This is a genomic window from Streptomyces sp. NPDC041129, assembly GCF_055592265.1.
The window spans coordinates 55457-110218 of sequence record NZ_JBVIYV010000002.1; the positions used below are offsets into that span (position 1 = coordinate 55457).

At 72.1% G+C, this 54762-nt stretch carries 59 protein-coding genes and 2 pseudogenes (2 of these 61 only partly in view); 39 read left to right on the top strand and 22 right to left on the bottom strand.

What is annotated here, in order from left to right:
* On the bottom strand, window positions 1-12 hold the beginning of the coding sequence (locus ACZ6B1_RS08365; RefSeq protein WP_468777441.1) for a gluconokinase. Its footprint begins 477 nt before the window's first position; the window shows 12 of its 489 coding nt (coding positions 1-12); the start codon lies at window positions 10-12; its stop codon lies off the left edge, out of view.
* 254 nt (window positions 13-266) lie between these two features.
* Between ACZ6B1_RS08365 and ACZ6B1_RS08370 the strand changes: the two genes are divergently transcribed.
* On the top strand, window positions 267-602 hold the full coding sequence (locus ACZ6B1_RS08370) for a hypothetical protein (RefSeq protein WP_468776182.1): 336 nt from the start codon (window positions 267-269) through the stop codon (window positions 600-602).
* A gap of 37 nt (window positions 603-639) precedes the next feature.
* Here the strand turns inward: ACZ6B1_RS08370 and ACZ6B1_RS08375 are convergent, their stop codons facing one another.
* The 9 genes from ACZ6B1_RS08375 to ACZ6B1_RS08415 form a co-directional block, all read right to left on the bottom strand.
* Complete coding sequence (locus ACZ6B1_RS08375; RefSeq protein ID WP_468776183.1) at window positions 640-1629, bottom strand: CorA family divalent cation transporter; 990 nt, start codon at window positions 1627-1629, stop codon at window positions 640-642.
* A gap of 188 nt (window positions 1630-1817) precedes the next feature.
* Window positions 1818-2486, bottom strand: a complete 669-nt coding sequence (locus ACZ6B1_RS08380) for a response regulator (protein WP_468776185.1) — start codon at window positions 2484-2486, stop codon at window positions 1818-1820.
* Window positions 2483-3775 carry a sensor histidine kinase gene (locus ACZ6B1_RS08385; protein ID WP_468776187.1) on the bottom strand — a complete coding sequence of 431 codons (1293 nt, stop codon included), beginning with the start codon at window positions 3773-3775 and terminating at the stop codon, window positions 2483-2485. The genes ACZ6B1_RS08380 and ACZ6B1_RS08385 overlap by 4 nt, the downstream gene beginning before the upstream one ends.
* 26 nt (window positions 3776-3801) lie before the next feature.
* A complete protein-coding gene (locus tag ACZ6B1_RS08390) occupies window positions 3802-4653 on the bottom strand; it encodes an ABC transporter permease (RefSeq protein WP_468776189.1) in 852 nt (283 codons plus the stop codon).
* Complete coding sequence (locus ACZ6B1_RS08395; RefSeq protein WP_468776190.1) at window positions 4650-5588, bottom strand: ABC transporter ATP-binding protein; 939 nt, start codon at window positions 5586-5588, stop codon at window positions 4650-4652. The genes ACZ6B1_RS08390 and ACZ6B1_RS08395 overlap by 4 nt, the downstream gene beginning before the upstream one ends.
* Before the next feature lie 130 nt (window positions 5589-5718).
* A complete protein-coding gene (locus tag ACZ6B1_RS08400) occupies window positions 5719-6465 on the bottom strand; it encodes a response regulator transcription factor (RefSeq protein ID WP_468776191.1) in 747 nt (248 codons plus the stop codon).
* Window positions 6419-7150, bottom strand: a complete 732-nt coding sequence (locus ACZ6B1_RS08405) for a phosphatase PAP2 family protein (protein WP_468776193.1) — start codon at window positions 7148-7150, stop codon at window positions 6419-6421. The genes ACZ6B1_RS08400 and ACZ6B1_RS08405 overlap by 47 nt, the downstream gene beginning before the upstream one ends.
* Before the next feature lie 103 nt (window positions 7151-7253).
* Window positions 7254-7937, bottom strand: coding sequence for a DedA family protein (locus tag ACZ6B1_RS08410; RefSeq protein ID WP_468776195.1), 684 nt, complete (start codon window positions 7935-7937; stop codon window positions 7254-7256).
* A gap of 171 nt (window positions 7938-8108) precedes the next feature.
* Entirely contained in the window at window positions 8109-8750 is a 642-nt protein-coding gene (locus ACZ6B1_RS08415) for a hypothetical protein (RefSeq protein ID WP_468776196.1), read from the bottom strand.
* A gap of 300 nt (window positions 8751-9050) precedes the next feature.
* Here ACZ6B1_RS08415 and hemL point away from each other — a divergent pair, with 300 nt between their 5' ends.
* From hemL to ACZ6B1_RS08455, 8 genes are all read left to right on the top strand, one after another.
* Window positions 9051-10370, top strand: coding sequence for a glutamate-1-semialdehyde 2,1-aminomutase (gene hemL / locus ACZ6B1_RS08420; RefSeq protein WP_468777443.1), 1320 nt, complete (start codon window positions 9051-9053; stop codon window positions 10368-10370).
* Window positions 10367-11071 (top strand): histidine phosphatase family protein, encoded by a 705-nt coding sequence (locus ACZ6B1_RS08425; protein ID WP_468776198.1) that lies wholly within the window; start codon window positions 10367-10369, stop codon window positions 11069-11071. Before hemL ends, ACZ6B1_RS08425 begins: the two co-directional genes overlap by 4 nt.
* Before the next feature lie 114 nt (window positions 11072-11185).
* Window positions 11186-12499: a polysaccharide deacetylase family protein gene (locus ACZ6B1_RS08430; protein ID WP_468777445.1), complete on the top strand. Its 1314-nt coding sequence runs from the start codon at window positions 11186-11188 to the stop codon at window positions 12497-12499.
* Window positions 12500-12602: 103 nt separating this feature from the next.
* Window positions 12603-13193, top strand: a complete 591-nt coding sequence (locus ACZ6B1_RS08435; protein ID WP_468776199.1) for a TlpA family protein disulfide reductase — start codon at window positions 12603-12605, stop codon at window positions 13191-13193.
* Between the two features lies 1 nt (window position 13194).
* The gene (locus ACZ6B1_RS08440; protein WP_468776201.1) at window positions 13195-13971 is read left to right on the top strand and encodes a cytochrome c biogenesis CcdA family protein; all 777 of its coding nucleotides are present in this window, start codon (window positions 13195-13197) and stop codon (window positions 13969-13971) included.
* 3 nt (window positions 13972-13974) lie between these two features.
* Complete coding sequence (resB, locus tag ACZ6B1_RS08445) at window positions 13975-15672, top strand: cytochrome c biogenesis protein ResB (protein WP_468776203.1); 1698 nt, start codon at window positions 13975-13977, stop codon at window positions 15670-15672.
* Window positions 15669-16769: a c-type cytochrome biogenesis protein CcsB gene (gene ccsB / locus ACZ6B1_RS08450; protein WP_468776204.1), complete on the top strand. Its 1101-nt coding sequence runs from the start codon at window positions 15669-15671 to the stop codon at window positions 16767-16769. Before resB ends, ccsB begins: the two co-directional genes overlap by 4 nt.
* 25 nt (window positions 16770-16794) lie before the next feature.
* A complete protein-coding gene (locus ACZ6B1_RS08455; RefSeq protein ID WP_468776205.1) occupies window positions 16795-17244 on the top strand; it encodes an SRPBCC family protein in 450 nt (149 codons plus the stop codon).
* A 63-nt stretch (window positions 17245-17307) separates the two neighbouring features.
* On the opposite strand, the gene ACZ6B1_RS08460 is transcribed toward ACZ6B1_RS08455, so the two are convergent.
* A complete protein-coding gene (locus ACZ6B1_RS08460) occupies window positions 17308-18282 on the bottom strand; it encodes a quinone oxidoreductase family protein (protein ID WP_468776206.1) in 975 nt (324 codons plus the stop codon).
* 120 nt (window positions 18283-18402) lie between these two features.
* Between ACZ6B1_RS08460 and ACZ6B1_RS08465 the strand changes: the two genes are divergently transcribed.
* Window positions 18403-18726 carry an ArsR/SmtB family transcription factor gene (locus ACZ6B1_RS08465; protein WP_468776208.1) on the top strand — a complete coding sequence of 108 codons (324 nt, stop codon included), beginning with the start codon at window positions 18403-18405 and terminating at the stop codon, window positions 18724-18726.
* Window positions 18727-18835: 109 nt separating this feature from the next.
* Window positions 18836-19783 carry a DMT family transporter gene (locus tag ACZ6B1_RS08470; RefSeq protein WP_468776210.1) on the top strand — a complete coding sequence of 316 codons (948 nt, stop codon included), beginning with the start codon at window positions 18836-18838 and terminating at the stop codon, window positions 19781-19783.
* Here the strand turns inward: ACZ6B1_RS08470 and ACZ6B1_RS08475 are convergent.
* A complete protein-coding gene (locus ACZ6B1_RS08475) occupies window positions 19680-20561 on the bottom strand; it encodes a LysR family transcriptional regulator (protein ID WP_468776212.1) in 882 nt (293 codons plus the stop codon). The genes ACZ6B1_RS08470 and ACZ6B1_RS08475 overlap by 104 nt on opposite strands.
* Window positions 20562-20565: 4 nt before the next feature.
* Window positions 20566-20871 carry a PLD nuclease N-terminal domain-containing protein gene (locus tag ACZ6B1_RS08480; protein WP_468776214.1) on the bottom strand — a complete coding sequence of 102 codons (306 nt, stop codon included), beginning with the start codon at window positions 20869-20871 and terminating at the stop codon, window positions 20566-20568.
* A 75-nt stretch (window positions 20872-20946) separates the two neighbouring features.
* Here ACZ6B1_RS08480 and ACZ6B1_RS08485 point away from each other — a divergent pair, with 75 nt between their 5' ends.
* The 9 genes from ACZ6B1_RS08485 to ACZ6B1_RS08525 all read left to right on the top strand — a co-directional run bounded on the left by ACZ6B1_RS08485 (window position 20947) and on the right by ACZ6B1_RS08525 (window position 28105).
* Window positions 20947-22404 (top strand): menaquinone biosynthesis decarboxylase, encoded by a 1458-nt coding sequence (locus ACZ6B1_RS08485; RefSeq protein ID WP_468776215.1) that lies wholly within the window; start codon window positions 20947-20949, stop codon window positions 22402-22404.
* Window positions 22401-23303: a menaquinone biosynthesis prenyltransferase MqnP gene (gene mqnP, locus ACZ6B1_RS08490; protein WP_468776216.1), complete on the top strand. Its 903-nt coding sequence runs from the start codon at window positions 22401-22403 to the stop codon at window positions 23301-23303. Before ACZ6B1_RS08485 ends, mqnP begins: the two co-directional genes overlap by 4 nt.
* A 69-nt stretch (window positions 23304-23372) precedes the next feature.
* Window positions 23373-24047 (top strand): UbiX family flavin prenyltransferase, encoded by a 675-nt coding sequence (locus ACZ6B1_RS08495; protein WP_468776218.1) that lies wholly within the window; start codon window positions 23373-23375, stop codon window positions 24045-24047.
* 61 nt (window positions 24048-24108) lie between these two features.
* Window positions 24109-24564 (top strand): Lrp/AsnC family transcriptional regulator, encoded by a 456-nt coding sequence (locus tag ACZ6B1_RS08500; RefSeq protein ID WP_468776220.1) that lies wholly within the window; start codon window positions 24109-24111, stop codon window positions 24562-24564.
* Between the two features lie 38 nt (window positions 24565-24602).
* Window positions 24603-25766, top strand: coding sequence for an aminofutalosine synthase MqnE (gene mqnE / locus ACZ6B1_RS08505; protein WP_468776222.1), 1164 nt, complete (start codon window positions 24603-24605; stop codon window positions 25764-25766).
* Window positions 25767-25798: 32 nt separating this feature from the next.
* The gene (locus ACZ6B1_RS08510) at window positions 25799-26458 is read left to right on the top strand and encodes a UdgX family uracil-DNA binding protein (protein ID WP_468776223.1); all 660 of its coding nucleotides are present in this window, start codon (window positions 25799-25801) and stop codon (window positions 26456-26458) included.
* Between the two features lie 16 nt (window positions 26459-26474).
* On the top strand, window positions 26475-26999 hold the full coding sequence (locus ACZ6B1_RS08515) for a GNAT family N-acetyltransferase (RefSeq protein ID WP_468776224.1): 525 nt from the start codon (window positions 26475-26477) through the stop codon (window positions 26997-26999).
* Between the two features lie 98 nt (window positions 27000-27097).
* Window positions 27098-27397, top strand: coding sequence for a DUF4229 domain-containing protein (locus ACZ6B1_RS08520; protein WP_468776225.1), 300 nt, complete (start codon window positions 27098-27100; stop codon window positions 27395-27397).
* Window positions 27398-27454: 57 nt separating this feature from the next.
* Window positions 27455-28105, top strand: coding sequence for a TetR/AcrR family transcriptional regulator (locus tag ACZ6B1_RS08525; RefSeq protein ID WP_468776226.1), 651 nt, complete (start codon window positions 27455-27457; stop codon window positions 28103-28105).
* Window positions 28106-28129: 24 nt separating this feature from the next.
* Here the strand turns inward: ACZ6B1_RS08525 and ACZ6B1_RS08530 are convergent, their stop codons facing one another.
* Both ACZ6B1_RS08530 and ACZ6B1_RS08535 read right to left on the bottom strand, forming a co-directional pair.
* Window positions 28130-28996: a MaoC family dehydratase gene (locus ACZ6B1_RS08530; RefSeq protein WP_468776228.1), complete on the bottom strand. Its 867-nt coding sequence runs from the start codon at window positions 28994-28996 to the stop codon at window positions 28130-28132.
* A 1-nt stretch (window position 28997) separates the two neighbouring features.
* Entirely contained in the window at window positions 28998-30299 is a 1302-nt protein-coding gene (locus tag ACZ6B1_RS08535) for a 3-oxoacyl-ACP reductase (RefSeq protein WP_468776229.1), read from the bottom strand.
* Window positions 30300-30430: 131 nt separating this feature from the next.
* Between ACZ6B1_RS08535 and ACZ6B1_RS08540 the strand changes: the two are divergent.
* The 5 genes and pseudogenes from ACZ6B1_RS08540 to ACZ6B1_RS08560 form a co-directional block, all read left to right on the top strand.
* A pseudogene (locus ACZ6B1_RS08540) lies at window positions 30431-30631 on the top strand (acetyl-CoA C-acetyltransferase); the annotation flags it as partial.
* Window positions 30632-30899: 268 nt separating this feature from the next.
* Entirely contained in the window at window positions 30900-32843 is a 1944-nt protein-coding gene (locus ACZ6B1_RS08545) for an AMP-dependent synthetase/ligase (protein ID WP_468776231.1), read from the top strand.
* Between the two features lie 265 nt (window positions 32844-33108).
* On the top strand, window positions 33109-33945 hold the full coding sequence (locus tag ACZ6B1_RS08550) for an ATP-grasp domain-containing protein (RefSeq protein ID WP_468776233.1): 837 nt from the start codon (window positions 33109-33111) through the stop codon (window positions 33943-33945).
* Window positions 33946-34032: 87 nt separating this feature from the next.
* Window positions 34033-34827: an AfsR/SARP family transcriptional regulator gene (locus tag ACZ6B1_RS08555; RefSeq protein ID WP_468776235.1), complete on the top strand. Its 795-nt coding sequence runs from the start codon at window positions 34033-34035 to the stop codon at window positions 34825-34827.
* A gap of 174 nt (window positions 34828-35001) precedes the next feature.
* Complete coding sequence (locus ACZ6B1_RS08560) at window positions 35002-38019, top strand: AfsR/SARP family transcriptional regulator (RefSeq protein ID WP_468776236.1); 3018 nt, start codon at window positions 35002-35004, stop codon at window positions 38017-38019.
* A gap of 189 nt (window positions 38020-38208) precedes the next feature.
* Here the strand turns inward: ACZ6B1_RS08560 and ACZ6B1_RS08565 are convergent, their stop codons facing one another.
* The 3 genes from ACZ6B1_RS08565 to ACZ6B1_RS08575 all read right to left on the bottom strand — a co-directional run bounded on the left by ACZ6B1_RS08565 (window position 38209) and on the right by ACZ6B1_RS08575 (window position 39673).
* Entirely contained in the window at window positions 38209-38409 is a 201-nt protein-coding gene (locus ACZ6B1_RS08565) for a hypothetical protein (protein WP_358928330.1), read from the bottom strand.
* 164 nt (window positions 38410-38573) lie between these two features.
* A complete protein-coding gene (locus ACZ6B1_RS08570) occupies window positions 38574-39248 on the bottom strand; it encodes a class I SAM-dependent DNA methyltransferase (RefSeq protein WP_468776238.1) in 675 nt (224 codons plus the stop codon).
* Between the two features lie 221 nt (window positions 39249-39469).
* Window positions 39470-39673, bottom strand: coding sequence for a cold-shock protein (locus ACZ6B1_RS08575; RefSeq protein ID WP_003974443.1), 204 nt, complete (start codon window positions 39671-39673; stop codon window positions 39470-39472).
* Between the two features lie 287 nt (window positions 39674-39960).
* On the opposite strand from ACZ6B1_RS08575, the gene ACZ6B1_RS08580 reads away from it, so the two are divergent.
* The 5 genes from ACZ6B1_RS08580 (at window position 39961) to ACZ6B1_RS08600 (ending at window position 45339) form a co-directional block, all read left to right on the top strand.
* Window positions 39961-40809 (top strand): menaquinone biosynthetic enzyme MqnA/MqnD family protein, encoded by an 849-nt coding sequence (locus ACZ6B1_RS08580; RefSeq protein ID WP_468776239.1) that lies wholly within the window; start codon window positions 39961-39963, stop codon window positions 40807-40809.
* Window positions 40810-40880: 71 nt separating this feature from the next.
* A complete protein-coding gene (locus ACZ6B1_RS08585) occupies window positions 40881-42671 on the top strand; it encodes a protein kinase domain-containing protein (RefSeq protein ID WP_468776241.1) in 1791 nt (596 codons plus the stop codon).
* Window positions 42672-42705: 34 nt separating this feature from the next.
* Window positions 42706-43461, top strand: coding sequence for a prepilin peptidase (locus ACZ6B1_RS08590; protein WP_468776243.1), 756 nt, complete (start codon window positions 42706-42708; stop codon window positions 43459-43461).
* A gap of 71 nt (window positions 43462-43532) precedes the next feature.
* Complete coding sequence (gene mqnC, locus ACZ6B1_RS08595) at window positions 43533-44732, top strand: cyclic dehypoxanthinyl futalosine synthase (protein WP_468776244.1); 1200 nt, start codon at window positions 43533-43535, stop codon at window positions 44730-44732.
* A 7-nt stretch (window positions 44733-44739) separates the two neighbouring features.
* The gene (locus ACZ6B1_RS08600; RefSeq protein WP_468776246.1) at window positions 44740-45339 is read left to right on the top strand and encodes a hypothetical protein; all 600 of its coding nucleotides are present in this window, start codon (window positions 44740-44742) and stop codon (window positions 45337-45339) included.
* A 6-nt stretch (window positions 45340-45345) separates the two neighbouring features.
* Here ACZ6B1_RS08600 and ACZ6B1_RS08605 read toward each other — a convergent pair whose 3' ends face one another.
* Window positions 45346-46326, bottom strand: coding sequence for a chitinase (locus tag ACZ6B1_RS08605; protein WP_468776247.1), 981 nt, complete (start codon window positions 46324-46326; stop codon window positions 45346-45348).
* A gap of 278 nt (window positions 46327-46604) precedes the next feature.
* Between ACZ6B1_RS08605 and ACZ6B1_RS08610 the strand changes: the two are divergent.
* Together ACZ6B1_RS08610 and ACZ6B1_RS08615 are read left to right on the top strand one after the other, a co-directional pair.
* Window positions 46605-46876 (top strand): annotated as a pseudogene (locus tag ACZ6B1_RS08610) (acyltransferase family protein); the annotation flags it as partial.
* A complete protein-coding gene (locus ACZ6B1_RS08615; RefSeq protein ID WP_199211538.1) occupies window positions 46873-47568 on the top strand; it encodes a demethylmenaquinone methyltransferase in 696 nt (231 codons plus the stop codon). The pseudogene ACZ6B1_RS08610 and the gene ACZ6B1_RS08615, both read left to right, overlap by 4 nt.
* A gap of 24 nt (window positions 47569-47592) precedes the next feature.
* Here ACZ6B1_RS08615 and ACZ6B1_RS08620 read toward each other — a convergent pair whose 3' ends face one another.
* Together ACZ6B1_RS08620 and ACZ6B1_RS08625 are read right to left on the bottom strand one after the other, a co-directional pair.
* Complete coding sequence (locus tag ACZ6B1_RS08620; RefSeq protein ID WP_468776249.1) at window positions 47593-47928, bottom strand: PASTA domain-containing protein; 336 nt, start codon at window positions 47926-47928, stop codon at window positions 47593-47595.
* A gap of 92 nt (window positions 47929-48020) precedes the next feature.
* A complete protein-coding gene (locus ACZ6B1_RS08625; RefSeq protein WP_468776251.1) occupies window positions 48021-48527 on the bottom strand; it encodes a GNAT family N-acetyltransferase in 507 nt (168 codons plus the stop codon).
* A 97-nt stretch (window positions 48528-48624) separates the two neighbouring features.
* Here ACZ6B1_RS08625 and ACZ6B1_RS08630 point away from each other — a divergent pair, with 97 nt between their 5' ends.
* The 4 genes from ACZ6B1_RS08630 to ACZ6B1_RS08645 all read left to right on the top strand — a co-directional run bounded on the left by ACZ6B1_RS08630 (window position 48625) and on the right by ACZ6B1_RS08645 (window position 51722).
* Complete coding sequence (locus ACZ6B1_RS08630; RefSeq protein WP_468776253.1) at window positions 48625-49917, top strand: geranylgeranyl reductase family protein; 1293 nt, start codon at window positions 48625-48627, stop codon at window positions 49915-49917.
* 275 nt (window positions 49918-50192) lie between these two features.
* Window positions 50193-50555 (top strand): hypothetical protein, encoded by a 363-nt coding sequence (locus ACZ6B1_RS08635; protein WP_468776254.1) that lies wholly within the window; start codon window positions 50193-50195, stop codon window positions 50553-50555.
* Window positions 50549-50953: a hypothetical protein gene (locus ACZ6B1_RS08640; RefSeq protein WP_468776256.1), complete on the top strand. Its 405-nt coding sequence runs from the start codon at window positions 50549-50551 to the stop codon at window positions 50951-50953. The genes ACZ6B1_RS08635 and ACZ6B1_RS08640 overlap by 7 nt, the downstream gene beginning before the upstream one ends.
* Entirely contained in the window at window positions 50934-51722 is a 789-nt protein-coding gene (locus tag ACZ6B1_RS08645) for an SEL1-like repeat protein (protein ID WP_468776258.1), read from the top strand. Before ACZ6B1_RS08640 ends, ACZ6B1_RS08645 begins: the two co-directional genes overlap by 20 nt.
* Before the next feature lie 176 nt (window positions 51723-51898).
* Here the strand turns inward: ACZ6B1_RS08645 and ACZ6B1_RS08650 are convergent, their stop codons facing one another.
* On the bottom strand, window positions 51899-52720 hold the full coding sequence (locus tag ACZ6B1_RS08650; protein WP_468776259.1) for a C40 family peptidase: 822 nt from the start codon (window positions 52718-52720) through the stop codon (window positions 51899-51901).
* Between the two features lie 767 nt (window positions 52721-53487).
* Here ACZ6B1_RS08650 and ACZ6B1_RS08655 point away from each other — a divergent pair.
* The 3 genes in view from ACZ6B1_RS08655 to ACZ6B1_RS08665 are tightly spaced (at most 15 nt apart) and all read left to right on the top strand, a layout consistent with a single transcriptional unit that may run on beyond the window.
* Complete coding sequence (locus ACZ6B1_RS08655) at window positions 53488-53847, top strand: NADH-quinone oxidoreductase subunit A (RefSeq protein WP_003992243.1); 360 nt, start codon at window positions 53488-53490, stop codon at window positions 53845-53847.
* A 15-nt stretch (window positions 53848-53862) separates the two neighbouring features.
* Window positions 53863-54417: a NuoB/complex I 20 kDa subunit family protein gene (locus tag ACZ6B1_RS08660; RefSeq protein WP_007383964.1), complete on the top strand. Its 555-nt coding sequence runs from the start codon at window positions 53863-53865 to the stop codon at window positions 54415-54417.
* Window positions 54414-54762, top strand: the start of a protein-coding gene (locus tag ACZ6B1_RS08665; RefSeq protein ID WP_468776261.1) for an NADH-quinone oxidoreductase subunit C. Its footprint extends 416 nt past the window's final position; only the first 349 of its 765 coding nucleotides appear in the window; its start codon is at window positions 54414-54416; its stop codon lies beyond the right edge, outside the window. Before ACZ6B1_RS08660 ends, ACZ6B1_RS08665 begins: the two co-directional genes overlap by 4 nt.

The following is a 54762-nucleotide window of genomic DNA, read 5'->3' on the forward strand; positions in this document are numbered from 1 at the left end:
GGACACGCCCATCACGACCACCACCAGCGAACCCCCGTCCGGTCCGGCCAACGGAGCCTCCTCTGGGACGCGGCGCGGAACTGCCCGTACCCCCACTATCGCCCGGCACCGGAGGAAGTGCCGCGTGCGCGCACCCCGAACAGCGGCCCGCGCACACGACCGCCGCACTCGCCAGGCGGGTGCGCCCGCTCTGGCGGATAGTGGTGGGGCGGAACCACCTTCCAGCCGGCTCTCCGTACACGCTCTCCGTACACACAGGAGGACCGATGCGTGTTTCACGTCCGCTGGCCGCGCTCGCCTGCGTCGCGTTGTCCGGAGTGGGGCTCGCCGCATGCCAGGACCAGGCGGCCGGCACCATCACCGGGCACAACGGCCTCAGAGAGGTGCAGTCCTTCACGAACCCGTCGATCGGGGGGTGTCACCGCTTCAGGGCGGACGTCACCCGCGTGGACAACTTCACGCAGAACAGCATCCTGCTGTACAAGACGCCCGACTGCACGACGCCGAAGGGCAAGGAGAGCATCTACCTGAACATGCAGGGCTCGGACGTGGTGGTCAGGTCCACCGGACCGTGGCGCAGCTTCTCCTTCGCCCCCGAGTGACCCCGGCCCGCGCCCGGGCGTACCCGGGACACCGCGCTCACCGGTCCGGCAGCACCTCGTCGTCGCGCAGCCTGCGCCAGATGTGGGTGCGGTGCAGCACGTACAGGGCGCCGCCCAGGACCGCCACCTGCAGTGCCACGGCGAGCAGCCAGAACACGGCCCGGCTCTCCATCTCGTCCGTGAGGTAGGTGAAGTTCATACCGAAGTAGCCGGTCAGGAACGTCAGCGGCAGGAAGATCGTGGACACGATGGCGAGCCGGTTGATCACCCCGTTCTGCTCGCCCGACACCAGCGAGGAGTAGCTGGCGAAGGCGCGCCGGGTGGCCTCCTGCAGGGACTGGATGTCGCCGAGCACCAGCCGCCCGGTGTGCTGGAACTCCCGGGCGAGGTGCTGGCGCTCCTCGGAGAAGTCGCGGCTGAGCATCCTGCGCATGATCACCTCGTCCGTCGCCTGGAGATAGGGCAGCAGGAAGTGGTGCAGGAGCGCGGCCCGCCGCCGCAGCCGTGCCAGGCGGTAGACCTGGTCGGGGCGCCTCCGGTCGAACATCGCGTCCTCGAGGTCCTCCACCACCAGCAGGTCCGCCACCGCGGCCCGGCGGAACGTGTCCAGGGCCTCCTGCAGCAGCAGGAACAGCACGGCCACGGTGTCGGGCGGGTTCTCCTCGCCGAGCCGGGCGACGAGGTTCTCCAGGGTCCGGGCCGGTCCCCGGTGGAGGGTGACCAGGTGCCGCTCCGTGGCCATGACATGGATGTGGACGACCCGGCGGCCCTGGACGACGGGAACGACGAAGCCGGCCCGGTCGCCGAGGAACTGGGCCCGCACCGGCTCGTCCGCCCTGCCGAACCAGGGCGGGCACTCGGACTCCAGGCCGAGCCCGCCGACGACCTCGCCCTCATCGGCCGCAGGCTCGTCCGCGAGCTGGATGTCGACCAGCAGGAAGGAGGAGCCGGCCAGGAGCTCCCGTGCCTCCGCCAGGCCCGTACGCGTGGTGGCCCCTCCGGGCACCGACACCACCGATACGATCATCTGTCCTCACTGTGATCCCGGTTCCGTAGGTCCCACGGTGCGCACACTCACCCGCCGCCGGTCGCGGACACACGCGGGCGCGACGGCGCGTACCCCGGACGGGTGAGAGCGCAAGGCCCTCCGGCCCCGCTCCCTGAGCCGGCCCGAACCCGAGGTACGGCGGACGTCTCCACGCGGCCTCCGGCGGCTCAGCCGGCATGGGGCCGGGCCAGGCCGTGGTCGTAGGCGAAGATCACCGCCTGGACGCGGTCCCGGGCGCCGATCTTGGACAGGACGCGGCCGACATGCGTCTTCACCGTGGACTCGGACAGCACGAAACGCGCGGCGATCTCGCTGTTGGTCCAGCCCTTGCCGATGGCGACGAGGATCTCCCGCTCGCGGTCGGTGAGGGCGCCCAGGCGCGGATCCCCGTCGGGGCCGTCGCCGCCGGCCGGCATGAGACGGGTGAACTCGTGGAGCAGGCGGCGGGTGAGCGCGGGCGCGATCACCGCGTCGCCGACGGCCACGGCGCGGATGCCCGCGAGGAGTTCCTCGGGGCGGGCGTCCTTGAGCAGGAAGCCGCTGGCCCCGGCGCGCAGGGCGGCGTGGACGTACTCGTCGAGATCGAAGGTGGTCAGGACGAGAACCCGGGAACGGCCGCCCGTGGCGACGATACGGCGCGTGGCCTCGATGCCGTCCATGCCCGGCATGCGTACGTCCATCAGGACGACGTCGGGGCGCAGTTCGGCGGCCTTGCGCACGGCCTCGGTCCCGTGCGCGGCCTCGCCGACCACCTCGGTCCCGGGCACGGAGTCCAGCAGCATCCGGAAGCCGTACCGCTGGAGCGGCTGGTCGTCCACGACGAGCACGGTGGTCACCCGGCGGCACCGCCCCGGGGAGCGAGGTCGAGGGCGGCGCGCACCGTCCAGCCCGGGCCCAGCGGACCCGCGCTGACGTGTCCGCCGTAGAGAGCCGCTCGTTCCCGCATGCCCACCAGTCCGTGTCCCTCCTCGTTCGCCGTGCCGGGACGACCGGCCGGAGCGGGCGGGCCGGAGTCCTGGACGGCGATCGTCAGCCGCGCGTCCTCCACGACGATCGCCAGGTTCGCGCGGGCACCGGCCCCGGCGTGCTTCAGGGTGTTCGTCAGGGCCTCCTGCACGATGCGGTAGACCGTGAGCTGCACTCCGCTGTCCAGGGCGTCGACGTCACCGGCCGTACGGTAGACGACCTCCAGGCCCGCGGCGCGCACCCCCTCGCACAGCGCGTCGATGTCCGCGAGACCCGGCTGCGGGCTCAGCTCGGGCCCGGCGCGCGGGCCGTCCCCCTCGCGCAGCACGCCGAGCACCCGGCGCAGCTCGCTCAGGGCCTGACGGCCGGTGTCACCGATGAGGCGCAGGGCCTCCTCCCCCCGCTCCGGGGAGACGGCGGTGGCGTAGGCGCCCGCGTCGGCGAGCGTGATGATGACGGACAGGTTGTGGCCGACGATGTCGTGCATCTCGCGGGCCACACGCGCCCGTTCGGCCGCCACGGCCAGTCTGCCGCGCTGGTCGCGTTCGGTCTCCAGCCGGGCCGCGCGGTCCCGCAGCCCGGCCAGCTGGGCCCGCCGGATACGGATCATCAGCCCGAGCGCGAGGGCCGCGGTGGCCGTGCTGAGCAGGAAGAAGAGCGCGTCCGAGACCGGCACCGCCGCAGAGACCCGCGCCGCGACCAGGCCCAGCGCACCCGCCAGGACGGCGCAGGCCCCGGGCAGCTGCCGCAGCCGTCCGTGCAGGGCCAGGCTGTACAGGGCGACGAAGAGCGCGACGTCCGCACGGAGCGCGGCGCCGAGCGACCACTGGAGGACGAACACGGCCGTGACGGCGCCGAAGGCGACGGCGGGTGCCCGGCGCCGCCACAGCAGCGGCAGCACGAGGCCGGCCTGCAGGGCCGCCATGTCCGCCACGGGCAGCCGGGTGAACGCCACGCGGAACCGGCGTGGTCCGTCGCCACCGCCGATCGTGTGCAGCAGGTCCGGCAGGCAGAACAGCGAGAACACCACGACCACCACCGCGGCGTCCAGCACCCACGGACGGGCCCGGTCGGCGTGCCGGAGCCGCTGGCCGGCCCGGCCGAGCCGGGCGACCAGCGGACCCATCCCGCCGAGGTCCTCGGCGGTCACGGAGGTCATCGGCCCATGATGCGGCCGGCCGCCGCTCACACGTCGCTGCGCAACAGCCGGTACGCCGCTCCGGCCAGCGCCAGGACCGTCCAGCCGAGGAGGACCAGGAGTCCGGCGCCCGGCGACAGGGTGGTCGAGTCGTGGGTCAGGGCGAAGACCGACTGGCCCGCGTGGCTCGGCAGATAGGGGCCGATGTCGCCCTGCCACGAGCTGGGCAGCAGGGAGATCAGCCCGGGTACGAGCATGAGGGCGGCCACGAGCACCGAGATGCCGCCCGCCACCGACCGCAGCAGCGCGCCCAGGGCGGCGCCGATCACGCCGACCAGGCCGAGGTAGAGCCCGGCGCCCAGCAGACTGCGCACGACACCGGCGTGGCCGAGGCCCATCGCGACCGGCGTGCCGGAGAGGATCCGGCTGCCGATGAGGAAGGCGACGAACGCGCCGACGGTCGCGACCACGAGCGCGACCAGTCCGTACACCGCCGCCTTGGACCACAGCACGGGCAGCCGGCGCGGCACCGCGGCCATGGTCGAGCGGATCATCCCGGTGGAGTACTCACCCGCCGTGACCAGCACACCGAGCACGCCGAGGGCCAACTGGGCGAAGTTCGTGCCGAACAGCGACAGGCTGACGGCGGTCGCGTCGGCGAAGTCGCGCTCCACGGGCCGGCCCGAGCCGAGACCGGACTTGTAGTGGCTCGTGGCGACGGCGCCGAAGGCGACGAGGAACAGCAGGCCCAGGCCGAGGGTGATCCAGGTGGAGCGCAGGGACCAGAGCTTGGCCCACTCCGAGGACAGCACGCGCCGGCCGGTCACCCGGTAGGCGGGCCGGTCCTGGGCGGCCGGAGCGGTCCCGGAGGTCTCCGATGTCGCCGTGAGGGTGCTCATGCCGCGCTCCCGGAGGTCTCGGTGCCGGTCGTGGTGCCGTGGTACTCCACGGCGTCCCGGGTCAGTTCCATGAACGCCTCCTCCAGCGACACCGCCTTCGAGGTCAGCTCGAACAGGGGGATCCCGTGCTCGGCGGCCTTCAGCCCGATCTCGCGTGCGGAGACCCCGGTCACCTGGAGTTCCTCGGACCCGACGCGGCCGGTGATCTCCACGCCGGGACCGGCCAGCACGTCCCGCAGCCGTGCCGGGTCGGCCGTCGCGACCTTCACGCTGTCGCCGCCCGCCTCGCGGACCAGGTCCCGCACGGTGGTGTCGGCCAGCAGCCGGCCGCGTCCGACGATGATCAGGTGGTCCGCCACCAGCGACACCTCGCTCATCAGGTGCGAGGAGACGAAGACCGTGCGCCCCTCCGCCGCCAGGGAGGTGAGCAGGTTCCGGATCCAGCGCACACCCTCGGGGTCCAGGCCGTTGACGGGCTCGTCCAGCATCACCGTCCGCGGGTCGCCCAGCAGCGCGGCGGCGATGCCCAGGCGCTGTCCCATGCCGAGGGAGAAGGCGCCGGCCCGCTTCTTCGCGACGCTGCCGAGACCGGCCAGTTCGACGACCTCGTCGACCCGGCGGCGCGGAATGCCGTGGGTGAGCGCGAGGGCCCTGAGGTGGCTGCGGGCCGAGCGCCCCGGGTGGACCGACTTCGCCTCCAGCAGCACCCCGACCTCCTGAAGCGGTGCCCGGTGGCGGGCGTAGCGCCGCCCGTTCACCGTGACGGAGCCGCTCGTCGGCGCGTCGAGCCCGACGATCATGCGCATCGTCGTGGACTTGCCCGCGCCGTTGGGCCCGAGGAAGCCGGTCACCGTCCCCGGTCTCACGGTGAAGCCCAGACCGTCGACGGCCGTCTTCTCCCCGTACCTCTTGGTGAGCTGCTGTGCCTCGATCACGCGCGTTCTCCCTCGTTCGGGGCCTGCGGCGGCCGGCCCGCCCGACGCCTCCCCCGCAACGCTAGGACCGAGATGTCCGGATTCGGTGGTACCGGGGGCCGAAGCCCGCACGGCGGGTGGTACCGCGGTACTACGACCCGGCGGTGTGCGAGTGGAGCGAGTCGTGCGGGGGGTGGGTCGCGCGCGGTGCCGGGTGCGCGGTCAGGATGCGTTCAGGTGTTCGGTGGCACGGTCGGTGGCCATGACCCACGAATCGTCCGGGACGTCCGCGCTCTCCGGGGCCGGCGGCCCCGCCGCTCCCGAGCGGCACCGGCCGCGCTGGAACAAGGTGCCCGAGGTCACCGCCTACTTCTGGATCATCAAGGTGCCTGTGCACGGGGGTGCCGTCCGCGGCGACGAGCGTGGCCAGCAGCCGGAACTCGGTGGGGGACAGGGCGGTTCGGGTGTTCCGCACGGTCATCAGGTGATCGACCGCGTCGAGGACCAGGTCACCTGCCGAGACCGCCTCCCGCGCGGGGACCCGTTTGAGTACGGCCCTCAGCCGGGCGGCGAGTTCTGCGAGGTGGAAGGGCTTGGGCAGGTAGTCGTCGCCCCCGGCGGAGAAACCCGCCAGGCGATCGGTGAGCCCGTGCCGGGCGGTCAGGAAGATCACGGGCGCGAGGCAGCCGTTGGCCCGCATCGCCTGGCACACGTCCCGTCCGTCCGCGTCGGGCAGGCCGACGTCCAGGACGGCCGCCGCGATGCCGGTGGTGGCCAGCCGCAGGGCGGTCGCGCCGTCGGCGGCCGGGACGGGGTCGAAGTCCTCCTCGTACAGGCCGCGGCGCAGGACGTCACGCAGGGCGTGATCGTCCTCGACCACCAGGATCCTGGGGCGCATGGTCCTCCGTCGGCCTCGCGGCCGGGTCGGTGAGGCGGGTGGGGAAGGAGGCGGGCAGCAGGCGGGCGGCCGCGCACAGGCACGCCCCCAGCCAGCCGGCGGCGAACAGCCAGCCGCCCATGACGTCGGTGAGCCAGTGCACGCCGAGGAAGCAGCGGCTCAGTCCCACCGCCAGACCCCAGCAGCCGACGGCGATCCGCAGTGCCGTGCCCCCGCGCGGGGCGCGCAGGGTCAGCGCGACGATCAGTATCCCGGCGGTGAGGGCGGCCGTGGTGGTGTGCCCGGACGGGAACGCCCAGCCGCTCGCGTGTGTCGCCCAGACCCCGTGCGAAGGGCGGGGCCGGTGGACCAGCTCCATCACGCCGTACCGCAGCGCCTGCCCCAGTCCGAGGCAGGCGAGGCAGAGGGCGGCCGCACACAGCCGCTGCCGCGCGGTGCGTCCCGCCACGGCGCCGGCCACGGCCGCGAGGGCGTAGGGAACGACACCCGTACCGGTGTCGGTCACGCCCCGGGCCACGGCCACGGCCACGTCGGGGCGGTGGCCGACCGCCCAGGTGAGGAAGCCGTCGTCCAGCCACAGCGGTGAGCCGCCCCGGCCGGCCACGACCATGGTCAGCACGGTGAACGCCGCCCACGCGCCGAGCCCGGCGCTGCCGGCCAGTTCGGCGGTGTCCTCGCGGTTCACGAGGCCGGCCGCAGCGGACGGAGCGCAGCCGCCGCGGCCAACCGGCGGCCCGGGTCCCGACAGGCGGAGCCGTCGATCGGCGCCCCGTCGGAAGCGAGAACCATCAGCGGGCCTCCTTCTCCTCGGCACGCCCGCGGCCGCGGTACAGCTCGGCGGCGAGCGGAACCAGCGACACCGCGACGATCAGCGCGACCAGCGGGAGCAGATAGCGGTCCACGTTCGGGATCGAGGAGCCCAGCGCGTAACCCGCCAGGGTCAGGCCGAGGCTCCACACCAGGCCGCCGACCACCTGCCACAGGGTGAACACCCGGAGGGGCACCCCCAGGGCACCCGCCAGCGGATTGAGCACGGTCCGCACCACCGGCACGAATCTCGCCAGGAAGATCGCCTTGGCGTGCCCGTACCGCCCGAGCAGCTCCTCCGCCCGCTCCGCGCCCTCCCGCAGCCGCGCGGAGCGGCTGCGCGCCAGCAGGGCGCCGCCCGCCCGGCGCCCGATCAGGTAACCGCACTGGGCGCCGGCCAGCGCGCCGAACGCCGCAGCGGCCAGCAGCGGTCCGAGCGACAGGTGCACGCCGTGCCGCCCGGTGCCGGTGCACAGCAGGCCCGCCGTGCACAGCAGGCCCGCCGTGAACAGCAGGGAGTCGCCGGGCAGGAAGAAGCCGATCAGCAGGCTCGTCTCGGCGAACATCACCACACCGACGCCGAGCACGCCGAAGGCGGCCAGCAGCGACTGCGCGTCGAGCGGGTTCACCGCGAGCTGCGACGACAGAACCACGGGTGTGCTCATCGGCACGAGTCCTCTCCGGGCGCACGGCACCCCAGCCGTCTACAATTCCGTAGACTGTCTACGGTACTGTAGACGATGGCGGGGTGCGGATCGTTCCCTTCGGCCCGGAAACACGAAGGCGGGGCCCGAAGGCCCCGCCCAGGAAAAGATCAGCGACAGTGAGACGCCCGCTCAGGGCCACACCAGGCAGTACGGCTGGTGCCCGGCTTCATGCAGCCGGTGCGAGAAGTCCTGCCACTCGTGCAGCAGCTGGTACACGTTGAACGCGTCCCGGGGGCCGCCCCGGTCCGGGACCGTCGACCAGATGAACGCCGCCGCGCCCACCGCCTCCTCGCCGATGCCGCGGAGCGGGTCGACGACCGTCATGGGGAGCTTGACGACGGCGTAGTCGGGGTGCAGGACGACCAGCTCGAGCGGCGGCACCTTGTGCAGGGGGACGCCCTCGATGCCGGTCAGCACCATGGCGGCCATCGTCTCCGGCTTGATCTTGGTGAACATGCCGTTCATGCCCAGCTCGTCGCCGCCGAGTTCCTCGGGACGCATCGAGATGGGGACACGGGCCGCCGTCGCACCGTCCGGCGCGCCGAAGTATTTGTACGTCACCCCCACCCGACCACCATTTCTGCTTCCCGCCCGAGACCGGTCGATCCCCCGGTCGTTCCGCTCGGGCTCACCCGGAACATCCTGTGTCTGACGTGCGTCGGCCTGACGTGGCTCGGACGTTTCCTCCACCTCGCGCCGGTGCCTTCCCCGCCGGGCGCGCCGAGGACCCAGGTCGTCAGTCCCCTCGCCCAGTCCGCCACCGCGATGCATATCTCCACCCGACTGCTTTTCTAGGACGCGTGGCCCCCGCCGCGCAACCCGATCATCGTGTCAGTGACCTCCCCCACGGCCGCCCGCCGAAACGTGCGGTGAAACACCAGTCCGCGGGATCAACCCGGTCACTGATCACTACGTGCCGTATGAGCTGTGTGTATCAGCTCTCAGTCTCGCAGATGGCGCGGCCGTGACCCCGAGGCCGGCGGCCCGATGCCCGGGCCGCGGCCTACCCTGAGGTGGTCACCACCCGAACCGGAGTCCGAGAGGCCGGAGAAGCCGCACGTCATGAGTGCCATGAGCGAACTGCCCTATCCCTACGAAGCGCCCGCGTCGCAGGCGCTCTTCGACCGTGCGTCGGCCGTCACGCCGGGCGGCGTGAACTCGCCGGTGCGCGCCTTCCGCGCCGTGGGCGGCACGCCCCGGTTCATGGTCTCCGGCAAGGGGCCGTACCTGACCGACGCCGACGGGCGGGAGTACGTCGACCTGGTGTGCTCCTGGGGGCCGATGATCCTCGGCCACTCGCACCCCGAGGTGATCGCCGCCGTGCAGGAGGCCGTCGCCCGCGGCACGTCCTTCGGCACCCCGGGCGAGGGCGAGGTCGCCCTCGCCGAGGAGATCGTCGCGCGGGTGGAGCCCGTGGAGGAGGTGCGGCTGGTCAGCAGCGGCACCGAGGCGACCATGTCGGCGATCCGGCTCGCCCGGGGCTTCACCCAGCGGTCCAAGGTCATCAAGTTCGCCGGCTGCTACCACGGCCACGTGGACTCCCTGCTGGCCGCCGCCGGGTCCGGCGTCGCCACCTTCGCGCTGCCCGACACGCCCGGTGTCACCGGCGCCCAGGCCGGCGACACGATCGTGCTGCCGTACAACGACCTGGAGGCCGTGCAGGAGGCCTTCCACCGGCACCCGGGCGAGATCGCCTGTGTCATCACCGAGGCCTCGCCGGGCAACATGGGCGTCGTGCCGCCGGCCCCCGGCTTCAACCAGGGCCTCAAGGACGCGTGCCGCAGGCACGGCGCCCTCTTCATCTCCGACGAGGTGATGACGGGGTTCCGGACCAGCCGCGCCGGGTGGTACGGCGTCGACGGGGTCAAGCCCGACCTGATGACCTTCGGGAAGGTCATGGGCGGCGGCTTCCCCGCCGCCGCGTTCGGTGGCCGGGCCGACGTCATGGCCCACCTCGCGCCCGCCGGGCCCGTCTACCAGGCCGGCACCCTCTCCGGTAACCCCGTCGCCACCGCCGCCGGGCTCGCCCAGCTCCGGCTGCTCGACGACGCGGCGTACGAGACGGTCGACGCGGTCTCCGCGCAGATCCAGAACCTGGTCACCGAGGCGCTGAGCAAGGAGGGCGTCGCGCACCGGCTGCAGACCGCCTCCAACATGTTCTCGGTGTTCTTCACCGACCGGCAGGTGCGGGACTACGAGGACGCCAAGCGGCAGGAGTCGTTCCGCTTCACCGCCTTCTTCCACTCGCTGCTGTCGAACGGCGTCTACCTGCCGCCGTCGTCCTTCGAGTCCTGGTTCGTGTCCACGGCCCACGACGCGCGGGCCATCCAGAAGATCGCCGACGCCCTTCCGGCGGCGGCCCGAGCGGCCGCGGAGGCCACGGCAGCATGAGCAGCAACGGCAGCGAGAAGGACATCACCGTCGTCCACGTCATGCGGCACGGCGAGGTCGAGAACCCGGGCGGCATCCTCTACGGGCGGCTGCCCGGCTACCACCTGTCCGAGCTGGGCCGGAAGATGGCCGACCGGGTCGCCGAGCACCTCTCCACCCGGGACGTCACCCACGTCTGCGCCTCCCCGCTGGAGCGTGCGCAGGAGACCGCCACCCCGATCGCCAAGGCGCACGGTCTCGACCTGGCCACCGATGAGCGGCTCATCGAGGCCGGCAACGTCTTCCAGGGCAAGACCTTCGGGGTCGGGGACGGCGCACTGCGCAAGCCCGACAACTGGAAGCACCTCGTCAACCCGTTCCGGCCGTCCTGGGGCGAGCCGTACATCGACCAGGTCGTGCGCATGATGGGCGCGCTGCACACGGCCAAGGACCGGGCCCGCGGGCACGAGGCGGTGCTGGTCAGCCACCAGCTCCCGATCTGGATCGTGCGGTCGTACGTCGAGAAGCGGCGGCTGTGGCACGACCCGCGCAAGCGGCAGTGCACGCTCGCGTCGCTGACGACCTTCACCTTCCAGGGCGACCGGATCGTCTCCGTCGGCTACTCCGAGCCCGCCATCGACCTGGTCCCGGTCCATCTCCGGGCCGGTGCCAAGCCCAAGAAGGGCAAGGGCGCGGCTCAGGGCAAGGCCTTCGGAGCCTGATCCACCCTTTTGCCTGGCCTGTTACGAAAAGCATAAAGAAGTATCGGAACCTCCCTGATCGTCACGCCCTCTGAATGGGTGACCACCAGCAGGCGTGACGAATCGGGGATCTCCATGCGCACCTTCTCCCGGACCGGCCGGACGCTCTCCCGCAGGGGAGCGCTGGGCCTCGGCGCGGGCACGGCGGCCGCCGCCTCGCTCGCCGGCTGCGGGTCCCTCAAGTCCTCGGACGAGAGCGGGCGGCCGTCCGGTTCCGGCCACGCGGACGGCGGGAAGAGCGGCGCGGGCAGGGGCGGGAGCACGGCGCGTCCGGCCCGGCCCATCGGCGACGGCTCCACCTCGTTCACCGGCCGGCAGCCGCACCAGCCCGCGAAGCCCGAGCCGCTGGAGCCGGGCCAGACCCCTCCGCAGTTCGTGATCTTCTCCTGGGACGGCGCCGGCGAGGTCGGCAACGGCCTCTTTCCGCGCTTCCTCGACCTGGCCGGGGAGCACGGCGCGAGCATGACCTTCTTCCTCTCGGGGCTGTATCTGCTGCCCGAGTCGAAGAAGCGGCTGTACGAGCCCCCGAACAACCCGCGCGGCGCCTCCGACATCGGCTACCTCAGCGACCCCCACGTCAGGTCGACCCTGGCCAATGTGCGCCGGGCCTGGCTCGAGGGGCACGAGATCGGCACCCACTTCAACGGGCACTTCTGCGCCGGCTCGGGCTCGGTCGGCAACTGGACCCCGCAGCAGTGGCGGAGCGAGATACGGCAGGCCAAGGCCTTCGTGAAGGAGTGGCGGACCAACACCGGCTGGACCGACCTGCCGTCGCTGCCGTTCGACTACGACAAGGAGCTGGTCGGCGGCCGCACCCCCTGTCTGCTCGGCCAGAACAACCTGCTGCCCACCGCCCGCGAGCTGGGCTGGCGCTACGACGCCTCCTCGCCGGGCGGCCGCCAGGTGTGGCCGCTGAAGCGGATGGGGATCTGGGACCTGCCGCTCCAGCAGATACCTTTCCCCGGACGTTCCTTCGAGGTCCTGTCCATGGACTACAACATGCTGGCCAACCAGTCCGTCAACTCCACCAACGCGCCCGCGTACCACCACCCGGCCTGGCGGACCCAGTCCGCCCAGGCCTACATCCAGGGATTCCGGCGGGCGTACGAGACGAACCGGGCGCCCCTGTTCATCGGCAACCACTTCGAGCAGTGGAACGGCGGCATCTACATGGACGCCGTCGAGCAGGCCTTCAAGCACATCGCGCGCGAGAAGGAGAAGGGTGGGGACGTGCGGCTGGTCTCGTTCCGGCAGTTCGTGGACTGGATGGACGTGCAGAAGCCCGAGGTGCTCGCCCGGCTGCGCACCCTGGAGGTCGGACAGCGGCCGGCCGGGGGCTGGAAGGAGTTCCTGCGGGACGCCAAGTCGGCCGCGGGCAGTACGGCGTGAGGGATTGCCCGGAATGTCCTGTGTAAATAGTCCCTGAAATGGGGTTTTCCGCCCGCCAGGGGGGTGCGCGAGATCCCCGGAACAGGCATGCGAAACTTTTCACATGAGTACCCGTAGCCGCGCCGTCCTGCTCAGCGCCATGGCCGCCGTGACGGCCCTGACCCTGTCCGCGTGCGGCAACGGCGGCACCTCCGGCGGAGGCGGCAACACCAACTTCGTCACCGGCAACAACGGCATCGACACCGCGTCCCAGGGCAAGCGGGCCGCCGCGCCCGACCTGTCCGGCAGGACCATCGACGGCAAGACCCTCGACATCGCCGACTACAAGGGCAAGGTCGTCGTGGTCAACGTCTGGGGCTCCTGGTGCGGACCGTGCCGGGAGGAGGCCCAGTACTTCGCCAAGGTCTCCAAGGCGTACGAGGGCAAGGGCGTGCAGTTCGTCGGCATCAACACCCGGGACACCAGCACCACCCCCGCGCTCGCCTTCGAGCAGGAGCACGGGATCGGCTACCCGAGCCTGTACGACCCGACGGGCAAGCTGATGCTCCGCTTCAAGAAGGGCACGCTCAACCCGCAGCTCATCCCCTCCACGCTCGTCATCGACAAGGACGGGAAGGTCGCCGCGCGGGCGCTGGAGGCGCTCGACGACACGGCGCTGCTGAAGATGCTCAAGCCGGTCCTGGCGGAGAAGTGACGTGAGCGCGACTCTTCTGCTGGCCGCCGCCGGAACGGGCCCGAACGACACCGTGCTGAACGGGGCCCTGCTGGTCGCCCTGCCGATCGCCCTGCTCGGCGGCCTCGTGTCCTTCTTCTCGCCGTGCGTGCTGCCGCTCGTCCCCGGCTACCTCTCCTACGTCACCGGGATCGCCGGCACCGACCTCGCCGAGGCCAGACGGGGCCGCATGGTCGCCGGCGCCTCGCTGTTCGTCCTCGGGTTCAGCGCCGTGTTCATCTCCAGCGGGGCGCTGTTCGGCTACTTCGGCTGGACCCTCCAGGACAACAAGGGCACCCTGTCCCGGGTGCTCGGCGTGCTCATGATCCTGCTGGGCGTCTTCTTCATGGGGCTGATGCCCTGGTTCACCCAGCGCGAGTTCCGCTTCCACCGGCGGCCGACCGCGGGCCTGGTGGGCGCGCCCCTGCTGGGCGCCCTGTTCGGTGTCGGCTGGACGCCCTGCATCGGGCCGACCCTCGCCGCGGTGAACCTCCTCTCCTGGCACGAGTCGAGCGCCGGGCGCGGGGCGGTTCTGATGATCGCCTACTGCCTGGGCCTCGGCGTGCCCTTCGTGCTCGCCGCGGTCGCCTTCCGCAAGGCGCTCGGTGCCTTCGGCTGGGTCAAGCGCCACTATGTCTGGGTGATGCGCGCCGGCGGCACGATGATGATCGTGACCGGTGTGCTGCTGCTGACCGGGGCCTGGGACCACCTGGTGAACGAGATGCAGAGCTGGTCCGACGGCTTCACTGTGGGGATCTGATCGATGAGCACAACCGAAACCGACAAGGGCCGCGAGCAGGAGGAGCTGGGAACGGCCGGCGCGCAGCTCTCCACCGCCCCGCAGGAGGAGGCCGTGAGCCTGCCGGGCCTCGGCGTCATCGGCTGGGCCCGCTGGTTCTGGCGGCAGCTCACCTCCATGCGGGTGGCGCTGCTGCTGCTCCTGCTGCTCTCGCTCGGCGCGATCCCCGGCTCGCTGATCCCGCAGACCGGCGCCGACGCCACCAAGGTCGACGACTTCCGCGCGGCCCACACGACGCTCGCGCCGGTCTACGACAGGCTCGGCCTCTTCCACGTCTACAGCTCGGTGTGGTTCTCCGCGATCTACATCCTGCTGTTCGTCTCCCTGATCGGCTGCATCGTCCCGCGCACCTGGCAGTTCGTCGGCCAGCTCCGCGGCCGCCCGCCGGGCGCGCCCAGGCGTCTGGACCGGCTGCCCGCCTACACCAGCTGGCGCACCGAGGCCGAGCCCGAGCAGGTCCGCGAGGCCGCGCTCGCGCTCATGCGCAGGCGCCGCTTCCGGGCCCATGTCGCCGGTGACGCCGTCGCCGCCGAGAAGGGCTATGTGCGCGAGCTGGGCAACCTGGTCTTCCACATCGCGCTGATCGTGCTGCTGGTCGCCTTCGCCTCCGGGCAGATGTACAAGTCGGACGGCACCAAGCTGATGGTCGAGGGCGACGGCTTCTCCAACGCCCTGCCGATGTACGACGACTTCAAGTCCGGCAGCCTGTTCACCACCGACGACCTGTCGCCGTTCAGCTTCGGCCTGAAGGACTTCAACGGCACCTACGAGCTGACCGGCCCCAACCGCGGCACCCCGCGCACCTACCAGGCGAAGGTCACCTACAGCGAGGGCGCGGACGGCACGGACCGGACGACCACCATCAAGGTCAACGAGCCGTTGAAGATCGGCGACGCCAAGGTCTACCTCGTCAGTCACGGCTACGCGCCCGTCATCACCGTCCGCGACGGCAAGGGCAAGGTCGTCTACCAGGACGCCGTGCCGCTGCTGCCGCTCGACGGCAACGTCACCTCACAGGGCGTGATCAAGGTGATGGACGGCTACCGCGACGCCAAGGGCCAGAAGGACCAGCTCGGGGTCCGGGCCTTCTTCCTGCCGACCTACGGCGGCGGCGCCTCGGTGCTCTCGCAGTTCCCGGCGCTGCTGAACCCCGTGCTGAACCTGGAGCCGTACCACGGCGACCTCGGCGTCAACTCGGGCATCCCGCAGAGCGTGTACCAGCTCGACAAGACCCACATGAAGGGCTTCAAGGACACCGAGGGGAAGCAGCTCAGGGGGAACCTCAAGCCGGGTCAGACCCTGAAGCTCCCGGACGGCGCCGGCTCGATCACGCTCGAGAAGGACATCAAGGAGTGGGCCGGCTTCGAGATCGTCCAGGAGCCGGGCGGCGGCTGGGCGCTCGTCGGCGCGCTCGGCGCGATCTTCGGCCTGGCCGCCTCCCTGTTCATCCAGCGCCGCCGCGTGTGGGTGCGTGCGGTGCGCGGCGCCGACGGTGTCACCGTGGTCGAGATGGCCGGGCTCGGCCGCAGCGAGTCCGCCAAGGTGCCCGAGGAACTGGGTGACCTCGCCGCGACCCTCTACGACCAGGCGCCGGGGGCACCCGACCCCGACGACGACTCCACCCCATCCCCCGCTGGACCTGCCGAAGGGGCCGAGAAGTGACTCTCGCCGCCGCAACCGAGCTCGCCGCCGCGACCAACGAACACCTGGCGAGCATCAGCAACACGCTGATCTACTCGTCCATGGCCGTCTACACGCTGGCCTTCTTCGCCCACATCGCCGAGTGGCTGTTCGGCAGCCGCAGCAAGGTCGGCCGTACGGCCGCCGCGCTGACCGCCGGCGCCGAGCGCCAGGCGGGCGCGCCCGCCGTCACCGTCAAGAGCGCCGGGGGGACCGCCGTACTGGAGCGGCCGAAGGTCGTCGTGCGCTCCGCGTCCGGCGCGCGGGACGTGCCGGACGGGCCCGGTGCGCACGGCGGCGACGAGCAGGGCGACATGTACGGCCGGGTCGCCGTCTCGCTCACCGTGCTCGCCTTCCTCGTGGAGCTCGCCGGCGTCGTCGCCCGCGCGGCCTCCGTGCAGCGGGCGCCGTGGGGCAACATGTACGAGTTCAACATCACCTTCTCCACGGTCGCCGTCGGCGTGTACCTCACGCTGTTGGCGCTGCGGAAGAACGTGCGCTGGCTCGGCCTGTTCCTGGTCACCACGGTCCTGCTCGACCTCGGCCTGGCCGTGACCGTGCTGTACACCGCCAGTGACCAGCTCGTCCCGGCGCTGCACTCGTACTGGCTGTACATCCACGTCTCCACCGCGATCTTCTGCGGCGCGGTGTTCTACGTCGGCGCGGTCGCCACGATCCTTTACCTGTTCAAGGACTCCTACGAGAACAAGCTGGAGTCCGGCGGCAAGCCCGGCGGCTTCGCCCGCTCGGTGCTGGAGCGGCTGCCCGCCTCGGCCTCGCTGGACAAGTTCGCCTACCGCGTCAACGCGGCCGTCTTCCCGCTGTGGACGTTCACGATCATCGCGGGCGCGATCTGGGCGGGCGACGCCTGGGGCCGCTACTGGAACTGGGACCCCAAGGAGACCTGGTCCTTCATCACCTGGATCGCCTACGCCTGCTACCTGCACGCGCGGGCCACGGCCGGCTGGAAGGGCCGCAAGGCCGCCTACCTGGCGCTGATCGCGTTCGGCTGCTGGCTGTTCAACTATTACGGCGTCAACATCTTCGTCACCGGCAAGCACTCGTACGCGGGCGTGTGACCGCCCGGTCGGTGACACTGGTGCCATGAGCGGTTCCATCGAACAGGGCATCAGCCAGACGCACGGGAACACGCACATACTCCACTTCCTGGTGCGGCTCCCGAGGACCATGGAAGAGGTCTGGACGGCGGTGGCCACGCCCGCGGGACTCGCGGGCTGGTTCACCGCCGTCGACGTGCTCGAGCCCAGACTCGACGGCGAGGTCGCCTTCCGGGACCTGGGCGCCGGGCGGGTCACGGCGTGGGACGTGGACCGGGTCGCCGAGTACGCCGTGGCGGGCGGCCGGATGCGGTTCCATCTGGAGCGTGAGCGGCAGGGCGGGTGCGTGCTGCGCTTCACCCACGAGTTCCAGGACGAGGGCGAGTCGGAGACGGCCTGGCGCACGAGGTTCGAACGACTGATCGAGAATCTGGGTTCCTCGCCCCCGCCGCCCGATCAGGAGGCGTCGGAGCCCCTTCCCGGGCAGTACACCTGACACCGCCGCGAGCCGGGCCGCCGGGATCCGCTCGGGAACGGCGACGCCCGGCCCGGCGCCCGGCTACGACCCCACCCGCAGCAGCAGCTTGCCCGTGCTCGTGCGGGCGCCCATCAGCCGGTGCGCGTCCGCCGCCTCCTCCAGCGCGAACTCGGCCGTCACCGGCAGGGACACCGTGCCGTCGGCCACCTTGGCGAAAGCCGCTTCGGTCAGGCGGCGCAGTTCGGCCGGGGCCGTGCTCGCGAGGGTCAGGATCGAGAACCCGGAGACGGAGACGCCGAGCGGGTACAGCTCGGGCTGGCCGACGGACCACGGCTCGGCCGAGCTCGCGTTGCCGAAGGAGACCAGGCGGCCGAAGACCGCCAGCGAGGCCAGGCCCTCGCGCAGGGTGTCACCGCCGACCGGGTCCAGCACCAGGTCGGCGCCCCGGCCGCCGGTCGCCTCCCGCACCCGCTGCCGGAAGTCGCCGGTGAACACCTCGTCGTAGCCGTACTCCCGGGCGTGGGCCGCCTTCGCCGCCGTGGACACCACCCCGTACACCGCACCGGCGCCCGCCGCCCGCGCCAACTGGCCCACCGCCGTGCCGACTCCGCCGGCCGCGCCCTGGACGAGCACCGTCTCGCCGGGCTTGAGCCGGCCCACGGAGTGCAGCAGGGCGTAGGCCGTGGGCAGGACCGTCGGGAGGGTCGCCGCCGTGCGCAGGTCCACGCCGGCCGGGAGCGGGAAGACGGTCGCCGCCTCGGCCACCACCACCTCCGCGTACGCCCCGCCCCCGGTCAGCGCCGCCACCTCCTGGCCGACGGCCAGACCCGTGACGCCCGCGCCGAGCGCCCGGACCCGGCCCGAGACCTCGAGGCCGGGGACGAACGGCAGCCGCGGCACCCGGTAGCCCTCCGAACGTGCCTTCAGGTCGGCGAAGTTGACGCCCGTCCAGGCCACGTCGACGCTCACCTGCCCGGGTCCCGGCTCGGGCGCCTCGGCCGCCACCGCCGTCAGCACCTCGGGACCGCCGTACCGCTGGAACTCGATCGCGCGCATGCCGGACTCCCCGTTCGACTAAGTGTTCAATGAAAAGCGAACACTCGGGAGTGTATGGTTTTCATCGAACACTCGGCAAGTGCGGACGGCGCGGGCCGGCGTCGCGGCGAGGAGGACGGCATGGCCACGAGCAGTCACCGGGCCGCCCCGGAGCACACCCACCCCGACGAGGTGCCCGTGCTCACCGCGCTCGCCGCCCTGGCCGACCCGGTGCGCCTCACGCTCGTCCGGGAGCTCGCCGGGTCCGCCGACTGGTCCCGGAGCTGCGGCAGTTTCGACGTGCCGGTCGGCAAGGCGGCCCTCAGCCACCACTTCGCGGTGCTGCGCGGCGCCGGTCTCGTGGAGCAGCGCGACGAGGGCCCCAAGCGGGTGAACCGGCTGCGGCGGACGGAGTTCGACGCCCGCTTCCCCGGACTGCTCGACCTGGTGCTCCGGGTCGACTGACCCCCGCACCCCGGTGACCTGCGGGCATCGGCGGCGCCGATGGCCCCATCGGCAGGACGCCCCAGCGGCCCGTGGACCGGCCCCGGCGGCCGTCCGTAGCGTCGGCTTCATGACCTCAGAGCACACGGGCACGGCCCAGCTGACCACCGCGATGATGCTGTCCGGCACCCTCGGCGTCTTCGTCGTCGAGTCCGGTGCGCCGCCCTTCGACGTCGTCTTCTTCCGCGTCCTGTTCGGCGCCCTGGCCCTCGGCGGCTACGTGGTGGCCCGCGGCTGGCTGCGCGACCACGGCTTCACCCCGCGCACCCTCGGCCTCGCCGTCCTCGGCGGGGTGTTCATCGTGTTCAACTGGGTGCTGCTCTTCCAGTCGTACGAGAACACGTCCATCTCGGTGGCCACCGTGGTCTACCACACGCAGCCGTTCTACGTGGTGCTGCTCGGCGCCCTGCTGTTCCGCGAGCGGCTCACCGCCGCCCGGGTCGGCTGGATCGGCGTCGCCTTCGCCGGCCTGATCCTCGTCTCCGGGGTGACGCCCGCCGACTTCACCGGCGGCGGCGCGTACCTCACCGGCATCGGCCAGGCCCTGCTCGCCGCCCTGCTGTACGGGCTTTCCACCCTGGTCACCAAGCGGATCACCGGCGTGCGCCCGCACCTGATCGCCCTCGTGCAGGTCCTGGTCGGCGTACCCCTGCTGCTGCCCTTCGCCGACTTCGGCGCCATGCGGGGCACCGGCTGGGACTGGGGCTGGCTGGCGGGCCTCGGGCTGCTGCACACCGGCGTCATGTACGTCCTCATGTACGCCGCCTACGCCAAGCTGCCCACCGCCAAGATCGCCGTACTCGCCTTCGTCTACCCGGCCGTCGCGATGGTCATGGACTGGGCGGTGTACGGCCACCACATCGGATGGGTGCAGGCCCTCGGCGTCCCGCTCATCGTCACCGCGAGCCTCAAGGTCACCCTTGCTCGGAAACCAGCCTCCGCGCCTGCTCCACGAACAGCCGGGCATGCGCCGGAAGCCGCTTCCCGGACCGCCACGCCAGCTGCGTGCGAAGCGTGAACGGCGGCTTCCAGGCCAGCGGTACGAGCGTGCCCGCCGCGAGTTCGGCGGCGACCGTCACCTCCGGCAGCAACGCCGTCCCGAGGCCGGCCGCCGCCGCGCGCTTGGTGGCCTCGATCGTGCCGAACTCCATGAACTCCACCGGCCCCAGCGCCGTCAGCTCCCGCTCGAACAGGTCCCGGTAGGCACAGCCCGGCTCGGTGGCCAGCAGGGGCCGGCCGATGAGGTCGGCGGTCGCGACGGGCTTCCCGGCCAGGTCGTGCCCCGGTGCCGCCACCAGCGCCAGCGGCTCCACCGCCAGCACCGTGCTCCGAAGGCCCGGGTGCTCGGTCTCGGCCTCCATCAGGAACCCGACGTCGTACGTGCCCCGACGCAGCGCCTGCCGGGTCTCGTCGCCGATGGTGGTGCGCAGCGCGAGCCGCACCGCGGGGTGGCGGTGGTGGAAGAACTCCAGCAGCGGGGGCAGCCGGTAGGAGGTCAAGGACTCCATGGTGCCGACGGTGAGGGTGCCGGCCGGCTCCTCCGCGCCGGTGACCGCGGCCCGTGCCTCCTCGGCGAGCTCGATGATCCGCCGGGCGTAGGGGAGCAGCCGCTCACCCGGCTCGGTGAGCCGGATCCGGCCACCGAGCCGGTCGAACAGCTCGGCGCCCAGCGAGGACTCCAGGGCCCGGATCTGACTGGTCACACTGGACTGCGCGTACGACAGCTCGGCGGCGGCCTGGGTGAAGCTCAGGACGGTGGCGACCTTCTCGAAGGTGACGAGCAGCCTCAGTTCCACGGGTTCAGTCGTTCCTGGGGTCGTCCCGTTCGAGGGACTTCAGGAACTCGGGGTTGTCGTCGGGCGCGACCCAGCCCGAGCCCGGCTGCCGCTCGGCGGGTGTGCCGCTGTTCGCGGCGGCCGGCTGCCGGACCCTGCCGGTGATCAGCCAGGCCACCGGGCCCACCAGCACCCAGCCGAAGAGCAGGACGACGAGCAGCCACACGCCCTTCGGCAGGTGGTGCACCTCTTCCTCGGGGGTGTTCAGGCAGTCGACGAAGGCGTAGATCCACAGCGCCAGCACCAGCAGGACGGGCAGATACCTGAGCATGACGTGCGATCTCCCGAAGGTGTGGGACGGCCCCGGTGACAAGCCCAGGTTAGCGGGTGACCGATACTGAGAGGCATGGCTTACGACGATCTTCGCTCCCTGCTCAGGGCGCTGGAGCGCGAGGGAGACCTCAAGCGCATCAAGGCCGAGGTCGACCCGTACCTGGAGGTCGGGGAGATCGTCGACCGGGTCCAGAAGTCGGGCGGCCCCGCGCTGCTGTTCGAGAACGTGAAGGGCTCCGCGATGCCCCTCGCGATGAACGTCTTCGGCACCGACCGGCGGCTGCTGAAGGCGCTCGGCCTGAAGTCGTACGGCGAGATCTCCGAGAAGATCGGCGGGCTGCTGCGGCCCGAGCTGCCGCACGGGTTCGTTGGCGTGCGCGAGGCGTTCGGGAAGCTCGGCGCGATGGCGCACGTGCCGCCGAAGAAGGTGAAGCCGGACCACGCGCCGGTGCAGGAGGTCGTGCTGCACGGTGACGAGGTGGACCTCGACCGGCTCCCGGCGCTGTTCACCTGGCCGCAGGACGGCGGGTCCTTCTTCAACCTGGGCCTGACCCACACCAAGGACCCCGAGAGCGGCATCCGCAACCTCGGTCTGTACCGCCTGCAGCGGCACGACAAGCGGACCATCGGCATGCACTGGCAGATCCACAAGGACAGCCGGAACCACTACCAGGTGGCGGCCCGGCGCGGCGAACGGCTGCCCGTCGCCATCGCCTTCGGCTGCCCGCCCGCCGTGACCTACGCCTCGACGGCGCCGCTGCCGGGCGACATCGACGAGTACCTGTTCGCCGGGTTCGTCGCGGGCAAGCGGATCGAGATGGTCGACTGCAAGACGGTCCCGCTCCAGGTCCCCGCCAACGCCGAGGTCGTGCTGGAGGGCTGGCTGGAGCCCGGCGAGATGCTCCCGGAGGGCCCCTTCGGCGACCACACCGGCTTCTACACCCCGCAGGAGCCGTTCCCTGCGCTCACCATCGACTGCGTGACGATGCGCAAGCGGCCGCTGCTGCAGTCGATCGTGGTCGGCAGGCCACCCACCGAGGACGGCCCCCTCGGCCGCGCCACGGAGCGATTCTTCCTGCCGCTGCTGAAGATCATCGTCCCGGACATCGTGGACTACCACCTGCCCGAGGCAGGCGGCTTCCACAACTGCGCGATCGTCTCGATCGACAAGAAGTATCCCAAGCACGCGCAGAAGGTGATGCACGCGATCTGGGGGGCGCACATGATGTCCCTGACCAAACTGATCGTGGTCGTGGACGCCGACTGCGATGTGCACGACCTGCACGAAGTCGCCTGGCGCGCCCTCGGCAACACGGACTACGCCCGCGACCTCACGGTCGTGGAAGGCCCCGTCGACCACCTGGACCACGCCTCCTACCAGCAGTTCTGGGGTGGCAAGGCGGGCATCGACGCGACCATGAAGTGGCCCGAGGAGGGCTACACGAGGGACGGCGGATGGCCGGAGATGGTCCTGTCGGACCCGGATACGGCGGCCCTGGTGGACCGCCGCTGGAAGGAGTACGGCCTGTGAGCAGCGCCTCCGCGGCACTTCCGCGGCCGGGACGCACGAAGGCGTTCCTGCGCCTGGTGATGATCGAGCACTCGGTCTTCGCGCTCCCCTTCGCCTACATCGCCGCCCTCACCGCGATGTTCCAGCTCGACCGGAACATCCACTGGGGCCGGCTCCTGCTCGTCACGGTCTGCATGGTGGGCCTGCGCACGTTCGCGATGGCGGTCAACCGGATCATCGACCGCGAGATCGACGCCCGCAACCCGCGCACGGCCCAGCGCGAGCTGGTCACCGGCGCGATGTCGGTGCGGCACGCCTGGACGGGCGCCCTGGTCGCGCTCGTGGTCTTCCTGGGCGCCGCGGCCCTGCTGAACCCGCTGTGCCTGGCCCTGGCGCCCATCGCGGTGATCCCGATGGTGGTCTACCCGTACGGCAAGCGGTTCACCAACTTCCCGCAGGCCATCCTGGGTCTGGCCCAGGCGATGGGCCCGGTCGGCGGCTGGCTGGCGATCACCGGCGAGTGGTCCTGGAACGCGGTGATCCTCGGTCTCGCCGTCGGGATCTGGATCGGCGGCTTCGACCTGATCTACGCCTGCCAGGACGTCGAGACCGACCGCGAGATCGGCGTCAGGTCGGTCCCGGCCCGCTTCGGCGTCCCGGCCGCCGTCTGGGGCGCCCGCGCCTGCCACACCGTCACCACGGCCCTGTTCGTCTGGTACGCCCTCGCGACCCACGCCGGCGCGTTCTTCTGGCTGGGCCTGGTCGTCGTGGCGGGCGCCTTCGGCTACGAGCACACCATCGTCCGCCCGCACGACCTGTCCCGCGTGAACCGGGCGTTCTTCAGCGTCAACGGTTTCATCGGTATCGCCCTGTTCGTGTGCGCGCTGCTGGACCTGCTGGTGCGGGGTCTGACGGTCTGAGCGGGGGGCGGCGCCGCGGTCGGGCCGACCCGTCCTGAACACGGTTCGGCCCGCCGGTACGCTCAAGGTGTGAACGCAGGAGAAACGCAGCGCGCGCCTTGGATCGTGGGGGTGTCCGGAGCTTCCGGTACGCCGTATGCGGCAGCCGTGCTGCGGGCGCTGCTGGACGCCGGTGAGGCGGTCGACCTGGTGGTCAGCAGGGCCTCGCGGCTGACGCTGCTGGACGAGACGGGGATCTCGTTCCGGGACGCGCACTGGCAGGAGGACCTGCGGGAATGGCTGGCCAGGGGGGCCGACGGCAAACCCGGGACGTTCCAGGTGGACGTCAGCGGGGTGCGGTACTGGGGTGCGGGGGACCTCGCGGCGGGACCGTCCTCGGGGTCGTACCCGGCGCGGGGGATGCTGATCGTCCCGGCGTCCACGGCCTGTGTCGCCGGTGTCGCCCTCGGCCTCTCCAAGGACCTGCTGCAACGCGCCGCGAGCGTCACACTGAAGGAGCGCCGGCCGCTCGTCGTGGCCGTACGGGAGACCCCTCTGAACGGCCAGACCCTGCGGCACCTGGTCGCGCTGGACGACGCCGGCGCGAGCGTGGTGCCGGCCTCGCCCGCCTTCTACGCGGGCGCCACCCACATCCAGGACCTGGTGGACTTCGTCGCCGGGCGGGTGCTGGACGCGGCGGGCGTCGGGCACGGCCTGTACCGGCGCTGGAAGGGCGAACTGGGCGGCGGCGCAGCGGGCCGGTAGCCGGGCAAGTCGCAGTACCTCTCATCACTTCGGGAACTTCTCAGCGGAAGGCTTCGATCGCATGGACGCGGTGGACAGGCAGCTCATCCAGGCCCTGAGGGAGAACGGCCGGGCCTCCTACGCGGAGCTGGGGCGCCTCGTCGGCCTGTCGGGACCCAGTGTCACCGACCGCATCAACCGGCTGGAGGCGGCCGGTGTCATCACCGGGTACCGCGCCATCGTGGACTCGGCCTCCCTCGGCCTCGGCGTGATCGCGCTGATCGGCATCTCGCTGTCCGACGCCGCCGACCACGAGGACGTGGCGCAGCGGCTGCGGGACCTGCCGGAGATCGAGGACTGCTGGTTCATCGCCGGTGACGACTCGTTCATGCTCAAGGTGCGCTCCACGGACGTGGACGGCCTGGAGAAGACGATCCGGCGGCTGAGCGGCACCAAGGGCGTGTCCCGGACCCGCACCACGGTCGTGCTGTCCACGAAGTGGGAGAACCGGGTCGGGGAGCTGCCCGAAGAGGTCTAGGGATACCGTTGGTCGGGCTGTCGGAGAAAGGTGTTGGCATGGACGTCGGGCTCAAGCGCGAGCTGGAGGAGAAGGTCCGCTCCGGTGAGCGGCTGTCCCGCGAGGACGGCATCGCGCTGTACGAGTCGGACGACCTGGCCTGGCTGGGCGGACTCGCGCACGAGGTACGCACCCGCAAGAACGGTGACGTGGTGCACTTCAACGTCAACCGGCACCTCAACATGACCAACGTGTGCACGGCCTCCTGCGCCTACTGCTCCTTCCAGCGCAAGCCGGGGGAGAAGGACGCGTACACGATGCGCATCGAGGAGGCCGTCAAGCTCGCCAAGGCGATGGAGTCGGAGAACCTCACCGAGCTGCACATCGTCAACGGCCTGCACCCGAACCTGCCGTGGCGGTACTACCCGCGTTCGCTGCGCGAGCTGAAGGCCGCCCTGCCGGACGTGTCGCTGAAGGCCTTCACGGCGACGGAGATCCACCACTTCGAGACCATCTCCGGGCTGAGTGCCTCCGAGATCCTCGACGAGCTGATCGACGCCGGCCTCGAGTCCCTCACCGGCGGTGGCGCCGAGATCTTCGACTGGGAGGTCCGCCAGCACATCGTGGACCACCGCACCCACTGGGAGGACTGGTCCCGCATCCACCGGCTGGCGCACGAGAAGGGCCTGAAGACCCCGTGCACCATGCTCTACGGGCACATCGAGGAGCCGCGGCACCGCGTCGACCACGTGCTGCGGCTGCGTGAACTGCAGGACGAGACCGGCGGGTTCCAGGTCTTCATCCCGCTGCGCTACCAGCACGACTTCGTGGACATGAAGGACGGCAAGGTCCGCAACCGCCTCCAGGCGCGCACGCAGATGGCGACCGGCGCCGAGGCGCTGAAGACGTTCGCCGTCTCCCGGCTGCTGTTCGACAACGTCCCGCACGTGAAGGTCTTCTGGGTGATGCACGGTGTGCAGACCGCCCAGCTCGCCCTCCAGCACGGCGCCGACGACATGGACGGCTCGGTGGTCGAGTACAAGATCACCCACGACGCCGACAACTACGGCACCCCGAACAAGCTGACCCGCGAGGACCTGCTGGACCTCATCCGGGACGCCGGCTTCCGTCCGGTGGAGCGCAACACCCGCTACGAGATCATCCGCGAGTACGACGGCCCCGACCCCCTGCGCCGGGAGTCCCCGCAGGCGATGCGGGTCTGAACCATTTCCGGCCCCCGGGGTACCCGGGGGCCATGACCCCGAGCGGCAGCGGCCCGGAGGACCGGTACAGCGCCGCCCCCTTCGTCCCGGAAGGGGCCGGCCTCGACGCGCTGCGCCGGGCCGCGGCCGCCTGCCGGGGCTGCCCCCTGCACCGGGACGCCATCCAGACCGTCTTCGGGGCCGGCAAGGCCCATGCCCGGGTGATGCTCGTCGGGGAGCAGCCGGGCGACCGGGAGGACCGGGAGGGCAGGCCGTTCGTCGGGCCCGCCGGCCGGCTGCTGGACCGCGCGCTGGCGGAGGCCGGCCTCGACCCGGCGGACGCCTACGTCACCAACGCCGTCAAGCACTTCAAGTTCACCCGGGCCGAACCGCGCAAGCGGCGGATCCACAAGGCGCCGAGCTTGCGGGAGATGACCGCGTGCGGGCCCTGGCTCGCGGCCGAGCTGGCCGTCGTGCGGCCCGAGCTGATCGTGGTGCTCGGCGCCACGGCCGGAAAGGCGCTGCTCGGGGCGTCGTTCCGGGTGGGCGAGGTGCGCGGCACCGTGCTGGAGCGGGAGATCCACGGGCGGCCGGAACGGCTGGTCCCGACGGTGCACCCCTCATCCGTGCTGCGGGCGCGGGCCCAGGACCGCGAGGCGGCGTACGAGGGCCTGGTGGCGGATCTGAAAATCGCCGCACGCACACTCGGGTAATAGATACACTCGCCGCATGCCCCTTACCTTCACGCTCGACCCGGCGATCACCCCTGCCCTCCACGAGGGCGTCCTCACGCTGTGGACGGACGTGACCAACGCGGGCGGGGCCGTCGGGTTCGTGCCCCCGGTGACGCGGGAGGACATACGCCCGGCGCTGGTGAAGCAGCTCGCGGCGCTGGCCGGCGGCGGCATGCGGCTGCTGGTCGGGCACGACGAGGCTGGCGCGGTGGCCGCCACCGCCTTCGTCTCCTTCAACACGCACCGGCTCCAGACGCACTGGGTCTGGCTGTACACGGTGATGGTCCACCCGGGGCACCAGGGCAAGGGGTACGGCCGCGAGCTGATGGCGGCCGCCGAGGACGCGGTCCGCGGCTTCGGCGGCATCGACGCGATACGGCTCGGCTGCCGGGGCGGGCACGGCCTGGAGCACTTCTACGCCTCCTGCGGCTACAAGGAGGTCGGCCGGGTGCCCGGCGCCATCCGCGTCGCCCCCGGCGACCACCGCGACGACATCACCATGCTGCTCCCGCTGACCTGAGGCGCCGGACCCCCCGTGAAGATCGGCCGCCGCACGTGCTTCACTGGACGATGCCCCGCGGGGTTTCGGACCGTAACGACACGGAAGAGTGGATTGAGATGCTCCGCTACACGCTGATGCGCCTCGGCATCTTCGCCGGCTGCCTCGTGGTCGTCTGGGGAGCTGTCTACTCCGGCATCTTCCCGCGCGGCTTCGGCGACTCGAACTTCCTGTGGGTGCTGCTGCTCGCGCTGGTGCTGTCGGCGCCGATCAGCTGGGTGGTGCTGCGCCGGGAGCGGGAGCGGGCCTCGGTGCGGATCGTGGACCGGGTGGACCGGATGAAGGCCAACCTGGACTCCAGCCGCAGCCAGGAGGACGTGGCGGACGACACCACCCGGGCGCGGAGCCAGGCCTCCTGACGTCCCGGATGTCCGGTGCGCGCCGGGCGCCCCGGCGGCACAACTAGGCTTCTCCCCATGGGTGCCGTGAAGACCAAGCGGATGCCGCGTGCGGTGCGGGAGCGGCAGATGCTCGACGCCGCCGTACGGATCTTCGGCCGGCGGGGGTACATGGCCGCGTCGATGGACGAGATCGCCGAACTGGCGGGCGTGTCCAAGCCGTTGGTGTACCTCTACCTGAACTCCAAGGAAGACCTCTTCACGGCGTGCATCCGCCGGGAGGCCAGGGCCCTGTCGGAGGCGGTCCGCACCGGCGTCCGCGGTGACCTGCCCGCCGACCGCCAGCTCTGGGACGGGCTCCAGGCGTTCTTCGCGCACACCGCCGAGCATCCCGACGGCTGGGCCGTGCTGCACCTCCAGGCCCGTACCCACGGCGAGCTCTTCGCCGCCGAGGTCACCGCGATGCGCGAGGAGATCGTCGCGTTCGTGACCCGGCTGATCGCAGTCGCCGCCCGCGAGGCCCACCGTGATCCGGACCTCGCCGAGCGTGAGGTCGCCGGGCTCGCCGAGGCCCTGGTCGGCGCCGCCGAGTCCCTCGCCGCCTGGGCGAACGCCACCCCGGGCACCACGGCACGGCAGGCGGCGGCCACTCTGATGAACTTCGCCTGGGCGGGCCTGGGCAACCTGATGCAGGGCCGCCCCTGGAGCCCGCCGCGCTTCGAGGACTGAGGTCCCGGGCCCGGACGGCGCGGCCTACGGGGTCAGCGCCCTCACCTCGCCGGTCAGGTGCGGCCGGTCCCCTGCTCCGCGCAGTTCGAAACGGCCGGTGCCGTCCGTGCCGTAGGTCACCGTTGCCGGCAGCGGCACCGGCGCCCGGAAACGGGCCTCGACCCGGGCCGCCTCGGGCGTGCCGTGAGCGGCCAGGCAGCGCGCCACCGTCCACATGCCGTGCGCGATGGTGTGCGGGAAGCCGAAGAGGCGGGCGGTCAGCGGGTGCAGATGGATGGGGTTGCGGTCGCCGGAGGCGGCGCCGTACCGGCGGCCGAGGTCGCCCGGGAGCCGCCACTCGGCCGCCGCCGGAAGCGGTGGCCGCCGTTCCTCGTCGGGCCCCGGCGCCGCACCGGACCCGGCGGCGGTCCGGTGCCGGGCGAGGTAGGTGCTCCGCGACTCCCACACGGCGTCCCCGCCGGCCCGCAGTTCGGTGACCACCGTGGCCTCGGTGCCGCGCCGGTGCGGGGCGAGAGCGGCGATGTGCACGGCGAGTTCGTACTCCCCGGTGGCCGGCAGGCCGGTGCGGCGGACCATCCCGATCGAGGTGTGCACCAGGCCGAGCAGCGGCAGCGGGAAGTCACGCCCGCTCATCAGGCGCATGGCCAGCGGGAAGCCGAGGACGTGCGGGTAGGTGACGGGCAGCGCGTCCGCGTCGTCGGCGCCGGGGGCGAAGCCGCAGACCCGCTCGTAGGCGGCCAGCCGGGCCAGGTCCACCCGCAGGCCGGGCAGGACCAGCCGGTCGCGCGGGAAGTCCGCCTCCGGGGACGGGCGCCTGAAGGGCGAGCGCAGGGCGCCGCGGGCCAGCAGCGGGGTCAGCGCGGGGGCGGAGGACAGGGTGACGGTTGTCAACTCACGCTCCCAGCAGGCTCTGGCCGCAGACGCGGACGACCTGGCCGTTGACCGCGCCGGAGGCCGGGTGGGCGAGCCAGGCGGTGGTCTCGGCGACGTCGGCCGGCAGGCCTCCTTGCGCGAGGGAGTTCATCCGTCGGCCGGCCTCCCGGATGAACAGCGGGATCGCGGCCGTCATCCGGGTCTCGATGAACCCGGGCGCGACCGCGTTCAGGGTCACCCCGTGCTCCGCGAGCGCGCGCGGCGCGAGGGACCGTACGAGGCCCACGACGCCCGCCTTGCTCGCGCCGTAGTTGGTCTGCCCGGCGTTGCCCGCGAGCCCGGCGATGGAGGCGGTGGCCACGATCCGGCCGCCGGAGCGCAGCGCGCCCTTGGCGAGCAGTGCGTCGGTGGTGCGCAGCACGCTGCCCAGGTTCACCTCGAGTACCGAACTCCAGCCGTCCGCGAGCATGTTGACCAGCCGGCGGTCCCGGGTGACGCCCGCGTTGTGGATCAGGACGTCCAGTCCGTCGGGGAGCGCGCCGGCGATGCGCTCGCCCGCGTCGCCGGCGGTGATGTCGAGGGCGAGGGCGGTGCCGCCGAGCCGCTCGGCGACCCGGCGGGCGTCCGCTTCGGCGGCCGGCACGTCGAGCACGACGACATGGGCGCCGTCCCGGGCCAGCGTCTCGGCGACGGCCTCGCCGATCCCGCGCGCCGCGCCGGTGACCAGCGCGGTCCGCCCGGCGAGCGGCTTCGCCCAGTCGGCCGGGGCGGTGGCCGGCCCGGCACCGACCTCGACCACCTGGCCGCTGACGTAGGCCGACTTGGGCGAGAGCAGGAAGCGCAGGGTGGACTCGGCGGCCGCCGCGTCGGTCAGCCGTACCAGGTTGACCGTCCTGCCCCCGCCGATCTCCTTGCCGAGCGAGCGGGTGAGGCCCTCCAGGGCCTGCTGGGCGGCGGCCTGGTGGTGGTCGGCGGGGTCGAGCGGTGTACCGAGGACCAGGACCCGGCCGCTCGGCGCGACGGACCGCACGACGGGACGCAGGGCCGCGTGCGCCTCGGCGAGCGTCCCGACGTCCCGTACGCCGGTGGCGTCCAGGACGACGGCGGCCGGGTCCCGGTCGCCGTCGGTGAGGCCGGTGCGGGCGAGCACGGGGGCCGGGTCCAGCGCGGAGACCCCGGCCGTCAGACGCAGCAACGGGCCTTCCAGTGACGGGCGTTCGGCCGACCAGCGGCGCAGCTCGGCCGGCTGGGGCAGACCCAGGCGCCGGGTGAGGAAACGGCCCGGTGCCGTGCCGGTGAAGCTCAGGTAGCGGTCGGCCATGTCCAACTCCCGTGCGACTCGGTCAAAGATGCTTACTCTGGAGTAAGGTTACCGGAGGTAAGCCTATGTCACGGCTGAGGAGCAGGTCGAGATGAGTCCCCTCGCAACCCCGTCCGAACACCCCCGGGGGCGGGCTGCCGCGGGTGGACCGGGCCCGGCTGAACGTGGCCGGGTCGTCGCTGGCCACCGGGCATCCCTTCGCGGCGACCGGGGCGCGGATCGTCGCCACTCTGGCGAAGCTGCTCGCGGAGCGGGACGGGCCCGGCCGGGGCCTGATCTCCGTCTGCGCGGCCGGCGGCCAGGGCGTGACCGCGATCCTGGAACGCCCGTGAAACCACCGGCCGGCGAGCCGGGACCGGCCCGGGCCGTGAGTGTGAGCCAGGGAACACGAACGCCTCTCACATGATCCTCGAGGCTGCACACCCCCGTTCCCGGACCATCCCGAAACCCGCACAATCCCCCCACAGCCGACCCGTACGATCACCTGCCTAACCGTCGGTAACTCCTTACCGCGGGAAGCCGCCGGTGAACGCCTCGCCGCTCGAGGCACGTACGTCAGGCAGCAAGCAGTTCTCCGCTGCACGCCCGAGGAGCCGCCCCGTGCCCACCCCGTACCCGAGCGCCCCGGTCTCCTCCGGCGCCCCTGTCCAGGCCACCGACTACGACGGCCTGCCGGTCCTGGTGGAACCCGAGACCCGGCGGCTGGACGGTGCCGTACGGGAGGCGTACGTCCCGCCGTTCGCGCCGCAGGTGCGGCACGGCTCGCTCGCGGAACTGCCGTTCGAGAACGCCGAGGCCGAACCCGGCGCCGTCGTGCTCAGCCGCAGGGCGGACGGCGGCCGATGGACGGACGTGACGGCGGCGCAGTTCGCCGCGCAGGTGCTCGCGGTGGCCAAGGGCCTGATCGCGTCGGGGCTGGCGCCGGGCGACCGGATCGCCGTGATGGCCAGGACCCGGTACGAGTGGACGCTGCTCGACTTCGCCGCCTGGGCGGCCGGCCTGGTCACGGTCCCCGTCTACCCCACGTCCTCCGTCTTCCAGACCCGCTGGATCCTGCACGACTCCGGCGCGGTCGCCCTCGTCACCGAGACCGGCGCCCAGGCCGCCGCGTTGGGCCCCGAACTGGAGCGGCTGCCGGACCTCGGGCACCTGTGGGTCATGGAGCAGGGCCACGTGGACCAACTGGCCGAGCTGGGCGCCGAGGTGCCGGACGGCGAAGTGGCCGTACGCCGCGGCATGATGGGCCCCGATACCCTCGCCACGCTCATCTACACCTCCGGGACCACCGGCCGCCCCAAGGGCTGCGCCCTCTCGCACGGCAACTTCTTCGCCGAGGTCGACAACGCCGTCCAGCTCCTCCACCCGGTCTTCCGGGCGGGATCGGCCGAGGAGGCGTCGGTCCTGCTGTTCCTGCCGATGTCCCACGTCTTCGGGCGGATGGTGGCGATCGCCTGCGTCCGCGCCCGGGTCCGGCTCGGGCACGCGCCGAGCCTGAAGGCCGAGGACCTGCTGCCCGACCTGGCCGCCTTCCGGCCGACCTGCCTGCTGACCATCCCGTACATGCTGGAGAAGATCTTCAACTCCGCGCGGGCCAAGGCGGAGGAGGGCGGCCGGGCGGCCGCCTTCGACCGGGCGACCGCGGTGGCCGTGCGGTACGGCGAGGCGCTCGAAGCCCGGCAGACCGGCACCGGCGGCGGCCCCAACAGGGCCCTGCGCACCACCCGTTCCTTCTACGACCCGCTCGTCTACCGGCGCATCCGCAACGCCATGGGCGGCAGGGTCAAGTACGTCATCTGCGGCGGCTCACCGCTCGGCCGGCGTCTGGCCGCGTTCTACGCCGGCGCCGGGATCGAGGTCTTCGAGGGGTACGGCCTGACCGAGACCACCGGCGCCTCCACGGTCACCCCGCCGCTCAAGCCCCGGCTGGGCACGGTCGGCTGGCCGCTGCCCGGCACCCGGGTGCGGATCGCGGCGGACGGGGAGATCCTGCTCGCCGGGGACCATGTGCTGCGCGGCTACTGGGACCCGCAGGCCGGCGGGGTCGTCCCCGCCACCCGGGACGGCTGGCTGGCCACCGGCGACATAGGCGAGCTGGACGACGAGGGCTACCTGACCATCACGGGCCGCAAGAAGGAACTGCTGATCACGGCCGGCGGCAAGTCGGTGGCCCCGGCACCGCTGGAGAACTGGCTGCGCCAGCACCCGCTGATCTCGCAGGTCATGCTCGTCGGCGACGGGCGCCCGTACGTCGCCGCCCTCGTCACCCTCGACCCCGACGGCATCACCCACTGGCGCCAGATGAACGGCAGGCATCCGGTGCCGCCGGAACTCCTGGTCGGCGACGCCGAACTGGAAGCCGTCCTGCAGCGGGCCCTGGACGAGGCCAACAGGCTGGTGTCCCGCCCCGAGTCGATCCGCAGGTTCGCCGTGCTGCCCGTGGACTTCACCGAGGAGGCGGGCCATCTGACCCCCTCGATGAAGCTGCGCAGGGAACGGATCATGCAGGACTTCGCACAGGAGGTCGAAGGCCTCTACGAACGCTGACGCTCCCGGCGCGCGAAGCGGGGAAAACGGCCGGACAGAGGCGCTAACCGGCTGCTCTGTCCTTGCCGTGAAACCGCCCCCGGCAAGTGCCCGGGAACGGGTAGCGTTGAAGGGGCTCCTGTGGTGCCCGCGGTTCGTCAACCCCCCTCAGAAGTACATGTTCCGGGCACTCGCACCACCTCGGGAATCGGCCGGGACCGGATCGGTATCGGCCGCTCGTAGCCTGCCTTTCCACCCCCGCCTACTCCGTCCCCCGAGCAGAGGCATGAAAGAACACAACGACGTCCGCCGGATCTTCCTGCTGAACCCGGACCAGCGCCTCGTCCGCCAGGCCGCGCGCGCGGGAGTCCAAGTACGCTCCATACGGGCCGACGCCACGGACGAGGCGGCGCTGCGCGCACCCCTCGCCGAGGCCGCCGAGGCCGGGCTGTGCGTCAACCCGGCCCGCGCCCTCGTCACGCTGTCCGACCCGGCCGCCGTGCAGCGCCTGGTGCGCGACAACCGGCTCTCGCCCGGCGGCACCGAGGTGGCCCCCGGCGACCTGCGGCTGACCGTGGAGACGCTGAGCGTGCACGGCATGCACCAGGCCGTCGCGATCGTCGCCCGTACGCCCTACGGCCTGCTCCACCCCGCGCCGCTCACGGCCGACACCGCCGCCGAGGTGCGCGCGGTGGTGACCGCGCTGCTGGACCTGACCGGTTACCAGTACGGTCCGGCCCACTCCAGCGTCGCCCTCACCGCCCGCGGCCCGGTGATCACCGGTTGCCGGGCGGGCCTCGGCGACGACCCGGTGCCGGAACTGGTCAAGGCGGCCGGCGGGCTGGACCTCGCGGCCGGGGCGGTGGAGGTGCTGGCCGGGCGGCTGGTCGACGCGGTGCGGCCCAACCGCTTCGCCGCCGCCGCCCTGCTCAGCCCGCCGTGGCGGCTGGCGGAAGCCGAGGTGGGCCATCTGCCGCACGTCCGGTACGTCTCACCGCCCGAGGCGCCGCACCCCGGCCATCTCGTCGTCGGCGCCGACTCGCCCGACGTCGCGGCCCGGCGGGTGGCCTCCCTACGGGCGCTGGTCGTCGGTGACGACATCCGGCCGGGAACGGACCGGTAACGATCCGGTAGCCGCGCCCCGCACTGTTGATACGTCGCCGGAAGAAGGACGACGACGCCAGCGACATCAACGGGAGGCGGAGTCAGGATGCTGAAGTTCTCGATCCTCGGGGCCCTGCAGATCCGTACCGTGTCCGGCCCCGCGGAGATCTCCGGCGACCTGCAGCGCACCCTGGTGCAGACCCTGCTGATCAGCGAGGGCCAGCCGGTTTCCGGGGAGAGCCTGGTCGAGGAGATGTGGGGGGACGCGGTACCGGACAACCAGGCCAACGCCCTGCAGGCGCACGTCAGCCGGCTGCGCCGCAAGCTGCGCGGGCTCGAGCCGGGCCGGGCGGGGTCCAGGGTGACCATCCACCCCTCGGGCTACCGGCTCGTCGTGGGGGACGGCGAGCTGGACGCCGCCGAGTTCGTCAGGGCGGTACGGCACGCCGAGTCGTCCCGCGGGGGCGACCCGGCGTACACCGCCCGGCTGCTCGGCGACGCGCTCGCGCTGTGGCGCGGCCCGGTCTTCGGCGGGTTCGCCTGCGGAACCCTGTGCCAGCTCGCGGGCGCCCGCTACGACGAGTACCGGATGCGTGCCATGGAACTGCGCTTCGACGCCGAGCTGCGGCTCGGCCGGCACGCGGCGGTCCTCGCCGAGCTGACCGAGGCGCACACCAACCACCCGCTGCGGGAGCGGTTCTGCGAGCAGCTCATGATCGCGCTGTACTGCTCGGGCCGGCAGGCCGACGCCCTCGACGTCTTCCGCCGCATGCGCCGCCACCTCGACGTCGAACTCGGCATCCAGCCGTCACCCGCGTTGCGCCAGGTGGAGAGCGCCATCCTGTGCCACGATCCGGCGTTGGCCGGCGATACGCGGTCCGTTCTCCCACAACTCGCCTGAAGATGGTCTGACTTTTGGCGCAGACCAAGGGATAACCCTTGTAACGTGAAGTCGTCTTCCGACGTGACAGGTTCGGGGTACAACCTAGGATTGTCCCGAACATGCGGGGGCTGAGCGGTACGACGGGGCGGGGGGACGGGTTACGTGGAGTCGGCGGCATCCGGTCTGCCTGTCGTGCGCTTTAACATCCTCGGTTCGCTGGAAGGGTGGCACGGCGACCGGCGGCTGAGACTCGGCAGCCCCACCCAGGAACGGGTGCTGGTCACGCTGTTACTGGAGCCGGGGCGCATGGTGCCGATGCCCCGGCTGGTGACGGCGGCCTGGGACGACGAGCCGCCGCAGACCGCCGGCCACCAGATCCGCAAGGCGGTCGCCGCGCTGCGCACCCGCATCCCCGGCGGCTCCTCCCTGATCGTCACCGACGGCGCCGGATACCGGGCCGTGCTCGAGGAGGAGCAGCTCGATCTGCACGAGTTCGGCCGGCGCGCGCGTGAGGCGCGGCAGGCGGTGGCCGCCGGACGGCCGGCCGAGGCGGTCGGCCATCTGCGGGCCTGCCTGGACCTGTGGCGCGGCCCGGTCATGGCGGGCGCGGGCGGCCCGGTGATCTCCGCGGCCTCCGCCGCCCTCGAGGAACGGCACATGGCGGTCGCCGAGCAGTACTTCGAGCTGCAGCTGGAACTCGGCGAGTCCGGCGACCTGGTCGGACCGCTGCGCGAGCTGGTCACCGCGCACCCGCTCCGGGAGACCCTGCGCGGACGCCTGATGCTCGCCCTGTACCGGGCCGGCCGGCAGGCGGAGGCGCTGGAGGAGTTCGGCCGGATGCGCGAACTCCTCGTCGAGGAACTGGGCATCGACCCGGGTGCCGAACTGACCCGGCTGTACGAGGCCATCCTGCGCGACAGCCCCGAAGTGGCCCCCCGGGTACCCCAGTCGGTGGCCGACCGCGCCGCGCTGCTCGTGCCGGCCCCGCCGGCCCAGCCGTCGGGGTCCGAGCCGGCACCCTGCACCCTGCCGTACGACCTGCCGGACTTCACCGGCCGGGACGAGGAACTGACCCGGCTGCTTAAGGTGGGCCGGGCGTCGGCCGCCGAGCGCACCCGGATCGTCGGCGTGGACGGCATGGGCGGCAGCGGCAAGACCGCGCTCGCGGTGCACGCCGCCCACCAGCTCGCCGCCGACTACCCGGACGGCCAGCTCTTCGTCGACCTGCGCGGATTCAGCCCCGGCGAGAAGGCCCAGGAGCCGGGTGCCGTGCTGCACTCGCTGCTGCGCACCCTCGGCGTACCGGACGACCGCATTCCTGACGACCTGGAGAGACGCACCGCCCTGTGGCGAAGCGTTTCCGCACAGCGGAAGCTGCTGCTCCTGCTGGACAACGCCGCCGACGCCGCACAGATCCGGCCATTGCTGCCCGCCGCCGAGGACTCCCTGGCGATCCTCACCGGCCGGGTGCGCATGCTCGACCTCGACGCCGCCGAGTGGCTCTCCCTCGGACAGCTCTCCGCCGACGACAGCACCACGCTGCTCAACCGGATGCTCGGCGCCGACCGCACCGCCGCCGAACCCGACGCCGTCGCCCTGCTGGCCGACCTGTGCGGCGGCCTGCCCCTCGCCCTGCGCATCACCACCGCCCGGCTGCGCAACCGGCCCCGCTGGACCGTCCGGTACCTGGTCGACCGGCTAGCCGACGAGACCCGGCGGCTGCGCGAGCTGAGTGCCGGGGAACGCAGCGTCGAGGCCACGCTCCGGCTGTCCTACCAGGCGATGGAGGAGGACCAGCGCGTGGCGTTCCGGCTGCTCGGGCTGCATCCGGGCAGCACCATCGACGTCCACTCCGCCGCCGCGCTGCTGGGCACCGGTGTCCATGACGCCGAGGACGCCCTCGAACTGCTCCTCGACGCGCATCTGCTGGAGCAGCACGAGGCGGGTCTCTACGGCTTCCACGACCTGGTGCGCACCTACGCGATGAGCGTGCGGGAGGCCGAGGACGACGAGGAGGCCGCGGTCGAGCGGCTGGTGTCGTACTACACGCTCGCCACCGACGTGGCCTGCGAGACGCTCTTCCCCGGCCGCAGCCGCTACGGCGACCCGCCCGCCTCCGGCGGCCCCGAACTGCCCCGGCTGGACGGCGACGAGGGGGCGCTGCGCTGGTTCGACCGCGAGTACGACGCACTGCTCGCGGTCGCCACCCAGGCGGGCACCCGGGGTCTGCACCGCTACGCGGCGCTGCTCGCCCGCAACCTGCTCTTCTACCTCGATCTGCGCGGTGACTACGAGGAGTTCCGGGTGGTCGGCCGCATCGGCGTCGGCGCCTGCCGGCAGCTCGACGACCCGGCGCTGCTCAGCATCAGCCTGGGCAACCTGGCCGTGGGCCACTGGTGGCTCGGCGACTTCCAGGACGGCATCACCACCGCCCAGGAGGCCCTGGAGCTGGCCTCCGCCGACGACCGCCGGGGCGAGGCGATGTGCATCGACGTCCTCGGCCTGCTGCACGGGGCGCTCGGCAACTTCGACGAGGCCCGCGCCTACCTCGTCCAGGGCATCGCCCTGCACCAGGAGCTGGGCTCGGCCCGGATGGAGGCGCAGGCCCTGGACAATCTCAGCACGGTGGAGACCTGGTCGGGCCACTACGCCGAGGGCGCCCGGTACGCGGCCCGGGCCACCGAGCTGAACCGCAGCCTCGGCGACCGCAGCAACGAGATCGCCTCGCTCACCTGGCTGGCCCTGGCCCACCTCGGCACCGACGAGGACGAGCGGGCCCGCGCCTGTCTCGCCCAGGCCCTCGAACTGTGCGACGAGTCCCGCAAGCCCGCGAACGTGGCCGTCGTCCTCGCCCACTGGGCGCAGGTCTGCCAGCGGCTCGGCGAGGTGCGCTCGGCCGCCGAGCACGCCGAGCGGGCCCTGGAACTGGTCTCCGCTGAGGGCACGGCGCTGCGCCAGGCGTCCGTGGTCAACGTCGTCGCACTGGTCCATCTGCGGCGCGGCGCGCCCGAGCGGGCGATGGAGCTGCACCGCCACGCCTACGAGCTGGCGTCCCGCCTCGGCTACCGCATCGAGATGGCCCGTGCCCTGCTCGGCCTCGCGGAAGCCGCCCACGAACTGGGCGACGACCCGACGGCCCGCACCCACCGGCAGGCGGCGGAGGATCTGTTCGACGCGATGGGCGTGACCCGGGAGGGACGCCGGCTCTAGCCGTGGTCTCACTGCCCACGGCAGACGGCCGACCGATGACGGCTGGCCGACGACGGCCGACCGATGACGGCTGGCCGATGACGGCTCACGGCGGCCTGGCAGGCGGCGGTCACGCGAAACGGCACCGGTGGGGTGGGGCCCGGCCGGTGCCGTTGGTCGCTGGGGGTGCGCCGCGGGGGCGCGGTGGGGTCAGCCCTGGGTGAAGCCGGGGCCGTGTCCGTTGGCCAGCGCCGGGGCGTCCGCCTGGTGGCCCGTGAAGCCGGCGGCGACGTGCACCAGGGCGTCCTGCACACCGGTCGCCGGAACGGCCGCGGCGGTACCGAGTGCGAGGACACCGGCGCCGGTGAGCGTGGCCAGAACCGTCTTCGTACGCAGTGCGATGGTGCGCATGTCGTGACTCCCCCTGGGTATACGGATCGGGATCCGGTCGCCGGTCTCTCCCCGGCGCCGCAACCGATGCTGGGGGGAGCCGATCCCCATGCCGTCCCCGCCGGTTACCGGCACAGGTCGCGCTCCCGGTACTCCCGGTTTCAACCGCTCACGGGGCCCCCGAGTCACCCTCGAACATGCGTTGTGACCTGGGAGGACTTCCGGGCGAGGAGGAAGGCCTGCGATACCGATTCACCGAGGCGCTCCTCGGGTTCGCGCACCGTGCGCCAGGTGAGGGCGAACCCCGCTTCCTCGAGCAGCCGCGCCATGTGCTCGGGGCGGCGCCGGTGGAAGTCGAGCGTCACCGGATGACCCCAGGGGCGGTCCAGCCGGAGCGGCTGCTCCCCGGCCTGGAAGGCGAGCAGCACCTGCCCGCCGGGGGCCAGCACCCGGTGGAACCCGGACAGCAGGGCGGGCAGCTCGCCGGCCGGGGTGTGGATGGTCGAGTAGTAGGCCACGATCCCGGCCAGGGAACCGTCGGGGAGGGACAGGTCCAGCATGGAGCCGAGCTCGAAGCGCAGTCCCGGGTTCTCGCGGCGGGCGATCGCGAGCATGGACTCGGACAGGTCGAGCCCGAAGACGTCGACGCCGAGCGCGGCCAGGTATCCGGTGACCAGGCCCGGGCCGCAGCCGAGGTCGGCCACCGTCCCGCCGGCGGGGATCGTCTCGGCGTAGGCGGCGAGCAGGGCCCGGTCCAGCGGCCGGTCGGCGAGCGCGTCCTTGAAGCGGTCGGCGTAGTCGGCGGCGACGGTGTCGTAGAAGGTGCGGGTGGCGGTGAGGAAGTCCTGGGCGTCCGTCATGGCCCGGGACCGTAGCCGCGACCACTGACAGGCCCGCGATACCGGTCGCACGACCCGTTCCCTCGCCGCGTATCCCGGGGTGCTTCACGCACGAGGGACGGACGCACCTGGAATTCGCCGGGAATTCACGAAAGGGCCGGCCCGGAAAAGGCAGGAGCCCCGTCGCCGTGAGGCGTGGGGCTCCTTGGGTACTGCACTCAGGTTCTGCGATCAGGCAGTGATCAGACGGGGGTGACGTTCTCCGCCTGCGGACCCTTCGGGCCCTGCGTCACGTCGAAGGAGACCTGCTGGTTCTCCTCGAGCGAACGGAAGCCCTGGGCGTTGATCGCGGAGTAGTGAACGAAGACGTCGGGGCCGCCGCCCTCCTGGGCGATGAAGCCAAAGCCCTTTTCGGCGTTGAACCACTTAACGGTTCCGGTAGCCATAAGCCCTCCTTGGGCCCAAAAGGGTTGCCCTGCTCCAGAACCTGCACGTGCGAAACGGTGCTGCACAACTGCATTCGTCTGAAAACGACGAGAGCCCGCGGTCACATGCTCCGCAGGCTCTGTACTGCAAGGGAAACCAAACTGCAACTTGCGGCGAGCCTAGCATGCGGGCTGCCGAAAGCAATAGAGGTCAAGATCACTTCACCCGAATGTTTGAACGCCCACTCGGGTGGGTTGACGGTGGGGCCGGTCTCAGCACCGTACCGCAAGGGGTCTAGTCTCGCGATGTGGACAATTCTCGCACCCGGCCGCGCGTCGGCCACATCCAGTTCCTGAACTGCCTGCCCCTCTACTGGGGGCTCGCGAGAACCGGCACGCTCCTCGATTTCGAGCTGACCAAGGACACCCCGGAAAAGCTCAGCGAGCAGATCGTGCGCGGCGACCTCGACATCGGGCCCGTCACCCTCGTGGAGTTCCTGCGCAACGCGGGCGACCTGGTGGCCTTCCCGGACATCGCCGTGGGCTGCGACGGCCCGGTGATGTCCTGCGTGATCGTCTCGCAGGTCCCGCTCGACCGGCTGGACGGCGCCCGGGTCGCCCTCGGTTCGACCTCGCGCACGTCGGTCAGGCTGGCCCAGCTGCTGCTGGCGGAACGCTTCGGCGTCCAGCCGGACTACTACACCTGCCCGCCCGACCTCAGCCTGATGATGCAGGAGGCGGACGCCGCCGTCCTGATCGGTGACGCCGCCCTGCGCGCCAACCTGATCGACGGCCCCCGCTTCGGCCTGGAGGTGCACGACCTGGGCGCGCTGTGGAAGGAGTGGACCGGGCTGCCGTTCGTCTTCGCGGTCTGGGCGGCCCGCCGCGACTACGCCGAGCGCGAGCCGCTCATCACCCGCAAGGTCCACGAGGCCTTCCTCGCCTCCCGCAACCTCTCCCTGGAGGAGGTCGGCAAGGTCGCCGAGCAGGCCGCCCGCTGGGAGTCCTTCGACGAGGCCACCCTGGAGCAGTACTTCACCACCCTCGACTTCAGCTTCGGCGGACCGCAGCTGAAGGCGGTCACCGAGTTCGCCCGCCGGGTCGGCCCGACGACCGGCTTCCCGGCGGACGTGAAGGTGGATCTGCTTCAGCCGTAATCCCCACGGCACTACGCTGCGGGAGTCGAGGCGTTGCGGGGGAGAGGCGTTACGGGGGAGAGATGCACGCCATGCAGCCGCTCGGAGCCGACGAACCGGCCGCCGTCGGGCCCTACCGGCTGCTCGGCCGGCTCGGCTCCGGCGGCATGGGCCGGGTCTATCTGGGGCGCAGCGCGGGAGGCCGTACGGTCGCCGTGAAGATCGTGCATCCGCACTTCGCGCTGGACGAGGAGTTCCGGGCCCGCTTCCGGCGGGAGGTCGAGGCCGCCCGCCGGGTCGGCGGCGCCTGGACCGCGCCCGTCCTGGACGCGGACCCGGAGGCCGCCGTCCCCTGGGTCGCCACCGCCTACGCGGCGGGTCCCTCGCTCGCCGCGGCCGTCACGGACGGCGGCCCGCTGCCCGCGCGAACCGTACGGGCCCTGGGCGCGGGCCTCGCCGAGGCGCTCACCGCCGTACACGAACTGGGCCTGGTGCACCGGGACGTGAAGCCGTCCAACGTGCTGCTGACCCTGGACGGCCCGCTGCTCATCGACTTCGGCATCGCCCGGGCCACGGACGGTACGGCGTCCCTCACCTCGACCGGCGTCTCCGTCGGCTCGCCCGGCTACATGTCCCCCGAGCAGATCCTTGGCAAGGGCGTCACCGGAGCGGCCGACGTCTTCTCCCTCGGCGCGGTACTGGCCTACGCGGCGACCGGTGAGCCCCCGTTCCCGGGCGACTCCTCGGCCGCCCTGCTGTACAAGGTCGTCCACGAGGAACCGGAACTCGGCGGCCTGACCGGCGAGTTGCGCGAGGCGGCGGCCGCCTGCCTGGCGAAGGCCCCGGCGGCCCGCCCGGCACCCGCCGAACTGGCCCGCCGGCTCGCCCCGGAGGGCGCCGCCCGCCTGGTCGCCGGCGGCTGGCTGCCGGGCGCGCTGGTGGAACAGGTCAGCCGGAGCGCCGTGAGCCTGCTCAACCTGGAGACGGCCGAGACCGCTCCGTCCGGGCCGGTGGGCTTCAGCAGTCCCTCGGTTGAAGGGACTTGGGACGCCGCGCACCTCACGCGCGGGACGGGTGGGACGGAGCAGCCCGGACCGGCGCCGTCCGGGGACCGTCCGGTCCCGGTCGCGGGCGCGTTCGGGCCGGCCCCGTCGATGACTCCGCCCCCGCCGCCCGGTGCGCCGGCTCCGCCGTCCGGCTCCCCGGGGACTCCCGTCGCGCGGCCGGGCACCGGCGGCGGGGAGCCGTCCGCCGGGTCCGGGCCACGGGACGAGCGGCCGGCTCCCGGCCGGGTCACCGTGAGTGTGGCGGCGACAGCGGCGCCGGGCGAGAAGGGGCGCGGGCGCCGGGTGAGCTGCACCGTCGCGCTGGCCGTGGCGGGCGTGACGGCCGCGGCCGCGGTGGGGCTCGGGGCGCTGCTCCGGCCGTGGGCCGGGGGCGAGCAGGACACGGCGGGCGGTGCACCGCGGGCCTCCCACTCGGCCGCCGCCTCGGCCACCGGGGCACCCGACGCGAGCGACGGCACACCGGGCTCGATCCCGGCCCGCTACCTCGGCACCTGGGAGGGCCAGGCCAGCGGACTCGGCGGCAGCCTGCCCATGGGCACCTTCCGGCTCACCGTGCACCAGGCGGCCGTGGGCAAGGAGCTGGGCCGGCTGCGCCAGACCGACCAGCTCGGCGGAGTCTGCGTCGACATCCTCACCCTGAAACAGGTGACGCCGTCCCGGATCGTGGCGACGTCGGTCGGCGCGAAGTCGAACCACGCCGGCTGCGACCCGGCCCCGCACCCGGTGGAGTTGACGCCGGTCGGCGACGACCTTCGTTACACCTCGCAGAGCGCGGCCGAGGGTGATCCGGTGGCCCGGATGTCGAAGGCCGACTGAGCGAACGGGACCACACGCCGGAAGGGGAGAGCGGATGGGTACCGCAGGGGTGAGCACGCAGGCGCTGGTCCTCGCCGCCGCGCTGTGGGGCGCGGCGGCCGGTGCGCTGCTGCCCAGGGCCGCCTACCGCTTCGCGGTCCCGGCCGGCGAGCCGTGGCGGGAGCGGTGCGGGCAGGGGCACCCGATCCGCGGCTGGCTCGGGCGGGCGCGGTGCGGGCAGTGCGCACAGGGAGCGGCGCAGGGGCCGTACTCGCCGTCCACCGCGCTCCTCGCCCTCGCCACCGCCCTCGGCTGCGCCGCCCTCGCCGTCGCCACCGGTACCCGGCCCGAGCTGGGCGTCTGGCTGCTGCTCGCGCCGGTGTGGGTGCTGCTGGCCGCCGTGGACGTACGGGTGCGACGGCTGCCCGACCCGCTGACCCTGCCGCTCGCGGCCGCCGGGCTCGGCCTGCTCGCCCTCGTCACCCTGCTGCCGGAACACGCCGGTGACTGGCTCACCGCGCTGTACGGCACCCTCGCGCTCGGCGGCGGCTACCTCGTGCTGTTCCTGCTCAACCCGTCCGGCATGGGCTTCGGCGACGTGAAGCTCGCGCTCGGCATGGGCGCCGTGCTCGGCTGGTACGGCTGGCCGACCGTGCTGCTCGGCACCTTCGCCGGTTTCCTGCTCGGCGCGCTCTACGGCGGCGCGCTCGTCGTCGCCCGGCGAGGGGGACGCAGGACGGCCATTCCCTTCGGGCCGTTCCTCATCGCCGGCGCCTTCGCCGGACTGCTGATCGGCGCCTACGCGGCCTGACAGCGGACGGCGGAAGCGGCTGGCGTAGGCTGGTCCGGTCTGTCCACAACCCTTGACGAAAGGGACGCCCGGTGTCCGAGAAGGCCGACCTTCAGCCCGTCCTCGACCGTGCCGCCGCCGGTGGGCGGATCACCCCCGAAGAGGCGCTCGTCCTCTACCGCGACGCCCCGCTTCACGCGCTGGGCGCCGCCGCCGACGCGGTGCGCCGCCGCAAGTACGCGGGCATCGAGCACATCGCCACGTACATCATCGAGCGCAACATCAACTACACGAACGTGTGCGTCACGGCGTGCAGGTTCTGCGCCTTCTACGCGGCCCCCAAGGACACCGACAAGGGCTGGACCCGCGACCTCGACGACATCTTGCGCCGCTGCGCGGAGACCGTGGAACTGGGCGGCACCCAGATCATGTTCCAGGGCGGCCACCACCCGGACTACGGCGTCGAGTACTACGAGAAGCACTTCAAGGCCATCAAGGACGCCTTCCCCCAGCTCGTGATCCACTCGCTGGGCGCCTCCGAGGTCGAGCACATGGCCCGGATCAGCGGTGTCCCGGTGGAGGAGGCCATCACCCGGATCCACGAGGCGGGGCTGGACTCCTTCGCGGGCGCCGGCGCCGAACTCCTGCCCGAGCGGCCCCGCAAGGCCATCGCCCCGCTGAAGGAGAGCGGCGAGCGCTGGCTGGAGATCATGGAGATCGCGCACGGGCTGGGCGTGGAGTCGACGTCCACCATGCTCATGGGCACGGGCGAGACCAACGCCGAGCGCATCGAGCACCTGCGCATGATCCGTGACGTGCAGGACCGCACGGGCGGCTTCCGGGCCTTCATCCCGTACACCTACCAGCCCGAGAACAACCACCTGAAGGGCCGCACCCAGGCCACTCTCTTCGAGTACCTGCGGATGATCGCCATCGCCCGCCTCTTCCTGGACAACGTCCAGCACATCCAGGGCTCGTGGCTGACCACCGGCAAGGAGGTCGGCCAGCTCTCCCTGCACTACGGCGCGGACGACCTCGGCTCGATCATGCTGGAGGAGAACGTGGTCTCCTCCGCCGGCGCCAAGCACCGCTCCAACCGGCTCGAGATCATCGACCTCATCCGCAAGGCGGGCCGCGTCCCGGCCCAGCGCGCCACGACGTACGAGCACCTCGTCGTGCACGACGACCCGGCGAACGACCCGGTCGACGACCGCGTGGTCTCCCACATCTCCTCCACGGCGATCGACGGCGGCACGGCGCACCCGGAACTGAAGCTGCTGGCGTCCAACTGACTCTGCCGTGCTGACACTTCACCTCGCCGAGCGGTCCCCGCAGGCCGCGGTTCTGGTCGACGGGGCGTCCGTCGCCGCCGTCGGCCCGTACGAGGAACTGGCCGCCGCCGAGCCCCGGGCGAAGGTCCGGCGCTGGCCCGGCATCCTCACCCCGGGGCTGCTGAACCCGTACGGCCCTGAGCTGCTGGAGGCCACGTACCACCCCGACCCGCGCGAGGCCGATGTGCTCGGCACCGAGCCCATCGGCGGAGCGCGGGCGCGGGAGATCTTCCGCGCCGACCCCGCACGCCTCGGGGCGAGCGCGCGGCGCGGGGTGCAACGGATGCTGGCGCACGGCACGGTGGCGGTGGCCGGGGAGCTGCGGTCGCGGGCCGCGGCCGACGCGGTGCGCAGGGCCGGGCTCGCGGTGGGACAGCGGCCGGACCGACTCCCGGGCCCGGCGGCGCTGTCCCCGACCCCGCTGATCCTGCTGCCGGGGCTGGTGCCGGGCGGTCCCGCCCGGTTCGCCGTGTTCGACGTCGCGGACCGCGCCGAACTGGTCCGGCGCGGCGCCGGGACCTGTGTGGCGACCGTGATCGGCGGTCGGCTGGTGTACCGCGGCCGCTGACCGCTCTCAACCGGAGAACCGCTTCCCGAACGCCCCCGGTTCCTGCTTCACCCCGCTGCAGTCGGTAGCCGCGTCGCCCGTGGAGGAGTCGTCCGCGCACCGCCGGTCGCGGAAGGCGGACCACATCGACACCCAGGCGATGTCCTTCTTCTCCGCGAACGCCCGCACCTGGGCCGCGTCGGAGAGCGTGAAGGTCTCCCCGGCCACGTCGTTGACCCCGATCATCGAGGTGAGCGCCATGCCCCGCCAGGCGCCCGCGCCGGACAGCCCGAACACCTCCTTCAGCTGGGCGTGTGCGGCCCTGGCGGAGATGAGGGCGTAGTCGCCCATGTCGCCGGCGTACGACTCGCCGTAGTTCATCGTCATGAGGTTGACGGTGGAGACCCGGACGTCGTGGCTGTTCGCGGACTCCAGGAGCGCGAGGCCGTCCGCGTCCAGTCCCGAGGGCATCACCGCCAGGGTGAACGAGACCTCCAGGTCCGGCCGTTCCCGCTGCACCCGGGCTATCGCCCGTGAACGCAGGTCCACCGAGGCGGAGTCGGCCTGCTCGTCGCCCTCGATGTCGAAGTCGGCCCGGGTGGCGCCGGCCGCGTCCAGCGCCTTCGCGTAGGCGGCGGCCAGGGCGACGGCGCTGTCGCAGGTGGCGGCCAACTCCTTGCCGGAGGACCCGCCGAAGGACACCCGGACCGTGGCGCCGTCCCGCTTCAGCGCCGCGATCCGGGACTTCACCGAGGCGGCACCGACCGCCTCGGTGCCGTTCCACTCCGGGACGCAGGCGTCGTCACCGGAGATCACGAAGGCGAGGTTGTACGTCGCCGGGGAACCGGCGGATTCGGTGGCGGAGCTCGCCGTGGCGCTGACGTAGGGGGCGTACTCGGGGGCGTGGGCCGCAGAGCGCGACGTGCTCCCGGAGTGCCCGGAGCAGCTCGTGACGGCGAGTGCGAACAGGCAGGTGAATCCAGTCATGCGCTTCCGGAAACGCCTCATCGCATACGCACCCGCTCTCGTGATCCCTGTCTCAGGACGGAAACGAATTCCTCTTTCCCAGAGAAATCTCTCACACGCTCCGACTCGGCACAGCGGGACCTTATGCGTCGATTGCCCGCTTAGTGAGTATCATTTGTCCGATAGGTCGGAATCGGGTCTCTCGGGGCTTCAGGGAACCGACAGGATGGGGGCGGTCTCATGGGTGGCTCATAAGAATTCCCGAGAAAGGGCCATATAAAGCCTCCCTCGTATCCTGGGAATGCAATCCGAACCCGCCGGTCACGGTCTTCAACGCGCGCGCGGTGACGATCTGCCTCTGGCACGAGATCGCGCTCATCCTGGCGGTCCCGCTGATCGACCGCTTCTGGGTCCGCCCGCCTTCGAGCGGTACCTGCCGCTCGACAGCCAGTGGTTCGCGTTCGGGATCGGCTGGGCCCTGATCGCCCTGATCGCCCTGTTCGTGCCGGCGTGCGGCTGGGTGGAGGACGTGGCCGCGAAGAAGAAGCCGCGACTGATCCCGGGAGGGCGTGCTGCAACAATGGGCGGGTGACCCGCGCCTCTCTGAACAAGCAGCCGCACGAAGTCGCCTCGATGTTCGACGACGTGGCGGAACGGTACGACCTGACGAACGACGTGCTGTCGCTCGGCCAGGACCGGCGCTGGCGCAAGGAGGTGGCGAAGGCGGTCGACGCGCGCCCCGCGCAGAAGGTCCTCGACCTCGCGGCCGGCACGGCGACGTCCTCGCTGCCCTTCGCGCGCACCGGCGCGTACGTCGTCCCGTGCGACTTCTCCCTCGGGATGCTCCAGGTCGGCAAGAGGAAGCACACCTGGCTGCCGTTCACGGCGGGCGACGCGACCAGACTGCCGTTCAAGGACGACACCTTCGACGCCGTGACGATCTCCTTCGGGCTGCGCAACGTGCAGGACACGGACGCGGCGCTGCGGGAGATGTACCGGGTGACCCGGCCCGGCGGACGCGTGGTGATCTGCGAGTTCTCGCACCCGACCTGGGCGCCCTTCCGGACCGTCTACACCGAGTACCTGATGCGCGCGCTGCCGCCGGTCGCCCGTTCGGTCTCCTCCAACCCGGACGCCTACGTCTACCTCGCCGAGTCCATCCGCGCCTGGCCCGACCAGCCCGGCCTCGCCGAGCGGCTGCGCAAGGCGGGCTGGTCGAAGGTGGCCTGGCGCAACCTCACCGGCGGTGTGGTCGCGCTGCACCGGGGCTTCAAGGAGAGCTGAGTCCCGCCGGAGGGTGACCGCCGCTCACCGGTTGATCATCTCGAAGACGTCGCCGGCCTCGCCCAGTTCGCGCCGCACTCCGCCGGTGGGCGGCCGCGGGATGCGTGGCTCGCGCACGCCCCCGCCGCCCTCGCCGTCACCGAAGTCGAACCACACGTGCACCACGGAGTCCGGCGGCACCTCGGCACCGGGCTGCGGGTACTGGCGGACGACGTAGTCGACCACCGTGTGCGCGAAGTCCGGGCGGTCCGGAGCGTTGAGGAACAGCCCTCGGGCCCGGGCCGTTTCGCGCGCGTCCATGGCCATGAGACCGACCAGACGGGGAACGCGCGCTTCGGGTGTTTTGGGTGTTATAAGCACAGATGTCACCCCCAGCGGTACTGGAAGGGTAACGCGGGCCCGGGCCGCCCTGAACCGGCATGTGGCTTTCTGTTACAGTTAGTTACTCTCCGTCACAGATCAAGTCGGTAGCAGTGGCCCTGCCGTGCCGAGGCCGGCGTCGTGAACGTCTCCGCGAGCCGCATGCCGAGGCGCCGGGTGACCGCGATGGAGCGTTCGTTGCGCGCGTCGACCATCGCCACCACCTGGCCCACCCCGGCCGCCCGCAGCCGGTCCAGCGTCTCCTCGGCGGCGGCCGTGGCATACCCCCGCCCCCAGTGCGCCCGGCCCAGCCGCCAGCCGATCTCGATCTCGCCCGCGGGCCCCCAGGCGTGCGGCCACGGCTGGGCCCCGGTGAAGCCCACGATGCCGCCCTCGTCGTCCAGCACCGACCACAGGCAGAACCCCCGCTCCGCGTCGTGCCGGCGCTGGCGCGCGGTCAGCTCCTCGTACACCGACACCTCGGCGGACCGGCCCCCGTGGAACTCCATGACCTCCGGGTCGTCGAAGACCCCGTGCCAGGAGAACGCGTCCTCGTCGGTGGGCACACGCAGCCGTACAGCGGGGAGAGCTCGGTTCACGGGGCAGCCCTTCAGCCGGGTGATCAGTACTGCTGAATAGACTGCCCATGTCCAGTGCCGGTCGGCACGCAGATTCCGAACTTGGGGAGATCCCGCCGTGACAGTCGTGACTGAGCCCCTCTCCGAGAACACCGCCGATGTGATCGTCGTCGGCGCGGGGCCGGCCGGCTCCACCACCGCCTACCACCTCGCCAGGGCCGGCCTCGACGTCCTCCTGCTGGAGAAGACCGAGTTCCCGCGCGAGAAGGTCTGCGGCGACGGCCTCACCCCGCGCGCGGTCAAGCAGCTCGTGGCCATGGGCATCGACATCTCCGAGGAGGCCGGCTGGCTGCGCAACAAGGGCCTGCGCATCATCGGCGGCGGCAGCCGTCTCCAGCTCGACTGGCCCGATCTCGCCTCCTTCCCCGACTACGGACTCGTCCGCAAGCGCGACGACTTCGACGAGCAGCTCGCCCGCAACGCCCAGAAGGCCGGCGCCCGCCTCTTCGAGCGCTGCAACGTCTCCGGCCCCGTCGTCGACGACCGCACCGGCCGCATCACCGGTGTGACCGCCAAGCTCGGCGAGGAGAAGCGCGAAGTCACCTTCCGCGCGCCGCTCGTCGTCGCCGCCGACGGCAACTCCACCCGGCTGTCCCTCGCGATGGGCCTGCACCGCCGTGAGGACCGTCCCATGGGCGTCGCCGTGCGCACCTACTTCACCTCCCCGCGCCACGAGGACGACTACCTGGAGTCCTGGCTGGAGCTGTGGGACCGGCGCGGCTCCCAGGATCGCCTGCTGCCCGGCTACGGCTGGATCTTCGGCATGGGCGACGGCACCTCCAACGTCGGCCTCGGCGTGCTGAACACCTCGGCCGCCTTCAAGGAGCTGGACTGGCGCGAGATCCTGAAGGCCTGGTGCGCGTCCATGCCCGAGGACTGGGGCTACACCCCCGAGAACATGACCGGCCCGATCCGCGGCGCCGCCCTGCCCATGGCCTTCAACCGCCAGCCGCACTACACGAAGGGGCTGCTGCTCGTCGGCGACGCGGGCGGCCTGGTGAACCCCTTCAACGGCGAGGGCATCGCCTACGCCATGGAGTCCGGCCAGATCGCCGCCGACGTCATCGTGCAGGCCCACGCGCGCGCGACGCCCGCCCAGCGGGAGATCGCCCTGCAGCGTTACCCGCGCGTCCTCAAGGACACCTACGGCGGTTACTACAGCCTGGGCCGCGCCTTCGTGAAGCTCATCGGCAACCCGAAGGTCATGCAGATCGCCGCCCAGCGCGGTCTGACCCACCCCGTCCTGATGAAGTTCACCCTGAAGCTCCTGGCGAACCTCACCGACCCCACCGGCGGTGACGCGATGGACCGCATCATCAACGGCCTGAGCAGGGTCGCGCCGAAGGCGTGAGGGTCCGCGCCCGGGACGTGAACGGGGCGCGAGAGCGGACACAGCGGCCCGGCGGGACGTGCACCTAGTCCCGCCGGGCCGCCGTGGCGCGCCCTCCCTCTCCCGCCGGCCGGGCCCCGGCGGTGCGGGCGCCGTGAGCCCCGCGGCACGACGCCCATCTCCCTTGCCCGGTTCATAGTTGAACCCGAGGGCGTGACGGGGCGGGTGCGCCGTGGTGCCGGGGGTCGTCGAGCCCGGGGGAGCCGTACATCGCTGGTGCCGACTACGAGCGGGACATGAACGCCGGACTCACGGCCATGGAGGATTACGGCCGAGGCGGTCCGCCGGAGCGGTTCACCGCCGCCGAACAGGCCTTCACCCGCGCCGCCGGGGCGGCGGACCGCCGGACGACGCCCGCCGGCGCGCGGCGGCCTGGGGCAACCGGGCCGGCCTGTGGTACCAGCGGCACCGCCGTACCGGCGAGGCCGGGGCGATCCACGCGGCCGTCCGGGACGCCGCCCGGTGAGGCCGTGCCCGCCGAACGCTACGGCTGCCCCGACGGCGACTTCGTCTGGTACCGGGCCTTCCTGGACGAACGCGCGCCCCGGTGCCCGACCCACGCCACGCCGCTCGTCCGGCAGGACGCCCCGCCATGCTGAGCCGCTTCGTCGACGCGGTCGCGGGACGGCTCGCCGCCGAGTGGCTCGCCGTCGGCACCCAGGCCCTCGTGTTCTGGTCCGGCGGCCTCGCCGCGCTGACGTGGGGGACGGGACAGTCCCCGCTGGGCCGGCTCCAGGACCGGCCGCCGGGCACCCGGATCCTCTCGGGCGTCGCGGCGTTGCCGGCCGTCGTCCTGTCCGGCGCGGCCGTACACCGGCTGATCCCCGCCGTCCTCCCGCTGCTGGAGGGGTACGGCTGGCCCGCCCGGCCGCGCCGCGCCATGACGGCCCGCCAGGACGCCAGACGGCGCCGCCTGCGCGCGGACTGGACGCGGCTGCACCGGGCGCTCGGCGAGGACGGCGGGCCGGGGAGCGCCGGTGCGCCGCCCGGGGCGTAAGGACGAGCAGGCCCGCCGGTGGCTCACCCGCGCCGCCGAGAAGGCGGTGCGGCCCCGAGACATGGTGCGGACGGAGGCGGACGCGCAGGCGGAGGCGACCGGGGGGCCGGCGCCTGGCGGACGGCCGCGCGACGGCGGTCCGCGCGTGGTCGTGGGACGGGGCGACGTCCTCACCCTGTCCCGGGACGACGACGAACACACGCCGGTCCGCCAGGCGGCGGGAGCCGCGTTCACCCTCGGGGCGCTGCTGTGCGATCAGGGGGAGAGCGAAGAGGGACGCCGGTGGCCGAGTGTCGCGGTGGAGGCGGGTGAGCCGGAGGCCGCCATGGGCCTGGTCCGCATGGCCGCTCGGGCGGGAGACGAGGTTGAGCAGCTCCGCTGGTACGCCCGCGCCCACGAACTGGGCCACGGCATCGCGGCGTTCCACGCCGGCGGGCTCTGCCGGGAGCGAGGGCGCGCACGGGAGGCCGAGGACTGGTACGAGCGCTCAGCGGCGGCCGGGCACGGTCTGGCCGCGGTCAACCTGGCCGGCACGCACGCGGACAGGGGCGACCTGGAGGGGGCCGAACGCTGGTACCGACGGGCCGTCGGCCTCAGTGGCCACCCCGACGCCGACGCCGTAGTGCGCCGCTTCACGGCGAGCGACGTGGGACGGGCGGTCGCCGAGTGGGTGCTGTGGTGCGCACGGCGCGGGTTCCCCTGGGCCGTCGAGTGGGCGCGCGGCACCGGGCTCCCGGAGGCCGCGTGGCGGAGGCCGACGGGCCCGTAGTGCGCGGAGGCCAACGGGCCCGTAGTGCACCGGAATGCCCCACCTGCCGGGAATCGCCCGAGGGGAACCGGCCGGACGGGAACCGCCCCACGGGAACCGGCCGGACGGGAAGCGGAAGGACCGCGGCCCCCGAGCGGCCGCGGCCCTTCCTTGCACAGATCGTGGTGCCGGCGTGCTCAGAGCACCCGGACCGCGCCGGTGGGCGGGTCGTACGACAGCGGCTTCTCCTGGACGCCGCTGGAGGGGTTCTGGGCGCCGACGAACATACCGTCGCCGACGTACACCGCCACGTGGTACGCGCTGCCCGCGCTGCCCCAGTAGAGGATGTCGCCGGGCTGCAGGTTGCTCAGCGACACCTGGGTGCCGGCCGTCGACTGGTCCTGGGAGACACGCGGCAGGCTGATGCCGACCTGCTTGAAGGCCGTCTGCACCAGGCCGGAGCAGTCGTACGCGGACGGACCGGTGGCGCCGGAGACGTAGGCCTTGCCGACCTGAGCCTTCACGAAGGAGACGATGGCCGCCGCCGAACCGGTGGCGGTGGACGTGCTCGTGCTCGTGCCGGCGGAGGCGCCGGTGCCCTCCGTGGTGGAGAGCGTCGTGCGCTCGGCGCTGCGGGTGGCGCGCGCGGCGGCGGCCTTGCGGGCGGCCTCCTGAGCCTTCTTCTTGGCCTCCGCGGCCTTCTGCTTGGCCTCGGCGAGGTCCGACTTGGCCTGCTTCGCGGCGTTCGCGGCGGCCGCGTCGCGCTCGGCCTGCAGTTCGTAGTTGGCCGCGGCCTGCTGAGTGGCGTCCGCGGACTGGGCGACCTGAGCGGCCAGGTCGGCCGTCAGCGTGGGCAGTTCGAGGGTCTGCGTCACCGGCTCGGCAGCGTTCGCCGATCCGGACGCCCCGGCTACTGCCAGGGTGCTGAGGACGCCACCGGCAACTCCGGCCCGCATCGCGAGGGTCGAGGCGCTGCGGCGGGGCTTCCGGTGGCTGCGTATGTGAGCGGTGTGGGACATGGGAACAACCGGTACCAGGGGCTCCTTCATATCTTCAAGAAACGTGTGGTGCGCCACAGTTGCTCAATGGAGCCCTCAAAAGCCCGGCGCGTGACTCTTTATTGACGCCGTAACGGACAAAGTGGACGCCCGTGATCAAGCCCTTGATCACGGTCTTTGATCATTACGTCCGAATTGCCCTCGGCCTACCACTCGTTCGGGTCGTTGGCCAAGCCCCGTTCTCAGACACCTCTCATCAATGTGGCGGAGGTCACGGAACGGTTACCGGAAGGGCGACGTCCCGCGCGGGCGGGAGGTGGAAGAAGGGCGTAGGGGAGTTCGTGAACGCGTGCACGCGCTCGCCCCGCGTCCACACCTCGCCCCGGACCTCCCCCTGATGTGTGAACGCGTTCCTCTATCAGGGCGCCGCGTCCAGAGCCAATTTGCATGCAGCGGAACTCTCTTGATATTGAGACGCCCCCTTCCACCTGCGACGACGAGCGAAAATGTCACTTCTGGTGATCAGCTGGACGCTTCGCGTACGAAGATCACTCATCATCCGACTTCATGATCCTTCGTCAGGTGGTGGAGATCACAAAGGTTGTGTAATACCCCGTGTCGCAGATCACAGAGTGGCAGGCATAGGATGCGAGGCAGTTGGGCTTGTGACCTGCTTCACATGTTCTCGATCTTCGCCCGGGACGAGCGGGGTTCGTGGGACCGGTGGGGCGGACGTGAGCCCAGTGCAACCGCCAGCAGTCAGTGCCGACTGAGAGGAGCGAGGAGCGGTGAACGCGTATGCGCCCATCCTCGTACTGGGAGCCCTCGGGGCAGGCTTTGCGATCTTCTCCGTGGTCATGGCCACGCTGATCGGTCCGAAGCGGTACAACCGCGCCAAGCTCGAGGCCTACGAGTGCGGTATCGAGCCGACCCCCACGCCGGCCGGCGGCGGGCGCTTCCCCATCAAGTACTACCTGACGGCGATGCTCTTCATCGTCTTCGACATCGAGATCGTCTTCCTCTACCCCTGGGCCGTCACCTTCGACGCCCTGGGGATCTTCGGGCTCGTGGAGATGCTGCTCTTCGTGCTCACCGTCTTCGTCGCGTACGCGTACGTATGGCGGCGCGGCGGCCTGGAATGGGACTGAGGGGCCTTTAACGACATGGGACTCGAAGAAAAGCTGCCGAGCGGCTTCCTGCTGACCACCGTCGAGCAGGCCGCGGGCTGGGTGCGCAAGGCGTCCGTCTTCCCGGCCACCTTCGGCCTCGCCTGCTGCGCCATCGAGATGATGACCACCGGCGCCGGCCGCTACGACCTCGCGCGCTTCGGCATGGAGGTCTTCCGCGGCTCGCCGCGCCAGGCGGACCTGATGATCGTCGCCGGCCGCGTCAGCCAGAAGATGGCGCCGGTCCTGAGGCAGGTCTACGACCAGATGCCCAACCCCAAGTGGGTGATCTCCATGGGTGTCTGCGCCTCCTCGGGCGGCATGTTCAACAACTACGCGATCGTCCAGGGCGTCGACCACATCGTCCCGGTCGACATCTACCTCCCCGGCTGCCCGCCGCGGCCCGAGATGCTGATGGACGCGATCCTCAAGCTCCACCAGAAGATCCAGTCCTCCAAGCTCGGCGTGAACGCCGAGGAAGCGGCCCGCGAGGCGGAGGAGGCGGCGCTCAAGGCCCTGCCCACGATCGAGATGAAGGGGCTGCTGCGGTGAGTGACGCGAACGGCACCAACGGCGTCAACGGGTCCTCGAACGGGGTGAACCCCGAGAAGGACCTCGCCGCCTCCAACCTCCCCGGCCAGCGCGGCCAGGGCGGCGAGGAGATCCGCGTCCAGCGCGGCATGTTCGGCGCCGACAACGGCGGCGACACCTCCGGCTACGGCGGCCTCGTCCGCTCGGTCCGCCTCCCGGGACCGGCGAACCGGCCCTACGGCGGCTGGTTCGACGAGGTGGCCGACGAGCTCGAGGGCGCCCTGGAGGAGCAGGGGCTCCTCCCTGAGAACGCCATCGAGAAGACGGTCGTCGACCGTGGCGAACTGACCTTCCACATCGAACGCG

Bases quoted from the DNA above. Each gene is read 5' to 3' on its own strand.
- ACZ6B1_RS08585 (WP_468776241.1), top strand. From the start codon at position 40,881: ATGCAGCCGCTCGGAGCCGACGAACCGGCCGCCGTCGGGCCCTACCGG.
- ACZ6B1_RS08590 (WP_468776243.1), top strand. From the start codon at position 42,706: ATGGGTACCGCAGGGGTGAGCACGCAGGCGCTGGTCCTCGCCGCCGCG.
- ACZ6B1_RS08460 (WP_468776206.1), bottom strand. From the start codon at position 18,282: ATGCGCGCGATCGAGTTCCAGCGGTACGGCGGTCCCGAGGTGCTGACG.
- ACZ6B1_RS08485 (WP_468776215.1), top strand. From the start codon at position 20,947: ATGGCTTACGACGATCTTCGCTCCCTGCTCAGGGCGCTGGAGCGCGAG.
- ACZ6B1_RS08480 (WP_468776214.1), bottom strand. From the start codon at position 20,871: ATGCTCAGGTATCTGCCCGTCCTGCTGGTGCTGGCGCTGTGGATCTAC.
- ACZ6B1_RS08550 (WP_468776233.1), top strand. From the start codon at position 33,109: ATGAAAGAACACAACGACGTCCGCCGGATCTTCCTGCTGAACCCGGAC.
- ACZ6B1_RS08650 (WP_468776259.1), bottom strand. From the start codon at position 52,720: ATGTCCCACACCGCTCACATACGCAGCCACCGGAAGCCCCGCCGCAGC.
- ACZ6B1_RS08525 (WP_468776226.1), top strand. From the start codon at position 27,455: ATGGGTGCCGTGAAGACCAAGCGGATGCCGCGTGCGGTGCGGGAGCGG.
- ACZ6B1_RS08570 (WP_468776238.1), bottom strand. From the start codon at position 39,248: ATGACGGACGCCCAGGACTTCCTCACCGCCACCCGCACCTTCTACGAC.
- ACZ6B1_RS08635 (WP_468776254.1), top strand. From the start codon at position 50,193: ATGAACGCCGGACTCACGGCCATGGAGGATTACGGCCGAGGCGGTCCG.
- ACZ6B1_RS08410 (WP_468776195.1), bottom strand. From the start codon at position 7,937: ATGAGCACACCCGTGGTTCTGTCGTCGCAGCTCGCGGTGAACCCGCTC.
- ACZ6B1_RS08575 (WP_003974443.1), bottom strand. From the start codon at position 39,673: ATGGCTACCGGAACCGTTAAGTGGTTCAACGCCGAAAAGGGCTTTGGC.
- ACZ6B1_RS08535 (WP_468776229.1), bottom strand. From the start codon at position 30,299: ATGGCCGACCGCTACCTGAGCTTCACCGGCACGGCACCGGGCCGTTTC.
- ACZ6B1_RS08455 (WP_468776205.1), top strand. From the start codon at position 16,795: ATGAGCGGTTCCATCGAACAGGGCATCAGCCAGACGCACGGGAACACG.
- ACZ6B1_RS08500 (WP_468776220.1), top strand. From the start codon at position 24,109: ATGGACGCGGTGGACAGGCAGCTCATCCAGGCCCTGAGGGAGAACGGC.
- ACZ6B1_RS08385 (WP_468776187.1), bottom strand. From the start codon at position 3,775: ATGACCTCCGTGACCGCCGAGGACCTCGGCGGGATGGGTCCGCTGGTC.
- ACZ6B1_RS08605 (WP_468776247.1), bottom strand. From the start codon at position 46,326: ATGAGGCGTTTCCGGAAGCGCATGACTGGATTCACCTGCCTGTTCGCA.
- ACZ6B1_RS08390 (WP_468776189.1), bottom strand. From the start codon at position 4,653: ATGAGCACCCTCACGGCGACATCGGAGACCTCCGGGACCGCTCCGGCC.
- ACZ6B1_RS08415 (WP_468776196.1), bottom strand. From the start codon at position 8,750: ATGCATCGCGGTGGCGGACTGGGCGAGGGGACTGACGACCTGGGTCCT.
- ACZ6B1_RS08430 (WP_468777445.1), top strand. From the start codon at position 11,186: ATGCGCACCTTCTCCCGGACCGGCCGGACGCTCTCCCGCAGGGGAGCG.
- ACZ6B1_RS08435 (WP_468776199.1), top strand. From the start codon at position 12,603: ATGAGTACCCGTAGCCGCGCCGTCCTGCTCAGCGCCATGGCCGCCGTG.
- ACZ6B1_RS08400 (WP_468776191.1), bottom strand. From the start codon at position 6,465: ATGCGCCCCAGGATCCTGGTGGTCGAGGACGATCACGCCCTGCGTGAC.
- resB (WP_468776203.1), top strand. From the start codon at position 13,975: ATGAGCACAACCGAAACCGACAAGGGCCGCGAGCAGGAGGAGCTGGGA.
- ACZ6B1_RS08515 (WP_468776224.1), top strand. From the start codon at position 26,475: ATGCCCCTTACCTTCACGCTCGACCCGGCGATCACCCCTGCCCTCCAC.
- mqnE (WP_468776222.1), top strand. From the start codon at position 24,603: ATGGACGTCGGGCTCAAGCGCGAGCTGGAGGAGAAGGTCCGCTCCGGT.
- ACZ6B1_RS08555 (WP_468776235.1), top strand. From the start codon at position 34,033: ATGCTGAAGTTCTCGATCCTCGGGGCCCTGCAGATCCGTACCGTGTCC.
- ACZ6B1_RS08465 (WP_468776208.1), top strand. From the start codon at position 18,403: ATGGCCACGAGCAGTCACCGGGCCGCCCCGGAGCACACCCACCCCGAC.
- ACZ6B1_RS08370 (WP_468776182.1), top strand. From the start codon at position 267: ATGCGTGTTTCACGTCCGCTGGCCGCGCTCGCCTGCGTCGCGTTGTCC.
- ACZ6B1_RS08375 (WP_468776183.1), bottom strand. From the start codon at position 1,629: ATGATCGTATCGGTGGTGTCGGTGCCCGGAGGGGCCACCACGCGTACG.
- ACZ6B1_RS08425 (WP_468776198.1), top strand. From the start codon at position 10,367: ATGAGCAGCAACGGCAGCGAGAAGGACATCACCGTCGTCCACGTCATG.
- ACZ6B1_RS08520 (WP_468776225.1), top strand. From the start codon at position 27,098: ATGCTCCGCTACACGCTGATGCGCCTCGGCATCTTCGCCGGCTGCCTC.
- ACZ6B1_RS08640 (WP_468776256.1), top strand. From the start codon at position 50,549: ATGCTGAGCCGCTTCGTCGACGCGGTCGCGGGACGGCTCGCCGCCGAG.
- ACZ6B1_RS08470 (WP_468776210.1), top strand. From the start codon at position 18,836: ATGACCTCAGAGCACACGGGCACGGCCCAGCTGACCACCGCGATGATG.
- ACZ6B1_RS08510 (WP_468776223.1), top strand. From the start codon at position 25,799: ATGACCCCGAGCGGCAGCGGCCCGGAGGACCGGTACAGCGCCGCCCCC.
- ACZ6B1_RS08565 (WP_358928330.1), bottom strand. From the start codon at position 38,409: ATGCGCACCATCGCACTGCGTACGAAGACGGTTCTGGCCACGCTCACC.
- ACZ6B1_RS08660 (WP_007383964.1), top strand. From the start codon at position 53,863: ATGGGACTCGAAGAAAAGCTGCCGAGCGGCTTCCTGCTGACCACCGTC.
- hemL (WP_468777443.1), top strand. From the start codon at position 9,051: ATGAGCGAACTGCCCTATCCCTACGAAGCGCCCGCGTCGCAGGCGCTC.